44 protein-coding genes (1 of these 44 running past the window's edge) are annotated in these 50,989 nt (G+C 73.3%); 22 read left to right on the forward strand and 22 right to left on the reverse strand.

Going from position 1 to position 50,989, the window contains the following annotated elements; genetic code table 11:
* The 3 genes from L6E12_RS22430 to L6E12_RS22440 form a co-directional block, all read right to left on the reverse strand.
* Positions 1-692: the 5' portion of a DJ-1/PfpI family protein gene (locus L6E12_RS22430; protein WP_236229893.1), read on the reverse strand. It extends 577 nt beyond the left edge of the window; 692 of the gene's 1,269 nt are visible here — the first part of the coding sequence; it begins with the start codon at positions 690-692; the stop codon falls past the left edge of the window.
* 19 nt (positions 693-711) lie between these two features.
* A complete protein-coding gene (locus tag L6E12_RS22435) occupies positions 712-1,656 on the reverse strand; it encodes a GlxA family transcriptional regulator (RefSeq protein ID WP_236229894.1) in 945 nt (314 codons plus the stop codon).
* Between the two features lie 66 nt (positions 1,657-1,722).
* Positions 1,723-3,015: a PHB depolymerase family esterase gene (locus tag L6E12_RS22440; protein WP_236229895.1), complete on the reverse strand. Its 1,293-nt coding sequence runs from the start codon at positions 3,013-3,015 to the stop codon at positions 1,723-1,725.
* 273 nt (positions 3,016-3,288) lie between these two features.
* Here L6E12_RS22440 and L6E12_RS22445 point away from each other — a divergent pair, with 273 nt between their 5' ends.
* From L6E12_RS22445 to L6E12_RS22475, 7 genes are all read left to right on the forward strand, one after another.
* Positions 3,289-3,810 carry a YlcI/YnfO family protein gene (locus tag L6E12_RS22445; protein ID WP_236229896.1) on the forward strand — a complete coding sequence of 174 codons (522 nt, stop codon included), beginning with the start codon at positions 3,289-3,291 and terminating at the stop codon, positions 3,808-3,810.
* 70 nt (positions 3,811-3,880) lie between these two features.
* Positions 3,881-4,726, forward strand: a complete 846-nt coding sequence (locus L6E12_RS22450; RefSeq protein WP_236229897.1) for a DUF4097 family beta strand repeat-containing protein — start codon at positions 3,881-3,883, stop codon at positions 4,724-4,726.
* A 31-nt stretch (positions 4,727-4,757) separates the two neighbouring features.
* Entirely contained in the window at positions 4,758-5,711 is a 954-nt protein-coding gene (locus L6E12_RS22455) for an ATP-binding cassette domain-containing protein (protein WP_236229898.1), read from the forward strand.
* Positions 5,708-6,532 (forward strand): ABC transporter permease, encoded by an 825-nt coding sequence (locus L6E12_RS22460; protein ID WP_236229899.1) that lies wholly within the window; start codon positions 5,708-5,710, stop codon positions 6,530-6,532. The genes L6E12_RS22455 and L6E12_RS22460 overlap by 4 nt, the downstream gene beginning before the upstream one ends.
* 24 nt (positions 6,533-6,556) lie before the next feature.
* Positions 6,557-7,783: a cytochrome P450 gene (locus L6E12_RS22465; RefSeq protein ID WP_236229900.1), complete on the forward strand. Its 1,227-nt coding sequence runs from the start codon at positions 6,557-6,559 to the stop codon at positions 7,781-7,783.
* 109 nt (positions 7,784-7,892) lie between these two features.
* Positions 7,893-9,287, forward strand: a complete 1,395-nt coding sequence (locus L6E12_RS22470; RefSeq protein ID WP_236229901.1) for a hypothetical protein — start codon at positions 7,893-7,895, stop codon at positions 9,285-9,287.
* A 96-nt stretch (positions 9,288-9,383) separates the two neighbouring features.
* On the forward strand, positions 9,384-10,262 hold the full coding sequence (locus tag L6E12_RS22475; RefSeq protein ID WP_236229902.1) for a phosphotransferase: 879 nt from the start codon (positions 9,384-9,386) through the stop codon (positions 10,260-10,262).
* Between the two features lie 5 nt (positions 10,263-10,267).
* On the opposite strand, the gene L6E12_RS22480 is transcribed toward L6E12_RS22475, so the two are convergent.
* The 3 genes from L6E12_RS22480 to L6E12_RS22490 form a co-directional block, all read right to left on the reverse strand.
* Complete coding sequence (locus L6E12_RS22480; protein ID WP_236229903.1) at positions 10,268-11,560, reverse strand: glycosyltransferase; 1,293 nt, start codon at positions 11,558-11,560, stop codon at positions 10,268-10,270.
* Positions 11,557-13,794: a GH92 family glycosyl hydrolase gene (locus L6E12_RS35145; protein WP_308075127.1), complete on the reverse strand. Its 2,238-nt coding sequence runs from the start codon at positions 13,792-13,794 to the stop codon at positions 11,557-11,559. The genes L6E12_RS22480 and L6E12_RS35145 overlap by 4 nt, the downstream gene beginning before the upstream one ends.
* Positions 13,795-13,903: 109 nt before the next feature.
* The gene (locus L6E12_RS22490) at positions 13,904-14,623 is read right to left on the reverse strand and encodes a spermidine synthase (RefSeq protein ID WP_236229904.1); all 720 of its coding nucleotides are present in this window, start codon (positions 14,621-14,623) and stop codon (positions 13,904-13,906) included.
* 187 nt (positions 14,624-14,810) lie between these two features.
* Here L6E12_RS22490 and L6E12_RS22495 point away from each other — a divergent pair, with 187 nt between their 5' ends.
* Positions 14,811-15,698, forward strand: a complete 888-nt coding sequence (locus L6E12_RS22495) for an alpha/beta fold hydrolase (RefSeq protein ID WP_236229905.1) — start codon at positions 14,811-14,813, stop codon at positions 15,696-15,698.
* Between the two features lie 16 nt (positions 15,699-15,714).
* Here L6E12_RS22495 and L6E12_RS22500 read toward each other — a convergent pair whose 3' ends face one another.
* The 10 genes from L6E12_RS22500 to L6E12_RS22545 all read right to left on the reverse strand — a co-directional run bounded on the left by L6E12_RS22500 (position 15,715) and on the right by L6E12_RS22545 (position 28,396).
* Entirely contained in the window at positions 15,715-16,899 is a 1,185-nt protein-coding gene (locus L6E12_RS22500) for an MFS transporter (RefSeq protein ID WP_236229934.1), read from the reverse strand.
* Between the two features lie 90 nt (positions 16,900-16,989).
* The gene (locus L6E12_RS22505; RefSeq protein ID WP_236229906.1) at positions 16,990-17,646 is read right to left on the reverse strand and encodes a GNAT family N-acetyltransferase; all 657 of its coding nucleotides are present in this window, start codon (positions 17,644-17,646) and stop codon (positions 16,990-16,992) included.
* A 102-nt stretch (positions 17,647-17,748) separates the two neighbouring features.
* Positions 17,749-18,981, reverse strand: coding sequence for an acyl-CoA dehydrogenase family protein (locus L6E12_RS22510; protein ID WP_308075122.1), 1,233 nt, complete (start codon positions 18,979-18,981; stop codon positions 17,749-17,751).
* A 65-nt stretch (positions 18,982-19,046) separates the two neighbouring features.
* Positions 19,047-19,895 (reverse strand): helix-turn-helix domain-containing protein, encoded by an 849-nt coding sequence (locus tag L6E12_RS22515; protein WP_236229907.1) that lies wholly within the window; start codon positions 19,893-19,895, stop codon positions 19,047-19,049.
* A gap of 81 nt (positions 19,896-19,976) precedes the next feature.
* Positions 19,977-21,746: an ABC transporter ATP-binding protein gene (locus L6E12_RS22520; protein ID WP_236229908.1), complete on the reverse strand. Its 1,770-nt coding sequence runs from the start codon at positions 21,744-21,746 to the stop codon at positions 19,977-19,979.
* Positions 21,743-23,386 (reverse strand): ABC transporter ATP-binding protein, encoded by a 1,644-nt coding sequence (locus L6E12_RS22525; RefSeq protein ID WP_236229936.1) that lies wholly within the window; start codon positions 23,384-23,386, stop codon positions 21,743-21,745. The genes L6E12_RS22520 and L6E12_RS22525 overlap by 4 nt, the downstream gene beginning before the upstream one ends.
* Before the next feature lie 170 nt (positions 23,387-23,556).
* On the reverse strand, positions 23,557-23,949 hold the full coding sequence (locus tag L6E12_RS22530; protein WP_236229909.1) for a hypothetical protein: 393 nt from the start codon (positions 23,947-23,949) through the stop codon (positions 23,557-23,559).
* Positions 23,950-24,618: 669 nt separating this feature from the next.
* On the reverse strand, positions 24,619-26,217 hold the full coding sequence (locus tag L6E12_RS22535; RefSeq protein ID WP_374201929.1) for an MDR family MFS transporter: 1,599 nt from the start codon (positions 26,215-26,217) through the stop codon (positions 24,619-24,621).
* A 9-nt stretch (positions 26,218-26,226) separates the two neighbouring features.
* Positions 26,227-26,850 (reverse strand): TetR family transcriptional regulator, encoded by a 624-nt coding sequence (locus L6E12_RS22540; protein WP_236229910.1) that lies wholly within the window; start codon positions 26,848-26,850, stop codon positions 26,227-26,229.
* A 142-nt stretch (positions 26,851-26,992) separates the two neighbouring features.
* Entirely contained in the window at positions 26,993-28,396 is a 1,404-nt protein-coding gene (locus tag L6E12_RS22545) for a KamA family radical SAM protein (protein ID WP_236229911.1), read from the reverse strand.
* 89 nt (positions 28,397-28,485) lie between these two features.
* Here L6E12_RS22545 and L6E12_RS22550 point away from each other — a divergent pair, with 89 nt between their 5' ends.
* The 7 genes from L6E12_RS22550 (at position 28,486) to L6E12_RS22580 (ending at position 36,741) form a co-directional block, all read left to right on the forward strand.
* Positions 28,486-29,532: an L-erythro-3,5-diaminohexanoate dehydrogenase gene (locus tag L6E12_RS22550; protein WP_236229912.1), complete on the forward strand. Its 1,047-nt coding sequence runs from the start codon at positions 28,486-28,488 to the stop codon at positions 29,530-29,532.
* The gene (locus L6E12_RS22555; RefSeq protein ID WP_236229913.1) at positions 29,529-31,169 is read left to right on the forward strand and encodes an amidohydrolase; all 1,641 of its coding nucleotides are present in this window, start codon (positions 29,529-29,531) and stop codon (positions 31,167-31,169) included. The genes L6E12_RS22550 and L6E12_RS22555 overlap by 4 nt, the downstream gene beginning before the upstream one ends.
* Positions 31,156-32,721, forward strand: coding sequence for a lysine 5,6-aminomutase subunit alpha (locus L6E12_RS22560; protein ID WP_236229914.1), 1,566 nt, complete (start codon positions 31,156-31,158; stop codon positions 32,719-32,721). The genes L6E12_RS22555 and L6E12_RS22560 overlap by 14 nt, the downstream gene beginning before the upstream one ends.
* 4 nt (positions 32,722-32,725) lie before the next feature.
* Positions 32,726-33,529, forward strand: coding sequence for an OAM dimerization domain-containing protein (locus L6E12_RS22565; protein ID WP_236229915.1), 804 nt, complete (start codon positions 32,726-32,728; stop codon positions 33,527-33,529).
* Positions 33,526-33,930: a hotdog domain-containing protein gene (locus tag L6E12_RS22570; RefSeq protein WP_236229916.1), complete on the forward strand. Its 405-nt coding sequence runs from the start codon at positions 33,526-33,528 to the stop codon at positions 33,928-33,930. The genes L6E12_RS22565 and L6E12_RS22570 overlap by 4 nt, the downstream gene beginning before the upstream one ends.
* Before the next feature lie 208 nt (positions 33,931-34,138).
* On the forward strand, positions 34,139-36,214 hold the full coding sequence (locus L6E12_RS22575; protein WP_236229917.1) for an AMP-binding protein: 2,076 nt from the start codon (positions 34,139-34,141) through the stop codon (positions 36,212-36,214).
* The gene (locus L6E12_RS22580; protein ID WP_236229918.1) at positions 36,211-36,741 is read left to right on the forward strand and encodes a DUF3558 family protein; all 531 of its coding nucleotides are present in this window, start codon (positions 36,211-36,213) and stop codon (positions 36,739-36,741) included. The genes L6E12_RS22575 and L6E12_RS22580 overlap by 4 nt, the downstream gene beginning before the upstream one ends.
* Positions 36,742-36,765: 24 nt before the next feature.
* Here L6E12_RS22580 and L6E12_RS22585 read toward each other — a convergent pair whose 3' ends face one another.
* Together L6E12_RS22585 and L6E12_RS22590 are read right to left on the reverse strand one after the other, a co-directional pair.
* Positions 36,766-37,626, reverse strand: coding sequence for a virginiamycin B lyase (locus L6E12_RS22585; RefSeq protein WP_236229919.1), 861 nt, complete (start codon positions 37,624-37,626; stop codon positions 36,766-36,768).
* On the reverse strand, positions 37,623-38,099 hold the full coding sequence (locus L6E12_RS22590; RefSeq protein WP_308075126.1) for a nitroreductase/quinone reductase family protein: 477 nt from the start codon (positions 38,097-38,099) through the stop codon (positions 37,623-37,625). Before L6E12_RS22590 ends, L6E12_RS22585 begins: the two co-directional genes overlap by 4 nt.
* 116 nt (positions 38,100-38,215) lie before the next feature.
* Between L6E12_RS22590 and lnt the strand changes: the two genes are divergently transcribed.
* The gene (gene lnt / locus L6E12_RS22595; protein WP_236229920.1) at positions 38,216-39,826 is read left to right on the forward strand and encodes an apolipoprotein N-acyltransferase; all 1,611 of its coding nucleotides are present in this window, start codon (positions 38,216-38,218) and stop codon (positions 39,824-39,826) included.
* A gap of 56 nt (positions 39,827-39,882) precedes the next feature.
* Complete coding sequence (locus L6E12_RS22600; RefSeq protein ID WP_236229921.1) at positions 39,883-40,650, forward strand: polyprenol monophosphomannose synthase; 768 nt, start codon at positions 39,883-39,885, stop codon at positions 40,648-40,650.
* A gap of 120 nt (positions 40,651-40,770) precedes the next feature.
* Here L6E12_RS22600 and L6E12_RS22605 read toward each other — a convergent pair whose 3' ends face one another.
* Together L6E12_RS22605 and L6E12_RS22610 are read right to left on the reverse strand one after the other, a co-directional pair.
* A complete protein-coding gene (locus L6E12_RS22605; RefSeq protein ID WP_035282262.1) occupies positions 40,771-41,112 on the reverse strand; it encodes an RNA polymerase-binding protein RbpA in 342 nt (113 codons plus the stop codon).
* Positions 41,113-41,568: 456 nt separating this feature from the next.
* Entirely contained in the window at positions 41,569-42,990 is a 1,422-nt protein-coding gene (locus tag L6E12_RS22610; RefSeq protein ID WP_236229922.1) for an MFS transporter, read from the reverse strand.
* A gap of 249 nt (positions 42,991-43,239) precedes the next feature.
* On the opposite strand from L6E12_RS22610, the gene L6E12_RS22615 reads away from it, so the two are divergent.
* A complete protein-coding gene (locus L6E12_RS22615; protein ID WP_236229923.1) occupies positions 43,240-43,899 on the forward strand; it encodes a transglycosylase family protein in 660 nt (219 codons plus the stop codon).
* Between the two features lie 15 nt (positions 43,900-43,914).
* On the opposite strand, the gene L6E12_RS22620 is transcribed toward L6E12_RS22615, so the two are convergent.
* Positions 43,915-44,706: a glycerophosphodiester phosphodiesterase gene (locus L6E12_RS22620; protein ID WP_236229924.1), complete on the reverse strand. Its 792-nt coding sequence runs from the start codon at positions 44,704-44,706 to the stop codon at positions 43,915-43,917.
* 66 nt (positions 44,707-44,772) lie between these two features.
* On the opposite strand from L6E12_RS22620, the gene L6E12_RS22625 reads away from it, so the two are divergent.
* The 4 genes from L6E12_RS22625 to L6E12_RS22640 all read left to right on the forward strand — a co-directional run bounded on the left by L6E12_RS22625 (position 44,773) and on the right by L6E12_RS22640 (position 49,344).
* Positions 44,773-45,126 (forward strand): hypothetical protein, encoded by a 354-nt coding sequence (locus L6E12_RS22625; protein WP_236229925.1) that lies wholly within the window; start codon positions 44,773-44,775, stop codon positions 45,124-45,126.
* Positions 45,127-45,187: 61 nt separating this feature from the next.
* Entirely contained in the window at positions 45,188-46,903 is a 1,716-nt protein-coding gene (locus L6E12_RS22630) for an EAL domain-containing protein (RefSeq protein WP_236229926.1), read from the forward strand.
* A 112-nt stretch (positions 46,904-47,015) separates the two neighbouring features.
* Positions 47,016-47,774, forward strand: a complete 759-nt coding sequence (locus L6E12_RS22635) for a putative protein N(5)-glutamine methyltransferase (RefSeq protein WP_236229927.1) — start codon at positions 47,016-47,018, stop codon at positions 47,772-47,774.
* Positions 47,775-47,865: 91 nt separating this feature from the next.
* On the forward strand, positions 47,866-49,344 hold the full coding sequence (locus tag L6E12_RS22640; protein ID WP_236229928.1) for an amidase: 1,479 nt from the start codon (positions 47,866-47,868) through the stop codon (positions 49,342-49,344).
* Positions 49,345-49,711: 367 nt separating this feature from the next.
* On the opposite strand, the gene L6E12_RS35500 is transcribed toward L6E12_RS22640, so the two are convergent.
* Complete coding sequence (locus L6E12_RS35500; protein WP_236229929.1) at positions 49,712-50,827, reverse strand: tyrosine-type recombinase/integrase; 1,116 nt, start codon at positions 50,825-50,827, stop codon at positions 49,712-49,714.
* Between the last annotated feature and the right edge of the window lie 162 nt (positions 50,828-50,989).

Raw genomic sequence — 50,989 nt, forward strand, 5'->3', positions numbered from 1 at the left:
TACGCCGCGCGCGCACCCGCCCGCTCGGCCTCCTCCGGCCCGGCCAACCGCTCGACCACGCGCAGCGCCCCGACGACCCCCGAGCTGACGCCCGCCGTGGTGATGACACCACCGTCCTCGACGTACCGCTTGCCCGCGACCCAGTCCACGTCCGGGTGGTCATCGCGCATACCGTCCACAGCGGACCAGAACGTGGTGGCGGAGCGCCCGTCGAGCACCCCCGCCTCGGCCAGCACCCCGGCCCCGCTGCACACCCCCAGGACGAGTGCGCCCCGGTCCGCCTGCCGCGCCACCCACTCCCGCAGCGCCGCCTCACCCGGCCCCGCCCGGTCGACGACCGCGGGCACGACCACCACGTCCGGCGCGTCGACCTCGGCGAAGGTGCTGTCCGGCACGACGTGCAGCCCGCCGGAGAGGGTGACCGGTGACAGCTTCTCGGCCACCACCCGCACCCCGAACCGGGGTGACCCGGCGAACACCGAGTACGGGGCGAGCACGTCGGCGGCCACCGAACCGGTCGCGCCGACCGCCACGGCCACCACCAGCCGGTCCGGTGGCACGGGTGCGGCGGCGGGCCAGTGGCCCGGTGGCGGCTCGGGGAAGCCCTCCGCCATCGACGCGGTCACGCCGAGGGCGGCGGCACCGGCGAACAGGGTCGCGGCGACGACGGCGCCGAGCACGCGGAAGCGCATGGGGTCCTCTCAGGGGGTGTCAGGCGCGCAGCGACGACGGCGGGGCGCCGTGGCGCTCGCGGTAGAGCCTGCGGAGCTGGCGGGCGTCGCGGAAGCCGGTGCGGGCGGCGACCGCGGACACGGTCAGGTCGGTCGCGGTCAGCAGGTCCTCGGCCATGGCCAGGCGCAGCCGCTGGTGGAACTCCAGCGGGGTGATGCCGGTGGCGGCGGTGAAGGCCCGGCTCAGGCCGCGCGGGGACAGGTGCACCCTGGCGGCCAGGTCGGCCAGCCGGTGCGGCCGGTCCAGGTGCTCGGCGATGTGGTCCTGCACGGCGTGCACCGCCTCGTCGACGTGCGCCCGGTGGCTCAGGAACGGGCTCAACTGCGCCCCGCCGCCGGGCCTGCGCAGGTACACGACCAGCGCGCGGGCGACGGCCGCGGTCGTGGCCGGGCCGTGGTCGCGGTGCACCAGCGACAGCGCCAGGTCTATGCCCGAGGCGACGCCCGCGCTGGTGCTGACCGGGCCGTCGTGGGTGAACAGCACACCGTCTTGGACCTTCGCCCGGGGGTAGCGCGAACGCATGGGTTCCAGCAGTTCCCAGTGCGTCGTGCAGCGGCGGCCGTTCAGCAGACCGGCCTCGCCGAGCGCGGCGGCCCCGCTGCACACGGCGGCGAACTCCGCCCCCACCGCCGCCGACCGGCGCAGCCAGGTCACCAGTTCCGGGTCGACCCGCACCCCGGTCCGCTCCAACCGGGGGCCGGGGACCAGCACGAGGTCACCCGCGGACGCATCCGGCAACGGCCGCAGGTCCGCCAGCCGCAGCCCCTGCGCGCTGTCGACCCGGTCCGCCACCGCGGCGTACTCCAGCCGGTAGGCCGCGCCGCAGTGGTTCGCCGCGTCGAAGACCTGCACCGGCCCGGCCAGGTCCAACAGGTTGACCGCGGGCTGCACCACCACCACGACCCGCCGCGTTCCGCTGTCCACACCGCGACGGTATGCCGCCGGGCGCGGACAGCGGTGGTCCGCGTGCGGACGGATCAGGTCACGGGGTCAGGCGAGCGGCAGGGTGTACCGGGAGACGAAGTCCCAGATGGTCTCGTTGGCGTCGAGGTCGCGGCCCGCCACCCCGAGCCACGGCACGGGGTACGGGTCGCCGCCGGGCCAGGCGTGCCCGACCCCGACGGCCTGGAACAGGACGACCGGGGCGCCCGCGGCGCAGCCGGTGTAGTCGTGCCGGATGGCGGTGGTGCCGTCGTCGGGGTCGGTGTCGGGCAGGGGGGTGGCGACCGGCTCGGGTGCGCACCCGTTGTGCGCCGCCCAGAAAGCGGCGGCGGGGACGGTGGTGTCGTAGAGAACCAGCGGGTCGGCGTCGCCGTGGATCATCGCGATCGGGATCTGCCGCGACGGCGCGCACGCCTGCGGGTCGTTGAGCTGGCCTGCGACCGGGGCGAAGGCGGCGAAGACGTCGGCGAGCACGCAGGCGGTCAGGCTGGTGAAGAACCCGCCGTTGCTCATCCCCGACGCGTAGGTCCGCCGCGGGTCGCCGCCGAAGCGCTCGTGGACGCGGGCCAGGAGGGCGCGCACGAACCCCGGGTCGTCGACGTCGGGGGCGGGCAGGCCGCCCTTGACACCCTGCCACCCGGGGCCGTAGTGCTCGGGGATGACGAGCAGGTAGCCCCGCTTGTCGGAGTGCGGGGTCAGCTTGTCGTACTGCTCGGCGATCGCCGGGGTCTCCAGCAGGCCGGGGAAGTGGGCCAGGACGGGCAGCCCCCGCACCCCACCCCGCCCGGCGGGCACGTGCACGACGGCCTTGCGGTCCTGCCCGGCGTGGCGCAGGTTGACCGCGTGGTTGCCCGGGTCCAGGACGCGGTCGACGACGGTGATGGTGGCGAGAACCAGGTTCTGGCTCCCGGCCCTGGTGATCTCCACCAGCCCCGACCACCGCACCGTGTCGTCGGCGACCCGGCTGACGCCCCCGGACACCTGCGCCGAGACCCGCACGCCCGCGGCCGGGTCGTCCAGGGTGACCGTGCCCGCCAGCCCGATCGCGCCGCGGCGCAGGTCGAACGCGGCCGTGGCACCACCGGCGAGCCCCGCCCGCCCGCTGACCTCCTCGGTGCCGTAGTCGGCGATGTCGTCCAGCACGGCGACACCGCCGTCGACGACGGGTGCGGCGATCCGGTAGGCGGGCACCGACGGCAGGCCCCCGGTCGACACCTCGACGTGGTCGGCCACGGGTTCGGGGGCGGCTTCGGCGGCACCGCTGCCCGACCCGGTGAGGGCGCTGACCGCGACCCCCGCCACGGCCATGCAGGCGAGCGGGCGCCACAACGGCCGAACCACCACGGGGACCTCCAGTTGATGCCGGGGTTGTCCATGCTGGCACCGCGCCGACCCGTGGCTCTAGTACCGCACCGAACAACTTCGGCGGGAGGTTGTGGCGGGCGTGACGAACGCGCAGCCCACATCCCGCGCATCGCCGGAGCGCCCCAGGTCATCGGACGGCACCGCTGTGACCAGTGCTTTTCAGTTTCAAAGTGCCATCTGGTGCCGCCTTGGCGTCAGCCTGAGCCATGATGGCTTGCTGTGGTGCCATGCATGTGCCATGCTGGTGCCATGGACTTGACCTCCTATGTGAGCAACCTCGGGCGCGAGTTCGCCACGCTCGCCGAAGCCAGCGGCGACGAGGCGCGGCGGCTGGTCGAGCGCCTGACCGGGTCGCTCGAATCGGCGATCCGGATGACGCTGCTGGAGGCGCTGTCCGCCGCGGCCGACGAGATCACCAGCGACCTGGCCCCCGGCTCGGTCGAACTGCGCCTGCGCGGACGCGATCCGAACTTCGTGGTGACCGCACCACCCGCCGAACCGGTCGAGGCCCCGGTCGAGGAGGACCCGGTGGTGGCCGACGGCGGCCCGCTGATCGCCGAGGACGGCCCCAGCTCGCGGATCAACGTGCGCCTCCCCGAGCAGCTCAAGGCCGCGGTCGAGGAGGCCGCCGCCAAGGAGGGGCGCTCGGTCAACGCCTGGCTGGTCCGCGCTGCCTCGACCGCCCTGCAGCGCGCCGACCGCGACCAGCGGCCCGAGCAGCGCACCGGCGCCAAGCGCACCCAGCAGCGCCTCACCGGCTGGGTCCGCTAGCCCCACCGCCCCACCACACGCGTCCCTGACCTGCGGGGATGCGGAACCAACCCATGACGAGGGGACAGCCATGCCCATTTTCGACACGCCCGAACCGATCTCCGTCACCGTCGAACTCGGTGTCGGCAACCTGCGGATCACCGCGAGCGACCGCCCCGACACCTCCGTCGACATCCGCCCGAGCGACGAGTCGAACGACTCGGACGTGCAGGCAGCCGAGCGGGTCCGCGTCGACTACGCGGGCGGCGTGCTCCAGGTCGTGGGGCCGAAGTCGCGCGCTTTCGACTTCTCCCGCAAGACCAGGTCGGTGGAGGTGTCCATCGACCTGCCCAGCGGCTCGCAGGTGACCGGCGAGGTGCAGATGGGGGACCTCACCGGCACGGGCAGGCTCGGCGAGTGCCGGTTCAAGACCGCCGCCGGGAACGTCCGGCTGGAGCGGACCGGCCCGCTGCGCGTGGACACCGCTGCCGGGCACGTGACCGCGGACGGCGTCGCGGGCAACGCCGAGATCCACACCGGCTCCGGGAAGGTCCGCATCGGCGACACCGACGGCTCCGTGGTGGTCAAGAACTCCAACGGCGACACCGCGCTCGCCGGGGTCACCGGCGACGTGCGGGTGCGCTCGGCCAACGGGGACATCTCCGTCGACCGGGCGGGCGCCGGGGTCGAGGCGAAGACGTCCAACGGCAGCATCCGCGTCGGCGAGGTGGCCCGCGGCTCGGTCGACCTCGGCACCGCGATGGGCGACCTGGACATCGGCATCGCCGAGGGCACCGCCGCCTGGCTGGAGGTCAACACCGGCTTCGGGCAGGTGCGCAACCTGCTGGAGAACGCGACCAGCCCGGAGGAGTCCGACGAGACCGTCGAGGTGCGCGCGCAGACCTCGTTCGGCGCCATCACCATCCGCCGCTCCTGACCCGCTCCTCCCACCCGGAAAGGGAAATCCCATGCACACCCAGCACTCGGCGATCGCGGCCACCGGGCTGCGCAAGTCCTTCGGCGACCACGTCGTCCTCGACGGCATCGACCTGGACGTCCAGCGCGGAACGGTCTTCTCGCTGCTCGGCGCGAACGGCGCCGGGAAGACCACCACGGTCAAGATCCTGTCCACCCTGATCGGCGCCGACGCCGGGAGCGCCAGGGTCGCCGGGCACGACCTCGCGACCGAACCGGACGCCGTGCGCGCCTCGATCGGTGTCACCGGCCAGTTCTCCGCGGTGGACAACCTGCTCACCGGCCGGGAGAACCTGCACCTGATGGCGGACCTGCACCACCTCCCCCGGGGCGACGGCAAGCGCCGCGCCGGGCGGCTGCTGGAGCAGTTCGACCTGGTCGAGGCGGCCGGGAAGCCGGTCTCCACGTACTCCGGGGGGATGCGGCGGCGACTCGACCTGGCCATGACCCTGGTCGGCAGCCCCCGGGTGATCTTCCTCGACGAGCCGACCACCGGCCTGGACCCGCGCAGCCGCCGGGGCATGTGGCAGATCGTCCGGGACCTGGTGGCGGGCGGCGTCACCATCTTCCTGACCACCCAGTACCTGGAGGAGGCCGACGAGCTGGCCGACCGGATCGCGGTCCTCGACCGCGGCAGGCTCGTCGCCGAGGGGACCGCGGACGAGCTCAAGCGCCGCATCCCGGGCGGGCACGTCCGCCTGCGGTTCGCCGACCAGCTCGGCCTCGACGCCGCCACCCGACTGCTGGGCGAGGTGTCCCGCGACGACGACGCCCTCGCCCTGCGGGTGCCCAGCGACGGCAGCCTCCGCTCGCTCAAGACCCTGATCGACCGGCTCGACGACCGGGCCATCGAGGTCGACGAGCTGTCCGTGCACACCCCCGACCTCGACGACGTCTTCCTCGCCCTCACCGGCAACCCCCACGACGAGAAGGTGACCTCCCGATGAGCACCCCCACCCCCGCCGGACCCGCCCCGGCCGACCTCCGGTTCCACCCGCTGCGCGACTCGGCGACCATGCTGCGCCGCAACCTCAAGCACATGCTGCGCTACCCGTCGCTGACCGTGATGCTCGTCGGGATGCCGATCGTGTTCCTGCTGCTGTTCGTCTACGTCTTCGGCGGCACCCTGGGCGCGGGGCTCGGCGGGGCGTCCGGGGGGCGGGACGCGTACGTCAACTACGTCACCCCCGCGATCATCCTGATGACCGTGACGGCTGTGGTCCAGGGGACCGCGATCTCCGTCGCCATGGACCTGACCGAGGGCATCATCGCCCGGTTCCGCACGATGCACATCGCCCGCGTCTCGGTGCTGACCGGGCACGTGCTGGGCAGCGTCATCCAGGCGGCGTTCGCCCTGGCGGTCGTGATCGGCGTGGCCCTGCTGGTCGGCTTCCGGCCCGCCGCCGGGGTGGGCGGGTGGCTGGCCACGGCGGGCTTCCTGGTGGCCCTGACGTTCGCGCTGGTCTGGTTGTCCGTCGCGCTCGGGCAGGTGAGCAAGAGCGTCGAGGCCGCCAGCAACGTGGGGATGCCGCTGCTGCTCCTGCCGTTCCTGGGCAGCGGGTTCGTCCCCACCGACTCCATGCCCGCCGGGTTGCGCTGGTTCGCCGAGTACCAGCCGTTCACCCCGATCATCGAGACCCTGCGCGGCCTGCTGATGGGCACCCCGCTCGGGTCGAACGCCGCCGTCGCCCTCGGCTGGTGCGCCCTGATCGCCCTCGGCGGCTACCTCTGGTCGAAGCGGTTGTTCAACCGCGAGTACGCCCGCTGACCACCCTCCCCGAAAGGAAACCCGATGACCTCGACGGTCCCCACCCCGCACGGCCTGCCCCTCGACCGCGACGCCGGTCCCTTCGACCCGCCCAGCCGCATCACCCGGCTGCGCGAGGGCCGCCCGGTCAGCCCCATGCTCTTCCCCGACGGCCACCAGGGCTGGCTCGTCACCGGCTACGACGCGGTCCGCCAGGCCATGGCCGACACCCGGTTCAGCTCACGGCAGGACATCGGCGTCCTGCACCTGCCCTACGAGACCCCCGGCATGCCCGCCATGACCGAACCGTCCCCACCGGAGCCGGGCGTGTTCATCTCCATGGACCCGCCCGACCACACCCGGCTGCGGCGCACGCTCACCGGGGCGTTCACCGTCCAGCGCATGCGGCAGCTCGAAGAGCACATCGTCGCCATCGTCGAACGGCAGTTGGACGAGATGGCGCGCCTGACCCCGCCGGTCGACCTGGTCAGGCAGTTCGCGCTGCCGGTGCCGTCGCTGGTGATCTGCGAAATGCTCGGCGTGCCCTACGCGGACCGGGAGAACTTCCAGGTCAACTCCGCCAAGATCCTCGTCAAGGACATCTCGCTCGACGACAAGATGGCCGCGTACACCGAACTGACCACCTACCTCGCGCAACTGGTCGCGGGCAAGCGCGCCACCCCCGGTGAGGACCTGCTGTCCGACCTGGCCCGCAACGACGACCTCAGCACCGAGGAACTGGTCGGCATCGCCTTCGTGCTGCTGGTGGCGGGCCACGACACCACCGCGAACATGCTTGCCCTGGGCACCTTCGCGCTCCTGGAGCACCCCGACCTGTTCGCCGAACTGCGCGCCGACCCGGACCTGCTGCCCGGTGCCGTCGAGGAACTCCTGCGCCACCTGGCCGTCGTCGACTTCCTCTACCGCTACGCCACGGAGGACATCGAACTCGGTGGCGAGACGATCCCGGAGGGCTCGACCGTCGTCCTCGCGCTGCTGGCCGCCAACCGCGACCCCCGGCGCTTCGACGACCCCGACACCCTGGACGTCCACCGCAAGGCCCGCGGCCACATGTCCTTCGGCCACGGCATCCACCAGTGCCTCGGCCAGCAGTTGGCCCGCATCGAGATGCGGGCGGGCTTCGGCGGGCTGCTGCGCCGCTTCCCGACCCTCCGGCTCGCCGTCCCGGCAGGCGAGGTGCGGCTCAGGACCGACATGAACATCTACGGCGTCCACGAGCTGCCGGTCACCTGGGCGGACACGGCCCCCTGACACCGCGGGCGCGGCATCGGTCGGCAAGGAACTGACTCCGACTGACCGATGTGGCCACCCGCCCGGGGTCACTAGCCTGATCACCAGGTGACGTCGGGAGGGGTGTGCGGTGCTGAAGGCCGTTCGCGGGTTGGTCGTGTTCCTGCTCCTGGTGGCGGCGTCGCCGGCGGTGCCGGGGGTGGGCAGTGCGTCGGCGGCGGCGTGGACGTTGACCGCGGCCCAGCGGCAGGCGTACCTCTCCCACTACGCGCCCGTCATCTTCAAGCGCGGGGACGAGAGCAGCGGCCGCGAGGGCACCGACTGGCTGTCGAACTACGACTTCGACCGCGACGGGAACTTCTCGAACAACCGGGTGAACTGGCGCGAGGTCAACCAGTACACCCTGGCCGGGGCCCACCCCGACTGGCGCATCCGGCCCACCCTCTACACCGCCCTGATCGAGTACACCAGCAGCGGCACCAAGGACCTCGTCCTGATCTACCACGTCTACAACGCGGCCGACAAGGACTTCAAGGACATCCACGACTGGGAGCGCGTCGAGATCGTGCTGCACGGCGTCACCGGAGACCCCGGTACCGGCGAAACCCCCGTGTACGCCACCATCACCGACCACAAGGACCACGTGATGCGCCGCGGCGTCAACTTCATGACCGCCCCGACCGGCAGGCACCTGATGCTGTGGCAGGCCGACGGCAGCGACCTGGACTCGGTGACGGTCAACCGCCACGGCCACGAGCTGCGGTTCGTCACCGACTCCTGGGCCACCGTGGCGTCGCGGGTCGAGGGCACGGGCACGGCCGAGGTCGACATCAACAACGACAGCGACAAGAACGTCCACTACGTCTTCGTCCCGGAGCGCTCCACCGGCGCGGTGGCGGCGCTGCGGGCGGGGGCGGTGACCCCGGCGACCGCCTTCGACCTCGCCAGCAAGGTCGACGACGACACGGAGGTCCCCTGGCGGGCCACCAAGCGGGTGACCTACGAGTTGCAGGACCTCGCCGACATCATCCCCACCCACTGGCAACACGCGGCTTGGGCCACCCACTGGCTCAGCGACAAGTCCAGCGACGTCCTGCTGGAGTCGGCGGTGACCTCGGAGTCCGGTGCGGTCGAGGTCACCGCGGGGCTCCAGCGCTTCCACACCGCCTCCCGCGACTCCGGCCGGTCCGACCTGACCGACGGCCGCGAGGGCATCCTGTCGAAGAACTGGTTCTACGGCGCCTACTCCGGCGAGGAGAACGCCGACACCATCTCCGGTTCCGACGACTTCGGCGGCTACCAGGGCCTCGGCCTCGACAGCCTGGGCCGCAGCCGCGGTGCGGCCAGCGGCGACCCCGCCTCGCACGGCGCGTACTGGCGGCAGCACGACTTCTTCGTGCACACCGGCGTCGTCGACACCGCCGAGAGGCGGGAAGCGGGGACCTGGTTGACCGGGCAGTGGTACACCGCCGCGAACGGCGGCTTCGACGGCCGCTGGGTGCAGCTCTTCGACGACCGGCCGTGACAGCGCGGTGGGCGCCTCGGTGGCGGGCTCGCCGCGCCGCTCCGGGCGGCTAAACGGGTCGTGCGGGCACCTGGGCCGCGGCTACCGTTCTCCGCCATGAACCTCGACGAGGCCACCGCTGAACGGGTCCGGCACATCCTGGGCTCCCCGGTCGTGCGGGCGCGGGCGGTGACCGACCGCGGCTACGCCCCGAACCAGCGGTGGGTCGTGCGGACCGGCGCGGGCCACTCGGCGTTCGTCAAGGTGGCGCGGGAGCCGCTGACCGCGTCCTGGCTGCGGGCCGAGCACGCGGTCTACAGCAGGCTCAGCGCCGCGTTCCTCCCCGAACTCCTGGGGTGGGACGACGACGGCGCCGAACCCCTGCTCGTGCTCGAAGACCTCACCGGCGCCACCTGGCCCCCGCCGTGGACCCGGGACTCGGTAGACGCGGTCCTGGACACCCTGGACGAGGTGCACGCGACCCCGCTGGACCTGCCGAAGATCGACACGGACCACCAAGCCGCGGACGGCTGGCCCGTGGTCGCCGAGGACCCAGGCCCCTTCCTGTCCCTGGGCTTGTGTTCCCCCGCCTGGCTCGACCGCGCGCTGCCGGTCCTGCTGGAGGCGGCCACCCCGGAAGCGCTCACCGGCACCGCCACCCTGCACCTCGACGTCCGCAGCGACAACCTGTGCCTGCGCGGCGGCGCGGCGGTGCTGTTCGACTGGAACCACGCCGCCCTGGGCGATCCGCAGGTCGACGTCGCCTTCTGGCTGCCGAGCCTGCACGCGGAGGGAGGCCCGCGTCCCGAGGACGTCCTCGACCTCGACCCGGCGATGCCCGCCATCGCGACCGGTTTCTACGCCGCCCGGGCCGGGTTGCCGGTCATCCCGACCGCCCCGCGCGTGCGCGTCGTCCAGCGCACCCAGGTGGGCACCGCCCTGCCCTGGGCCGCCCGGGTGCTGGACCTGCCGCCCCCGGACGGCGACCCCGCCTGACCGCGCTACGCCGTGCGGGAGCGGGGGGTGGCCAGGGTGATCGGGTCCGGTGCGGTGAACAGGTCGTCGAAGACGCGGGCCCGGTCGAAGGTCATGGCGTGGTCGCGGGCGCGGACCTCCATGGCCGCGCGCTCCTCGGGCGACATCTCCAGCACCACCCGGTCGATCGCCGCGGCGATGCCCGCGACGTCGCCCGCCGCCACGAGGATCGCCGTGTCGCCCACCGCCTCGCCGGTCCCGCCGGTGGTCGTGGTGATCACCGGGCCGCCGCCCGCGAGCATCTTCTCCGTGAGGGCGATGCCGAAGGTCTCGACGAACTCCGGTTCGGGCTTGGTCGGCAGCGCGTAGGCCGCGCAGCCGCGCATGAGCAGCGGCTTCTCCTCGTCGTCCACGTCGTCGAGGTGCACGATGCGGTCGTCGTCCCCGGTGAGGGCGCGGAGGTGGTCCAGGGCCGGGCCGTTGCCCGCCACGACCAGCTTGACCTTCGACCGCGCCCGGGACCGGGCGAACGCGGTCACCAGGTCGTAGATGCCCTTGGCGCGCGCCACCCGGGACAGGAACAGCACGTAGCCGTCGCGCTCCAGGCCCCGCCGGGCCAGTGCCGCGTCCACCGCGACCGGGTCCAGGTCGAGGTAGGCCGAGGTGTCGATCGGCGGGTAGCTGACGGCGACCCGCCGCGCGCACTCCTCGGCGAAGCGGGTGCCGCAGTGGACGTCCACGTCCCGCGCCGAGGCGATGATCTCCTGGCGGGTGTACTCCGAGACCGCCAGCACCCGGTCGTTGGCCAGGAACGTGGTGAACAGGACCACCGCCGCGCCGAAGCGGCCCTCGCGCAGGCAGGAGCGGATCACGTTGGTGACGTCCGACCCCACCGCCTTGGCCATGGTGCGCACGTCGGGGGCGTAGCCCGCCGCCCGCGCCGCGGCGACGGCGTCGCCGACGACCACGTCGTGCGGGGCCAGGTACATCGACAGGCACGTGGTCGGGACCGGCTCGGCGAGCAGCTCGACCAGGCGCCCGGTCAGCCCGGCCACGTACCGGCCGTCCGGCACCCGGTAGTCGCCGACCGGTTCCGGTCGCTCCACCGTGATGCCGTCGCTGTAGGGGGTGATCCGGTCGAGCGGTTTCAGCGGCAGGCCCGCCGCCTGCAGCGCCGGTATCGGCCAGGTGAGCAGGCGGACGTCGTCGAAGCCCCGGGTGCGGGCGACCTCGGCGAGGTTGCGCGCCTCACCGGAGTGCCCGCAGATCACCGGGTCCGCGCGGACGACGATGACGAGGCGGCGGTTCGGTCGTGTCATGGGCGTGCTCCCGTCCCGAACAGGTCGGATGATGACGGCGGGCGGATCCGGTGCCCCCACCCAGAGGGTTCGGGGCCCAACTCCAGGTGCAGGGTGCCGCCCGCGTGCAGGTCGGACCCGCTGATGTGCGCGGCTTTCAGCGGCTTGCCGTTGAGCCGGGCCGATTGCACGTACTGCGGCGGCGGTGCCTGCTCCGGCCCGTCGGAGCTGATCGGCGTCTCGCGGTGGCCGCTGGTCTCCACGACGAAGTCCCCGCGTCCGGTGTGGATGGTGGCGCGCTCGAACGCGGGGGCGTTGACCAGGAACAGGTTCTGCCCGGCGACCGGGAACAGCCCGAGCGAGGCCCACACGTACCAGGAGCTGAGCCCGCCGGAGTCGTCGTTGCCCGGCAGCCCACCGGGGCCGGTGCCGAACTGCCAGGTCAGCGCCGCGTGCACCACCTCGGCGGTGCGGTCCGGCCTGCCCGCGTAGTGGTAGGACCACGGCGCTTCCATGTCCGGCTCGTTGTTGAGGCCCTCGAACCGGTTCAGCGCGTACCCCGCCGCCATGACCGTCTGGTCCGGGCGCTTGCCCGGCTGCACCACCCGGGGGGCGCCGCGGCCGAAGAACTGGTCGAGCATGGTCACGAACGCCTCGTCGCCACCGGCCATGGCGATCCGGCCCGCCATGTCGTGCAGGATGCGGAACGAGTAGTTCCACTTGCCGCCCTCGTAGAACGACGAGTCGCGCAGCAGGCCGGTGGCCGGGTCGAACGCGTTGGTCCACAGGCGGGCGCGGGCGTCGAGGTCGTCGGCGAGCCTGCTGTCGTTGAGCGCCCTGGCCACCCCGGAGGTGCAGTGGTAGGCGTAGGCGAGGTCGAGGGTGTGCGAGATCGGGTGCACCACGCCGTGCTCGTAGAAGTCCTCGCCGTACATCCGGCGCAGGTCGCCCTCCATGTGCACCAGCGCCCAGTTCCAGTCCAGGTCGCCGAGGCCCAGGGCGTGCGCGTCGGCCAGCGCGGTGTGCGCCAGCGCGCTGGCCTGCCGGAAGAACCGGTCGGCGCCGCGGGCCATCCGGTAGCCGATGGGGAAGTTGCCCTCCTCCTCGCACACCCGGATCAGCGACTCCAGCAGGTCCCCGGCCCGGTCGGGGCAGATGGCGGCGAGCAGCGGGAGCTGGGTCTTGTAGATGTCCCACATGGTGCACACGTCGAAGGCGTACGGCCCGGCCGTCGGCCAGAACGGGCTCTCGTCGTCGGCGAAGCACGGCTTGATCAGCGAGTGGTACAGCGAGGTCGCGAACACCCGCCGCCGCGCCGGTGACCCGCCCTCGACCTCGATCCGGCCGACGTGGTCGCGCCAGCGGTCCCTGGTCTGCGCGTGGACGCTGTCGAACGCCGACACCGCCCCGCCGCACTCCCGGTGCAGGTTGTCCCTGGCCTGCTCGCAGCCGCGCAGCGAGAACCCGATCCGCACCTCCACGCTCTGCCCGGCGCCGGTGGGGCCCATGAACAGCAGCCCGAACGGGCGCAGCGTGGTGTGCCGGATGCGGTCGAAGTCCAGCCGCGTGCCGCCCTCGATCAGCCTGCGGTCGTGCCAGAGCATCTGGCGCCAGCCGGGGCTGTCGACCTCCACGTGCACCGACAGCGGCACCCCCTCGACCACGACGGTGCCCTGGGCGCGGCCGTTGCCGGTGCTCTCCACGTGCGCCCGCAGCGGCACCGTGCGGCCGTGGTCGATCGCCAGCCCGCCGCAGGACAGGTCGACGACGATCCGGGCGCTGCGGTTCTCGGGGAAGGTGTAGCGGTGCACGGCGACCTTCTCGCCGACGGTGATCTCCGAGCGGATCCCGGTGTCGAGGGTCGCCGCGTAGTACCCGGCCTCGGCGGTCTCGTCGTGCAGCGGCCACGCCTGCCCGAGGGTGTCCAGCGGCTGCACCATCGGGGTGACGCGCACGTAGTTGTAGTACTTGCGGATCGCCCCGGTGCCGGACTGCTGGAAGTGGGTGAACCCGGAGGCCAGCACCCGGTCGAACATCGCCTCGGGCACGCCCTCGGTGTTCTTGGTGTAGAGCCCGTACCCGGTGGGGTAGGCGCCGGAGTAGGCACAGGCCGACACCATGCCGAGCGGGGAGGTGGCCCCGGGGTGGGTGTTGCCCACCTGCGGTTTCGGCCACCACCAGGTGGCCGCCAGCCCCTGCGCCGCGGGCAGGGAGGTGGCGGCCGTGCCGATGAAGGGATCGATGTCGTCGAGGATGGCGAAACCCTAGGACAGGTGGTTCGCCCCAGTGGTTTCGACGATGTGAACTCCGGCCACCACTGCGGTGGCAACGGCTTTGTTCCCACCGCGTTCACCCGGGGGTCGCTCAGGCGGGGACCGATCCGAGGTAGACGGTGGCGGTGGCGTCGCGCTGCTGCAAGGGGTTGTCGAAGGTGACGACCTCGGCGGCGGCGTCGGCGAACACGCCGGAGAGGACCTCGGTGAACTCCGCGTCCGGCGGGTCGTTGGACCACAGGGCGAACACGCCGCCGGGGTGCAGCATCGACGTGAGGTGCCGCAGCCCGGTCGGGGCGTAGAACACCGCGTTGTCCGGGTGCAGCAGGTGCCTGGGGGAGTGGTCGATGTCCACGACGATCGCGTGGAAGCGCCTGCCCGGCTCGGCCGGGTCGAGGCCGTCCGCGGAGCGGGCCATGGTGAAGAAGTCGCCGTGCACGAACCGGCAGCGGGGGTCGGCGGTCAGTTCGGCGCCCGCGGGGATCAGGCCCCGCTCGTGCCACTCGATCACCTCGGCCAGCGCGTCCACGACGACCAGCGAGCGGACCGCGGCGCTCTCCAGGACGGTGCGCGCGGTGAAGCCGAGCCCCAGCCCGCCGACCACCACGTCGAGCCCGGTGCCGTCCAGCCTGCCGAGGGCCAGCCTGCCCAGCGCGACCTCGGAGGCGGTGAACATGCTCGACATCAGGAACTCGTCGCCGAGCTTGATCTCGTGGACCTGCCGACCGGTCACCGGGTCGAGCCTGCGGCGCAGGACGAGTTCGCCCAGGGGCGTCGGCCGCCAGTCGAGTTCCTCGAAGCGGGCGGTCACCAGGTCGGCTCGGCGGGTGTGCGCATCGAGCCAGCATAGACAGTGGCCACCCGGTGACCGGTCCCCGGCACCGCGGAACCGGGATCAGCCTGCGGTGTCCGCGCTTCGCCACTCGTACGAGTGAACCCGGCCGCGAAACGCCCCGTTGTGGTGATCAGCCCCGGCTGCGATCGGGTATGCAGGCCCGATGTCTACCACCGCCTGCGTCCACGCGGCCGACCACGAACTGGAGTACCGCGGGTTCCGGTTCGTGGTCCGCACCGCCACCACAGGTGCCCGCGCCACCGAACCCCTCGTCATCATCGGCGGTTCCTCCCAGTACCGGCACTCCTGGATGCGGTACGAGCGGCAACTGCTGGAGCACACCAGCATGGTGACCTTCGACCTCCCCGGCTACGGGGACTCCGACCACCTGCCCGCCGAGCACGGCCCGGACTTCCTGACCGGGGCCGTCCACCACGCCATCGGCGCGCTGTCGCTGGGACCCGTCAACCTCTTCGGGGGCTGCTTCGGGTCCCCGATCGCCCTGCGGTTGGCGCACCACCACCCCCATGCGGTCCGCCGCCTGATGCTGTTCGCGACCACACCGGCGCTGACGCCCGAGGCGGTGGCCCGCGCCCGGCTCTGGACCCGGATGTGGGACGCAGGCCGGTTCGACGAGCTGGCCGACGCCATCGTGGCGGAGTTCCTGTCCCCGGCGCACCTGCCGGTGAAGCGGCGCAAGGTCGTGGAACGGCACATGCGCCACATGATGGCCAACCGCAGCAGGCGCGTCCTCGCCCAGGACTTCACCCACCGCGAGCGCATCCTCGCCCACCCCTGGTACCCGGCCTCCCCCACCGCCACCATGCCCGCCCTCGTCGCCACCGGCGAACACGACACCTACACCCCGCCCGCCGGGGGCCGGGAGGTCGCCCGCGCCCTCGGCGCCCGCTTCACCACCATCAAGGAAGCCGACCACCTCGCCCACCTCGAACGCGACACCGAAGTGGCCGACCTGATGGCCCACTTCTTCACCGACCGGCCCCTGGACTCCCTGCCCTACCTCAACCCCGTCGAACACCCCGCCGCCTGACACCGGGCGGGGCCGGTCACCGGGCCACCCGGAACCCGCGCGCGGACGGCACCAGCGCGGCGGCGGCGGGAGCGGCGAAGCAGACGGCGGCGCAGGCGGCCAGCACCGGCCCCGGTCCGAAGTGGTCGATCGCCGGTGCGATCACCGCCAGGCCGACGGGGGCGAGCCCGTAGGACAGCAGGAAGTCCAACGACGACACCCTGGCCAGCATGGTGGGGTCCACCTCCTTCTGGGTGGCGGTGAACCACGGGACGTTGAACAGCTCGATGCCCAGACCCGCCAGGGCGTAGGCGGCCACGACCACCGCGGCGGGCACGGGCAGCAGCAGGCTCAGCGGGGCGAACCCGTAGCAGGCCAGACCCGCCAGCGCGGCCCACCCGGGGGCGCCGGGCTTCCAGCGGGCGATGACGACCGCGCCCACCAGCGCACCGACGGTGTAGGCGGTCAGGGCCGCGGCGAGCACGGCCTCGGTGCCGTAGCGGTCGCGGCTGACCACGGGCAGCACCACGCCGGTCGCGGCGTAGCCGGTGGCGATCACCGCGGTCAGGGCACCGAGCCCGGCGAGGAACCACGGGTGCCTGCGGGCCTCGCGCACGCCGTCGAGGAAGTCGGCGGTGAAGCGGGTCGTGGCGCCCGGCACCGCCGGGGCCTGCCGGGGCCCGGCGGGTGGGATGAGGGCGGCGCCCAGCCACAGCACGCCGGTGGCGACCACCAGCGCCGGGGTGTCGACCACCACGGCCAGCAGCGCGGTCAGGCCCGGGGCCACCAGGGTGGTGACCCGGACGGCGAGGGTCAGCGCGGCGTTGGCCTGCTGCCGCTGCCCCTCGGCGACGACCTCGGCGGTCAGCGCCTGGAAGGCGGGCCTGCACGCGCCCTGCCCGGCCCCGACGACCGCCGCCGCGGCGGCCATCAGCACCACCGAGTACCCCATGCCCACGGTGATGACCGGTGAGGCGAACCCGGCGACCAGACCCGCCCACAGCACGACCCGGCGGCGGGATCGGCGATCGGCCAGGACCCCGGCCACGGGCACGGCGACGAGGAAGCCCGCCGAACGGGCGGCCAGCACGACCCCCAGCTCCACCGCCGTGATGGACCGTTCGAGCACCGCGAGGCCGAGGATGAACGGCAGCGCCCAGGTGGCGATGCCGGAGGCGGTGGTACCGGTCCAGAGCCGGAGGAAGGCCCGGCTCCGGAACACCGATGCCGACCGCTCCTCGGCAACGGTGACGTCGTGCGCCACGCGGACTCCTCCTCGCAGGGACGATGGGTATCGGGACGACAGCGACCGCTAAGCGGCCAGGTGCGCGGCGGTGATCGGCGACTCGACCACCCACCCGAGCCCCCGGTACAACGCCAGCCCGGCTTCGGTGGCGACCAGCACGGCGCGCACCGCACCACGGGTCGAGGCGACCCGCGACAGCTCGGTCATGACGACGCTGCCGAGACCCCGCCTGCGGTGCGCGGGGTCGGTCTCCACCATGTCGACGACAGCGGCCCGACCGCGCACCGCGACCTGCCCCTTCGCCGCGCACCCCCCGTCAGCGGTGCGGACGACGACGTTGTGCACGTCGCCGGTGCCGCGCAGCTCCACGGTGTACGGATCCGGTGGCGTGATGGGCGGGTGTGCCCCCAGCCCGGTGCTCATCAAGTACTCCGCCGCACCGGTGGTCCACCGCGAACCCAGCCCCGGCCGCACCTGCTCAGGCGAACCGCAGACCTTCAACCACGTCCCGGGCTCGGTGAGATCGGCGGCCCGCGGGCCGACCGAACCCGGGTCCGGCAGGACGTAGCGCACCCGGTGCCCGGGCAACCCGACATCGATGCGGTAGCCATCGGGTTCCACGACGGGATCCGGGACACCGCGCGACAACGCCCAGCCCCACACCCACTCGGCGACGACCCGGCGGGTCCGCGACCCGGCCACCGAGGTCCAGGAATCGATCACACCGCGATCCTGCCACGGCTGTGTCCACCGCCTCGGCGATCCCGCCCGGCACGCGACCACCCCGGCTGATCCGCTCAGCCGGGTCCTCTTCGGAGACGAGTGCTAGCCGCGCGGCGGGGTGAGGACGGGGGTACGGCGCAGTTCGGCCTTCGCCACCGAGCGCAGGTGCACCTCGTCGGGCCCGTCGAACAGGCGCATCGCCCGGTGCCAGCCGTACATCGCGGCCAGCGGCGTGACGTCGGTGATGCCCGCGCCGCCGTGGACCTGGATGGCGCGGTCGACCACGGCGGTGACCGCCCGGGGCACGGCGACCTTGGCCATGGCCACCAGGTCGCGGGCGGCCTTGTTGCCCTGGGTGTCGATCACGTGGCAGGCGTGGTGGCACAGCAGCCGCGCCTGCTCGACCTCCAGCCGGGACTCGGCGATCTGCTGGCGCACCACGCCCTGGTCGACGAGCGGCCCGCCGAACGCCACCCGGGTGCTCGCCCGCTCGACCATCATGGCCAGCGCCCGCTCGGCCGCGCCGAGCGCGCGCATGCAGTGGTGGATGCGGCCGGGGCCGAGCCGGGCCTGCGCGGCGGCGAACCCGCCGCCCTCCTCGCCGACGATGTTGCCCACCGGCACGGCCGCGTCGGTGAACCGGACCTCGGCGTGGCCGTGCTGGTCGTGGTGGCCGAACACCGGCAGGTCCCGCACGACCTCGACCCCGGGGGTGTCGCGGGGCACGATGACCATCGACTGCTGCCGGTGCGCCTCGGCCGCCGGGTCGGTCTTGCCCATGACGATGAAGAAGGCGCAGCGGGGGTCCATGGCGCCGCTGGTCCACCACTTGCGGCCGTTGACCACGTACCGGTCGCCGTCGCGCTCGATGCGGGTGGCGATGTTGGTGGCGTCGCTGCTGGCCACCTCGGGCTCGGTCATGGCGAACGCGGAGCGGATCTCGCCCGCCAGCAGGGGAGCGAGCCAGTCGCGCCGCTGCTGCTCGGTGCCGAGCAGGTGCAGCAGTTCCATGTTGCCGGTGTCCGGGGCCGCGCAGTTGATCACCTCGGGACCGATGTCCAGGCTCCAGCCGGACAGCTCGGCGATCGGCGCGTACTCAAGCTGCGTCAGGCCCGACTCGGCCGGGAGGAACAGGTTCCACAGGCCCGCGGCCCGCGCCGCGACCTTCAGCTCCTCGACCACCGGCGGCACCTCGTGCCCGTCCGGTCCAGCCGCCGCCCGGTGCGCGGCGTAGGCGGCCTCGGCGGGCAGGACCTGTTCCTGCATGAAGGCCACCATGCGGTCGTACAGCGCGCGGGCGCGGTCAGAGGGCGCGGGGAGCACGTACACCGACACGGGAAGCCTCCTGAACAAACCGAGCGCTTGGTCGGTTCGAAGCTAGGCCGCTGTCCGGTTCGCTGTCAACGCGAGCGCCCGGACCGGACGACGTCGAGGGCGAAGTCGACGTACTCGCGGGCGACCGCCTCCGGCGACGACGGCCCCTCCGGTGACCACCACTGCGGCAGCGCGGCGCACATCGTCACCACCGCGCGCGCGGCCTCGTGCGGCAGCGGCGTGCCCATCAGCCCGCGGCGGCACCCCTCGGCCACCTCGTCGTCGACCATGCGCTGCACCTCCTGCCGGGCCGCGGTGATCCGCGCCCGGCTCTCCCCCTCCAGGCTGCGCATCTCACTGGCGCCGATGAACCCCAGGTCGCGCCGGTGCGTGTGGAACAGCACCAGGCACTCGACCAGCCGCGTGAACCGCTCCACCGGCCCGTCCCCCTCGGCCCGCGCCGCCCTGGCGCGGACGAGCAGGTCCGCCACCGCCAGGTCGAGCAGCGCCACCAGCAGGTCCTGCTTGCTCGCCCAGTGGTGGTAGACGCCGGGCACGGACAACCCGGCCCGCTGGGCGATGTCGCGCACGCCCGCACCGTGGTAGCCCAGCTCGACGAACGCCTCCAGCGCCCCCGCCAGCGGTGGGTCCAGCTCCAGCGGCGGGAAGTCGCGCCAGCCGCTCCCGGGACGCGCCGGGGACTCCACCAGGTCTTCCGGCCGGGTGCGCAGCAGGGCAGCGGCGGCGGCGATCCGGTCGTCGGTGATCCTGGTTCGACCGTTCTCCACGGCGCTCCAGGTGCCCGCGCTGACTGAGAGGGCGCCCGCGACCTCGCGCAGGGTGAGCCCCGCGGCGCGGCGGGCCTGCCGCAGCCGGGCGCCCAGCGCGACCCGATCCGCGTCGGCGGTGCCGCGCGCCGGGGTCGATCGAGCCAAGGCCGCCCTCCCGCACTCGCCGTCGCAGTCGGGCGATCGTAGCTGAAATCCCGTTCGACCAGAGCGTTCGCTCGGTCGGTTTCAGGTTTCGGCTCGGTCGGTGGACCACGCCGCCCAGAGGCGGGCGTAGCGGCCACCCGCGGCCACCAGGGTGTCGTGGTGGCCCTGCTCGACGACCTGGCCGCGGTCGAGGACCAGCACCAGGTCCGCCGCCGCGGCCTGGCTGAGCCGGTGCGCCACGACGATGCCGGTGCGACCGCGCAGCGCCGCCGCCGCCGCGGTCTCCAGGACCCGGGCACCACTGCTGCCCGCCTCCGCGGTGGCCTCGTCCAGGATGGCCAGCGCCGGGTCGGCCAGCACCAGGCGGGCCAGGGCGACCTGCTGGGCTTGGACCACGGTCAGCTCGTGCCCGCCCGCGCCGACCCGGGTGTCCAGGCCGTCGGGAAGCGCCAGCGCCCAGTCCAGCGCGCCGACGGTGCCCAGCGCGCCCCGGACCGCGTCGGCACCCGCCCCGGGCGCGGCCAGGGCCAGGTCCTCGGCCAGGGTGCCCGCGAAGGTGTGCACCTCCTGGGTCACCAGCACGACGGCCTCGCGCAGCGCGGCGGGGTCCAGGTCGGCCAGGGCCACCCCGCCCAGGTGCACCGAACCCGCCGTCGGCCGGTGGATGCCCGCGACCAGCTTGGCCAGGGTGCTCTTGCCGCCCCCGCTCGCCCCGACGAGGGCCACGGTGCTGCCCGCCGGGATGTCCAGGTCCACCCCGCGCAGCACCTCGTGGTCGGCGACGTACGCGTACCGCAGCCCCACCGCCTTCACCGACCCGTCGGCCGGGACCGCGCCGGTGCCCGTGCTCGCCCGCGGGCGCTCGTCGATCACCCCGACCAACCGGGCGAGGCCTGCCGTGGCCGACTGGAGGGTGTCGAGCAGGAACAGCACCGAGTTGACCGGCCCGAACAGGTTGGCGAAGTACAGCGCGGCGGCGCTGGCCGCGCCGATGGTCACCAGCCGGGCGTCCACCAGCACGAACCCCATGCCCAGCACCGCGGCCAACCCGAGGAGCTCGGCGCTGTTGAGCCTGCCGAAGAACCGGGTCTGGGTCCTGGTCACCTCGACGATCAAGCCGTTCGTGGTGTCCACCCGCCGCCCCACCGCGGCCACGTGGTCCTCGGCCAGCCGGAACGCGCGGACGGTCGCCGCGCCGCCGAAGCTGTCGAGCAACTGCTGCTGCTCCCCGGCCGCGGCGACCCGCTGGGCGGCGTACAGCGGCCCGGACCGGCGCAGGTACCAGCGCGCGGTCGCCACCTGGATCGGCACCGCCACCAGCGCCGCCGCGGCGAACCGCCAGTCCAGCGCCAGCAGCCCGAACAGCGTCAACCCGATCACCAGCGCCGACTGCACGAAGGTGGGGAAGGCCTGCCGCACCGCCTCGCTGATCGCCGCCACGTCCTCGGTCACCCGCGAGGTCAGGTCGCCGGACCCGCCCTCCTCGATCCGCTCCAGCGGGAGCGCGAGCACGCTGTCGACGAAACCCTCCCGCAGCTCCGCCAGCACCCGCTCACCGAGCCGCGAGGCCAGCACCAACCCGCCGAACGCGAGCCCGCCCTGGCCGAGGGCGGCCAGCGCCAGCAGCAGCACCCGACCGGTGATCGCCCCGGTGTCCCCGCTCGCGGCGAGGTCGACGACGCCGCCGAGCAGGGGAGCGGTGAGCAGGCTCAGCCCCGCCGCCCCCAGCAGCGCCACCGCGGCGAGCAGGGCCTGCGGGCGGTGCGGTCGCAGCAGCGCCCACACGAGCTTCCGGGTGCGCTCCGGCGAGGCGATGGGCAGCGGCGCGTTGCCCGGGGGAGGGGTGCTCACGTCAGGACCGCCTCGCGGTAGTCGGGGATCTCCGCCACCAGCCGGGCGTGGGTACCGGTGGCCACCACCGAACCCCGGTCGACGAAGACGACGCGATCGGCCTCGGCGAGCAGGGCCGGGCTGGTGGTCAGCAGGACGGTCGTCCGCCCCGCGCGCAGCTCGCGCAGTCCCGCGGCGATCCCCGCCTCGGTGACGGCGTCCACAGCCGTCGTCGGGTCGTGCAGCACCAGCACCGGGGGATCGGCCAGCAGCGCCCGGGCCAGCGCCACCCGCTGCCGCTGCCCACCCGACAGCGACCGCCCCCGCTCGGTGACCGAGGTGGCGAGCCCGGCGGGCAGCGCCTCCGCCACCTGGTCCACCCGGGTGGCCGGGGCGACGCGGGCCAGGTCGGCGGTGGGGGAGGCCCGGACCAGCAGGTTGTCCTCGACGCTGCCCTCGAACAGGTCGGCGTCGTGCGGGGACACCAGCACCGCCGCCCGCAGCGCCGCCGGGTCGAGCGAGCCGAAGCCCACCCCGTCGAGTCCGATGTGGCCGGACTCGGGGTCCGCCTCGCGGTTGAGGTAGCGCAGCAGCGCGGTCGCCGCGGCGGGATCGGGCACCACCACCCCGACCGACTCACCCGGTGCGACCCGGATGTCCACACCGGACAAACCGGGGCCGCGCACACCCGCCAGCACCAGTTCACCCGCGACCGGCCCGGTGACCCCGTCCTCGCCGCCGGTCACCGCCGGGGGCGCGGCGAGCGCCCCGGCGATCCGCGCCGCCGAGGCCCGGCCCGCCGCCAGCGCGGCGGTGATCTCCCCGAACGCCCCCAGCGGCGCCAGCAGGAACTGCGCCAACCCCACCGCGGACACCAACTGGCCCACGGTGATCTCACCCGCCGCCGCCAACCGGCCGCCGACCAGCGCCACCAGGGCCAGGAACAGCCCGTTGACCACGATGACCGCCCCGGAGTACCCCGCCTCCGCGCGAGTGGTGTGCAGGGTGGCGTCGAGCGACTCGCGGCTGGTGCGCCGGTACCGGGCCATCGCCGCGGCTTCCGCGCCGATCCCCTTGACCACCCGCACCCCGCGCACCAGGTCGGCGGCGATCCCGGCCGCCTGCGCCGCCCGTTCCTGCTGCGCGGCGCTGCGCCGCTCCAGCGGCGCGCTCAACAGCCGCACCACCAGCAGCAGCGGCGGTGTGCCGAGCAGGATCAGCAGCCCCAGCGGCACCGAGAAGGCCAGCAGCGCCGCACCCGCCACGGTGATCCCCACCGCGGCGGCGATCCCGTGCGGCACCAGGAAGTTCACCGTCGCCGTCCGCCGCGCGTCGGCCGTCGCCACGCTGACCGCCTCCCCGGGGAGCAGAGCGCCCCCGCCGCGGGCGTCGAGTGCCCTGGCCGCCACCGCGAGCCGCAGCTCCCGGTCCGCCCGCACCCCGGCGAGCGTGCCGATCCGCATGCCGAACCGCCAGCACAGCGACAGCCCGGCGAACGCCGCCGCCAGCAGCCCCAGCCACACCGGCAGCGCCCCCGCGTCCCCGGTGGCCACGGCGCGGTCGATGACCACCCCGATCAGGATCGGCACCGCCGCCTCACCCGCCTGGTAGCCGGTGAACAGCGCGGCGGCGGCGAGGATGCGGCCGCGCTGCGCGCGCATCGATCGGCGCAGGACTCCCTGCCCGGTGGGCACCGTGTCGGTCACCCTGTGCCCCTTCGCCGCGGTCCTACGAGTGTTCTTAGCCTATCCTCACTCGTCCACGGCGACGCCCGGACCCGACCGGGTCACAGGCGGGCGACCAGGGGCCCAGGGCGACGGGGGAGGGCCGGTCAGAAGTTGTCGGCGTTCGTCAGCTCGCGCTCGAAGGCGTCCGCGCTGGCGACGAGCAGCTTGAGCGGCCGTTCGAACTCCTCCAGGACGCTCAGGTCCTCCAGCGGCACCGTGTGCTTGAGCAGCGCGACGCCGCCCGCGACGGCCGCGCCGCCGATGAGCGCCGTGCCCGCGAGTTCGAGCAGCCTGCGGTGGTCGACCGCGTCGGCCCGGCCGACGGCCGAGGAGATCTCCAGCCACGCCCTGCCGTCCACGTCGGGGACGTGGTGGACCGCGACCTGCTGGGTGCGGGTGCCCTCGGTGTCGAGCCGGAAGCGGAGCCAGCTGTCGTTCTCCTCCAGCACCTCGTACCGCGTGCGGACGTAGTTGATCACATCGGTCCAGGTGGTCACTCTCACTGCCTCCCGCGTCGAGCCGTTCGCCATCGTAGTACCAGGACGCGCCCCGGCGGTCGGGAACGACACCCGAAAGCCGGTCGCGGCGCCCCGGCGGGGAAGCGAGCCCTGCTCACCGGTGCCGCACCGCCACCGTCCACACCGGATCGGCCCCCGCGGTCACGGTACTCAGCTCCCCATCACCCCGAGGGCAGAGGGCGCTCGACTCGTTTCACCCCATGAAACGCCTAAAAACTATTAACTATCCTGATAGTGTGAGTCGATCTCGCACCGTTGTCCGGCCGTACGGGACAACGCTGGATGCGCCAGGACGGGGAGGATCGGCCAACCCTTCCTGTCCTGGCGCGCATGTCGATCGCTGCCTCGCGGGGTGGGGGAGTGGTTCGACCGCGTTCCGCCGGTCTTGGTGTCCGGGCTGGATGCGGAGGGCGCGATCGGGTTCGCCTCGCCCGCGCGCCTCGCCATCGGTCGCTTCCTGTCCTGTCGACGCTCGGCGCCCACCGTCGCATCTGCTTGTTTCACCCCATGAAACATCTATTGGCTATTCACTATCAAGATAATCGATCATTCCTCGAAACAGAAACCGATCCAAAGACAGCAAAGAGACAGAAGGGAACTGATGACCTGGAGGGGACCGGCCCACCGGCCCCCTCCAGGTGGGTGTGGCTAGTGGGCGCTGGCCATCTCGGCGGCCAGGCGCTCGTCGCCGCTGAGGGTCTTGAGGGGCTTTTCCTTGATGAGCAGGACGGCGATGGCGGCGATGACCGCGATCGGGGTCGCCACCAGGAACAGGTGGGCGGTGGCCGAGCCGTAGATGTCCTGCACGACCAGTCGGACCGGTTCGGGCAGGGTGGTCAGGTCCGGGACTGCGGTGGAGCCGCCGCCGGTGGGGGCACCGGGGAAGCGCTCGGCGAAGTCGGAGCTGATCCGGTTCGCCAGGACCGCGCCCAGGGCGCTGACGCCGACCGCACCGCCGAGGCTGCGGAAGAAGGTCAGGGTGGAGGTGGTGGCGCCGAGGTCCTTGGCCGGGACGTCGTTCTGCGCGGCGAGCACCAGGTTCTGCATGAGCAGGCCGACGCCGACGCCGAGGACCGCCATGTAGACGGCGACCAGGGGGATGGCGGTGCCCGCGCCGATGGTGGACAGCAGCAGCATGCCCGCGACCATGATCACGCCACCCGCGACGAGGTAGGCCTTCCAGCGGCCGTACTTGCTGATCAGTTGACCGGCGACGGTGGAGGACACCAGCAGGCCGAAGATCAGCGGCAGGCTGAGCAGCCCGGCCTCGGTGGGGGTCATGCCGTGCCCGATCTGGAAGTACTGCGACAGGAACACGGTGCCGCCGAACATGGCCACGCCGACCAGGGCGGAGGCGATGATGGACATGGTGACGGTGCGGTTGCGGAAGATCGACAGGGGGACGACGGGGTCCTTGGCGCGGCCCTCGACGTAGACGGCGAGGGCGAGCAGCGCGACGCCCACGGTGACCAGCAGGGCGGTCCAGCCGGAGGCCCAGGCGAACTTGTTGCCCGCCAGCGACGACCACACCAGCAGGGTGGACACGCCGGTGACGATGAGCGCGGCGCCGAGCCAGTCGATGGTGACCTCCTTGCGCACGACCGGCAGGTGCAGGGTCTTCTGCAGCAGCGCGATGGCGGCGAGGGTGAAGGGGACGCCGATGAAGAAGCACCAGCGCCAGCCCAGCCAGGAGGTGTCGACCAGGACGCCGCCGATGAGCGGTCCGGCGACGGTGGCGACGCCGAACACGGCGCCGAAGATGCCGGAGTAGCGGCCGAGTTCGCGGGGCGGGATCATCGCGGCCATCACGATGGTGGCCAGTGCGGAGATGCCGCCCGCGCCGAGGCCCTGGGCGACGCGGCTGGCGATGAGGACCTCGATGTTGGGGGCGAAGCCCGCGACGAGGGATCCGATGACGAACATCGCCAGGGAGAGCTGGATGAGCAGCTTGCGGCTGTAGAGGTCGGCCATCTTGCCCCACAGGGGGACGGTGGCGGTCATGGCGAGCAGTTCGGTGGTGACGACCCAGGTGTAGACGGACTGGCTGCCGTCGAGGTCGGAGATGATGCGCGGCAGTGCGTTGGAGACGATGGTCGAGGCCAGGATGGCCATGAACATGCCGAGCATCAGTCCCGAGATGGCCTGGAGCACGTCGCGGCGGCTGTGGGGGGCCGGGGTGTCGGCGCCGGTGGTGGGTGTGGTGTGGTCGGGTCCGGTGGCGCCGGGCTCGGTGGTGGTGTCGGACATCGCTCCTCGTCAGGGTTGTTCGGTCGGTGCGGGCAGGCCGCGTTCGAGCAGGTGGAAGGCCTCGCTGAGGAGGTCGGCGAGGTCGGGTGGGTCGGTGGGGGTGGACCAGCGGGTGATGGCGACGCGGAAGGCGGCGCCCGCGGCGGCGGCGAGGAGTCGCGGGTAGGTGTGGTCCGCGGGCAGGTGGAGGCGTTCGGCGAGGGCGTCGGCGAGTTGCTGCTCGGTGGCGGCGCCGGAGAGGAAGGCGCGGTTGAGCAGGTCGGGGTGCTGTTGCACGACCTGCATCCGCAGCACCCAGCGGTGGTGGTCGACGTCGGCGGTGCGGATTTCGTCGAGGAGCATCTCGCGGACCGCGGTGAGGGGGTCCTCGTGCCGGGGTCGGTCCAGGACCATGGTGCGGATGCGGGCGCCGAGGTCGTCGTCGGGGATGAGGACGGCGTCTTCCTTGGAGGGGAAGTAGTTGAAGAAGGTGCGGGTGGAGACGCCCGCGCGTTCGGCGATGTCGTCGACGGTGACGTGGTCGAGGCCGCGTTCGGCGGCGAGGTCCAGTGCGGCGTCGGACAGGGCGGTCCGGGTTTCGCGTTTCTTGCGGTCGCGCAGGCCCTCGGTGCGCGCGGTGGCCGGTCTTGCCATGGGCCCAGCGTAGCGCGGTTGGGTGCAGTGTCTGCAAGTTTGCAGTATCTGCACCTTGGTGAGTTGGGTCTCGACTCTCCAGTGGGGACGGCGCCGGATCAGCCGCTTGCGAGCGGCTCATCCGGCGCCGTCCCCACGCGGGTCAGCGGGGGGTGTCGGCCCAGCGGCGCCTGCCCGATTCGGGGAGGGTGGAGATGGGGTCGTAGTAGGGGTAGCGGCGGTCGAGCACGTCGGTGTCTTCGAGGCGTTCGGTGCCCGCCCGGTAGTTCTTGGTCCAGTAGGACACGCCGAGGTCGCGGTCGTACTCGGCGAGCTGGTGCACCCAGCGCTTGCCGACGTAGGGGACGTCGCAGATGATGCGCGGGGTGGCGTAGCCGGGCAGGTAGCCCATGATGGCGTGCTGGAGTTGTTGGGCTTCCCAGACCGCGACCCGCCAGTGCTCGGCGTTGGGGATCATGTCGCACATGTAGAAGTAGTACGGGAGGATGTTCGCCTCCCCCTGCAGGGCGAAGCACAGGTCGAGCAGGGCTTCGGGGGTGGCGTTGACCCCGCGCATGAGCACGCCCTGGTTGCGCACGTCGCGGACGCCGACCTCCAGGGCGGTGCGGGTGGCTTCGGCGACCAGCGGGGTGAGGGTCTGGGCGTGGTTGACGTGGGTGTGGATGGCGAGGTTGACCCCGCGGCGGCGGGCGGTGCGGGCGACGCGTTCGAGTCCTTCGACGACGGTGGGTTGCAGCCAGTGCTGCGGCAGGGCGGCGAAGGCCTTGGTGGCGAGGCGGATGTCGCGCACGGTGGGGATGTCGAGCAGTCGCATGAGGAATGACTCGAGTTGCTTCCACGGCACGTTGGCCACGTCGCCGCCGGAGACGACGACGTCGCGGACGCCGGGGGTGGCCTTGAGGTAGTCGATCATGCGTTCCTGGCGGTCGACCGGTTTGAGGGCGAACCGGTGCTTGTCGACCTGGGGGGTGGAGTTGCCGACGAGGTCCATGCGGGTGCAGTGCCCGCAGTACTGGGGGCAGGTGGAGAGCAGTTCGGCGAGGACCTTGGTGGGGTAGCGGTGGGTCAGTCCCTCCACGACCCACATCTCCGCCTCGTGCAGGGAGTCGCGGGCGGAGTGGGGGTGGCTGGGCCAGGTGGGGTCGCGGTCGGTGGCGACGGGGAGCATGTAGTTGCGGATGGGGTCGGCGAGGAAGGCGGCGGTGAACGCCGCGGGGGTGGTGGGGGCGTCGGGGGCCATGGTGTTGAGCATCTGCGGGGGGATGAGCATCGACATCGTGGCCAGGTTCGCCTGGTCGGCGGCCAGGTCGGTGTAGAAGTCCTCGGTGAGCAGGTCGCCGACGACGCCGCGTAGCTGGGTGGCGTTCTTGACGCAGTGCGCGCGCTGCCACTGCGCGTCGCGCCACTGGGCCTCGGTGGCGTCGTGCCAGCCGGGGAAGCGCCGCCAGTCGGGTTCGACGAGTTCGCGGCGGACGTAGTCGTAGGGCTGGCCACTGCCCCGGGTCGCGGGGTCCGTGATCACGGAGTGATCGTCCAGTGCGGTCATCTCTACTCCTCGCCGATAGGGTTGCGTGAAGATATGCTGTCATATGGCTGTCTGGGCGTAAATTTTTCGGCAAGGAAGGGGTGGGTGCTGTGGCGACGCCGAGGACCGTCGGCTCTCCGCTGGGGCTGCACCGGGTGCTCGACGAGCCGGGGGTGCTGCCCCAGCGGGCCCGGCGGCTCGACCCCGACCCGACGCCGTGGCCGGACGAGGTGGTGGTCGACGTCGAGGTGCTCAACCTCGACGCCGCCTCCTTCCGGCAGTTGCGCGAGGAGCACGGCTCCGGGGAGCGGGTGCGGGCCGCGGTGGCCGCGATCGCGGCCGAGCGCGGGAAGGTGCAGAACCCGGTGACCGGGTCGGGCGGGATGCTGCTGGGCACGGTGCGCGCGGTCGGTCGTGAGTCCCCGCTGGGCCTGCGCGTCGGGGACCGGGTCGCCACGCTGGTGTCGTTGTCGCTGACCCCGTTGCGGATCACCGACGGGCTGGCGCGGTGGGACGGGGAGTCCGAGCAGGTGCCGTGCGCGGGGACCGCGGTGCTGTTCGGCCGCTCCATCGCCGCGGTGCTGCCGCCGGACCTGCCCGACGCGGTGGCGCTGTCGGTGCTGGACGTGTGCGGGGCGCCCGCGCTGACCGACCGGGTGGTGCGCGAGGCCGGGGCGGGGACGTCGGTGTGCGTGCTCGGTGGCGGTGGCAAGTCCGGGTCGCTGTCGCTGGCCGCCGCGCGCGCCGCGGGGGCCGGTCGGGTGGTGGCGCTGGTGCCGACCGAGGCCGAGGCCGCGGCGGTGCGCGCGGCCGGGTTGGCCGACGAGGTCGTGCTCGCCGACGCCCGGGACCCGGTGGCGGTGGCCGAGGCGGTGGGGGAGCCGGTGGGCGTGACCGTGGTGTGCGTGGACGTGCCCGGCTGCGAGCACGGGGCGATCCTGGCCACCGCCGACGGCGGCACGGTGGTGTTCTTCTCCATGGCGACGTCGTTCACCGCCGCGGCGCTGGGCGCGGAGGGCGTGGCGGCGGACGTGCGGATGCTGGTGGGCAACGGGTACGTGCCAGGGCACGCGGAGTTCGCGCTGTCGCTCTACCGCGCCGAGCCCGGGGTGCGGGCGTTGTTCGCCGCCCGGGAGCGGCAGACTCACACCCCATGACCAGCGCTGAGAAGCCCCCGACCACCCTGCTGCTCGGCGGCCGGATCCACTCCCCGGCCGACCCGCACGCCACCGCGATGGCCGTGGAGGGCGGTGTCGTGGTCTGGCTCGGGCAGGACTCCGTGGGCCGCGCCCTGCACCCCGACGCCGAGGTGGTGGAGCTGGACGGGGCGTTCGTGGCCCCGGCGTTCGTCGACGCGCACGTGCACACCACCTCCGCCGGGCTGCTGCGCACCGGTCTGGACCTGACCGGGTGCGCGTCGGCGGCCGAGTGCCTCGACGCGCTGGCCGCGCACGTGCGCGCCACCGGCGGCGCCCCGGTGTGGGGGCACGGGTGGGACGAGGCGGCGTGGCCGGACAAGCGCCCGCCGACCCGCGCGGAGATCGACCTGGCCTGCGCCGGGGCGCCGGTGTACCTGTCGCGGGTCGACGTGCACTCCGCGCTGGTGTCCTCCGCGCTGCTGGGGCGGGTGCCCGCGGTGCGCGGCGACGACGGGTTCGACCCCACCGGGCCGCTGACCCGCGACGCGCACCACCGGGTGCGCCGGGCCGCGCAGGAGGCGATCACCCCGGCGCAGCGGGCCGCCGCGCAGGACGGGTTCCTGCGCCACGCCGCGGCGATGGGGGTGGCCGCGGTGCACGAGTGCGCGGGCCCGCACATCTCCGGCCGCGACGACCTGGCCGCCCTGCTCGCCCGCGGCGGCGGCGACCGGCCCGAGGTGGTGGGCTACTGGGGTGAGCGGGGACCGGCGTCGCTGGCCGCCGAACTGGGGGTGCGCGGGCTGGCCGGTGACCTGTTCGTCGACGGTGCCCTCGGCTCGCGCACCGCGGCCCTGTGCTCCCCCTACACCGACGCCCCCGACACCTCCGGGGCGCTGTACCTCGACGCCCCGGCCATCGCCGAGCACCTGGTGGTGTGCACCGAGGCCGGGATCCAGGCCGGGTTCCACGTCATCGGCGACGGTGCGGTCGCCGAGGTCGTCGCCGGGTTCGACCTGGCCGAGCAGCGGGTGGGCCGCGCGGCGCTGGCCGGGTCGCGCCACCGCCTGGAACACCTGGAGATGGTCACCGCCGAGCAGGCCGACAGGCTGGGCCAGTGGGGGGTGGTGGCCTCGGTGCAGCCGCTGTTCGACGCCACCTGGGGCGGCCCGGGCGGCATGTACGCCGACCGGCTCGGCCCCGAGCGCGGGGTGGCGCTCAACCCCCTGTCGCGGCTCGCCGCCGCCGGGGTGGTCCTCGCCCTGGGCTCCGACGCCCCGGTGACCCGGCTGGACCCGTGGGCCACCGTCCGCGCCGCGGTGCACCACCGCACCGACGGCGCCGGGCTGTCGCCCCGGGCGGCGTTCACCGCCCACACCCGCGGCGGGTGGCGCGCCGCGGGCGTCGACGACGGGGTCACCGGCACGCTCGTGCCCGGCGCCCCGGCCACCTACGCGGTGTGGCGGGCCGACGAGCTGGTCACCGCGGGCACCGATTCCCGCGTGCGGCGCTGGTCGACCGACCCGCGCTCCCGCGTCCCCGGGCTGCCGCCGCTGGACCCCGGCGCCGAGCTGCCCGTGTGCCTGCGCACCGTGCGCAGCGGTCGGACCCTCTACGACCGGACCCGCGACGAGAAGGAGACCCATGCCGCTTCTTGACCTCGACCCGGCCGTGGTGTCCCGCGCCAGGGACCTGGCCGCCCGCGCCGCCGAACCGGTGGTGTCGCTGGCCCGCGCGCACACCACCGTCGCGGTGGAGCGGGCCACGCTGCGCCTGGCCGGGATCACCGGCGCCGACACCGCCCACCGCGCCGGGGACGTGCCCTGGGTCAACCGGGTCGTCGACACCGTCCGCGAGCACTGCGGCCTGGAGCACGGGGTGGTGCTGCCGGTGTTCCACGCCCTGCGCGAGCACGACCTGGGCTCGCTGACCGACCTCGCCGAGGCCACCGCCGCCGGTCAGGTGCGCTTCACCCTGCCCACCGGGGCCGCCGCGACCCGCGCGGGCAAGGCCGCCCGCGCCGCGGTGGCCAAGGGGCTGCGCACCGTCGACCGCAACCGGGCCACCCGCGACAAGCTCGTGGCCAGGCTGGGGGACCCGCCGCGGCGGCCGTGGATCTACCTGATCGTGGCCACCGGCGACATCGACGAGGACGTGGTGCAGGCCGCCAACGCCGCCCGCGCCGGGGCCGACGTCATCGCCGTCATCCGCTCCACCGGGCAGTCGCTGCTGGACTACGTGCCCGAGGGCGCCACCCACCACGGGTTCGCGGGCACCTACGCCACGCAGGAGAACTTCCGCATCATGCGCGCGGCGATGGACGAGGTCTCCCGCGAGGTGGGCCGCTACGTGCGGGTCACCAACTACGCCTCCGGGCTGTGCATGCCCGAGATCGCCGTCCTGGCCGGGCTCGAACGGCTCGACATGATGCTCAACGACTCGATGTACGGCATCCTCTTCCGCGACATCAACCCGATCCGCACCTTCGTCGACCAGCGGTTCTCCCGGCAGGTCCACGCCCGCGCCGGGATCATCATCAACACCGGCGAGGACAACTACCTCACCACCGACGACGCCGTGGACGCCGCGCACACCGTCACCGTGTCCCAGTTGCTCAACGAGCGCTTCGCCCACGAGGCCGGGCTGCCCGACGAGCTGCTGGGCCTCGGGCACGCCTTCGAGATCAACCCGGGGGTGCCCGACTCGTTCCGGCTGGAGCTGGCGCACGCGCTGCTGGCCCGCGAGCTGTTCCCGGACGCCCCGCTGAAGTGGATGCCGCCGACGAAGCACATGACCGGCAACGTGTTCGACGGCTACCTGCTCGACGGGTTCTTCAACCTCGCCGGGGTCCTCACCGGCCAGTCGATCCTGCTGGTCGGGATGATGACCGAGGCGGTGGTGACCCCGTTCCTGTCCGACCGCGACCTGGCCCTGGCCAACGTCCGCTACGTGCTGGAAGCGGCCGGGACCCTCGCCGAGGACTTCCGACCCGCCCCCGACGGGCTCATCGTCAAGCGCGCCCACCAGGTCCTCGGCGAAGCCGTCGACCTGCTCGAACGCGTCGTCGACGACGGGCTGCTGACCGCCATCGGCCGCGGCACCTTCGGGCTGATGAAGCGCCCCGCCGACCGGGGCAAGGGCGCCGTCGGCGTCGTCGAGAAGGCCGAGGGCTACCTCAACCCCGCCACCACCCTGCTCGACGGGGAGTGACCCGGTGGGCGACAACACGACGGAAGGCGACGCGGTGATGCAGAACGACCCTGCGGGGACGCGGAACCCCCAGCCCCGCCACGTCCGCCCCTACGGCGACACCACCGGCGACGGCATGGCCCAGCTCTCGTTCACCCTGCCCGTGCCGCACGGGCCCCGCGCCGACGGCGCCGCGCAGCAACTGGCCAACAAGATGGGCATGGACCCGGCGATGGTCGTGCACTCGCACCCCATCGGCACCGACTTCACCTTCTTCGTCGTCTACGGCTCGGTCACCCACCTCGTCGACCTCGACGCCGTGCGGGTCGTCGAACGCGACTACCCGCTGCTGCCGCCCGCGGAGGTCAACGCCGCCCTCAAGCGGCGGCTGCGGCGCAAGCTCGTCGTGGTCGGGGCGTGCATCGGCACCGACGCGCACACCGTGGGCATCGACGCGATCCTCAACATCAAGGGCTTCGCCGGGGAGAAGGGCCTGGAGTACTACCGGGAACTGCGGGTGGTCAACCTCGGCGCCCAGGTCACCGTGCCCGACCTGGTCCGCAGCGCCCGCGCCGAGAAGGCCGACGCGGTGCTGGTCTCGCAGGTGGTCACCCAGCGCGATGCGCACATCCTCAACACCCAGGAGATGTCCGCGGCGTTCCGCGAGGCCACCGGGGCGGACTGCCCGCTGCTCATCGCCGGTGGCCCCCGGTTCGACCCGCTGATGTCGGCCGAACTCGGCGTCGACCGGGTCTTCGGCCGCGGCACCACCCCCGGCGAGGTCGCCAGCTACCTCGTGCACGCCATCACCGAGAGGACAGCGGCATGAGCCCGCAGCACCCCACCCCCACCGAGGGCACCTCGGTGACCCACCGCCGCTACGTGCCGCACTCGCACGCCCACTACGGCGGCGCTCTCGTCGACGGCGCCTACGGGCTGGGCCTGTTCGGCGACGTCGCCACCGAGCTGTGCGTGCGCACCGACGGCGACGAGGGGCTCTTCGCCGGGTACACCGGGGTGCAGTTCCTCGCCCCGCTGCACGCCGGTGACGTCGTCGAGGCCACCGCGACCCTGGTGCGGGTGGGCACCCGCTCGCGCGGCATGGAGTTCGAGGCCCGCGTGGTCTGCCGCGCCGCCCCCGACCGCGGCCCCTCCGCCGCCGACGTGTGCGATCCCCCGATCGTGATCACCCGGGCCACCGGAACGGTGGTGGTCCCGCCGAGGACGTGACAACCGGTCACCTGGCTTTGATTGCCCCCCGGCAAATCCGGAGCGTCACAACTGCCCGGTAACCAGGGGATTCGGCTGGGCCGTGCGAGTGATCTTCCTCCACATTGGGCCATTTGGCCCACGCCGTGCTTGCACCCGTTAGCGGGCGGCTGATAACAACCCGGTGAACCAGGGGTGACCCTGAGGGCACCGGGTCGTACGGAGGAACATGCCGACCGAGCTCGTCGAGGTGGAGCAGGTCCTCGGTCACACCCCGGAGCAGGTCTGGGAACTGATCGGGGACCCCGCCCTCTACTCCCGCTACGTCCGCGAGATCGCCACCGCCGAACGCGTGGCCGCGCCGTCGCGCAACCCCCGCTACCGGGTCCGGTTCAGCGTGCACGGCGGGCCACCGGTGCCCGACGAGGTCGAAGTCCTCGTCAGCCGCCCCAACGAGCACCTGGTGCTGGTCAGCCCCCGCTGGCACGACGGCCACCTCAGCGTCCGCCTCGAAAGCGTCCGGGGCGACGCGAGCGGCCGCGCGCGCACCCGCATCCAGGTGATGCTGTCGCTGCCGGACTCGCTGACCGCCGGGACCGTGCTCACCCCCTCCTGGACGCGCAAGCGGATCCGCAAGGCCCTCGCCCTGATGGACCACCACCTGGCCGGGCGCGCGCTCACCGTCTCGCCCACCCGCATCGACCAGGCCGCCCGGGGGCAGACCGCGCTCACCGTGGCCCGCACCCTCGCCCGCGCCGGGATCCTCGGCCCCGGCCGCCCGGACAAGATCGTCCGCCAGCTCGGCGAGCTGTCCCGGTGGGGGGCCACCCTCGTCGGCGGCTACCGGGCCGCGGCCGCCCGCGTCCCCGACACCCTGGCCGTGCGCGACGAACGCGGCGGCCTCACCTACGCCGAGGTCGACGCCCGCACCACCCGCCTGGCCAACGCCCTCGCCGAGCGCGGGGTCCGCCAGGGCCGCCGGGTGGCGGTGATGTGCCGCAACCACGCCGGGCTGGTGGAGTCCACCATCGCCTGCGGCAAGCTCGGCGCCGACGTGGTGCTGCTCAACACCGGCCTGTCCGCCGACCAGGTCGCCGACCTCGTCGCCGAGCACCGGCCGATCGCCCTGCTCGCCGACGCCGAGTTCGCGCCCCTGTTCCACCACCTGCCCCGCTCGCTGACCTGGATCTCCACCTGGTCGGCCGCCCCCGGCGACCTGACCACCGATGCCCTCGTCGCCGACGGCTCACCCGCGCCCATCAGCCCGCCCGCCCAACCGGGGCGGATCATCGTGCTCACCTCCGGCACCACCGGCACTCCCAAGGGCGCCCGCCGCCGCACCCCCTCCGGCCTCGGTGCCGCCGCCGCGGTGCTCTCCCGCATCCCGCTGCGCGCCGGGGAGCGGGTGCTGGTCTCCGCGCCCCTGTTCCACACCTGGGGCCTGGCCGGGATGCAGCTGTGCATGCCGCTGCACGCCACCATGACCCTGCAACGGCGGTTCGACCCGGAAGCCGCGCTGCGCGTCATCGCCGAGCAGCGCATCACCGCCTTCTTCGCCGTCCCGGTCATGCTGCAGCGGATCATGGACCTGCCCGCGCACGTGCGCGACCGCTACGACACCTCCTCGCTGCGGGTCGTGGCCTCCAGCGGCTCCGCGCTGCCCGGGTCGTTGGTCACCTCGTTCATGGACACCTTCGGCGAGGTCCTCTACAACCTCTACGGGTCCACCGAGGTGTCCTGGGCGTCCATCGCCACCCCCGCCGACCTGCGCGCCGCCCCCGCCACCGCGGGCCGCTGCCCGGTCGGCACCAAGGTCGGCATCCTCGACGCCGACGGGCACCCGCTGCCCCCCGGCGCGGTCGGGCGCATCTGCGTGGGCAACGAGATGCTGTTCGAGGGCTACACCTGCGGGAGCACCCCGGAGATGCACGACGACCTGATGGTCACCGGCGACCGCGGCTACCTCGACGCCGACCGGCGGCTGTTCGTCTCCGGCCGCGACGACGACATGATCGTCTCCGGTGGGGAGAACGTCTTCCCCCGCCCGGTGGAGGAACTGCTGCTGTCCATCGACGAGGTCGCCGACGTCGCCGTGGTGGGCGTCGCCGACCACGAGTTCGGCCAGCGCTTCGCCGCCTACCTGGCCCTCAAACCCGGTGCCCGGCTCGGCGTGACGGCGGTGCAGGAGTTCATCCACGAGCACCTGGAGCGCTACTCGGTGCCCCGGGACGTAATCTTCGTCCGAAAGGTCCCGCGCAACGCGACCGGCAAGGTCGTCAAGCGCCTGTTGGTGGAGCAGGAATGACTGTGCGATCGTTCGCCGCTGTGACGGCTGTGGTGTTGTCCCTGTTCGCCGCCGGGTGTTCGGCCGACGAACCCACCGGCCCCCCGCCGCCCGCCCCCATCGGGGAGGGACCGCTGCGGCTGACCGACCCGTGCACCCTGCTGCCCGCCTCGGAGGTCTCGGTCGCCGGGCTGCGCCCCGCCACCCCCGGCCCGGCCCGCAACGACGGCTACCGCGACTGCCGCTGGGTGCACGGGGAGGAGAAGAAGTTCGACCACCAGGTCAACGTCACCGTCATCGCCAGCGCCGAGTTCCCGACCGTGCAGGACAACGAGGCGTTCGCGGTGGACACGATGTCGCCCGGGGGCCGGGAGGGCAAGCGGCTGCGCTACCAGGGCACCGCGGGCTGCCAGTACGTCCTCGACACCGCCCCGGCCGAGCGGGTCTCGATGACCGTGCTGGCCTCGGCGGGGACGGTGGAGCAGGCGTGCGCCCTGCTCGACTCCTACGCCACCAGCATGGTCAAGGCCCTGCCCGCCGGGGTCTAGGCCGGGTGCCGTGGCGGCTGGGGTTCAGCGGTCCGCGGTGACGCGGGCCAGCTCGCCGGACTCCAGCGCCACCCACACCCGCCGACCCCACACCGACAGGCCGTGGGGTTCCGACCCCGGGGGCAGGGGCGGGGCGTGGGTGATCCGCCCGCGCGGGTCGACGTGGCCGAGGCGGGCGGCGCCCCACTCGGTGAACCAGCAGCCGCCCGCCCCGTCCGGGGCGATGGCGTGCGGGCGGGCGTCGCGGTCGGGCAGGGGGAGTTCGCGGATGCGGCCGCCGGGGTCCACCCGCCCCAGGGCGCCCGCGCCGATCTCGACGAACCACAGGTGCCCGCCGGAGCAGGTGATACCCACCGGCCCGGCGTCCGGGGTGGGCAGCGGGTGCACGGTCACCGCCCGGTCGGGGGTGATCCGGGCCAGGGCGTTCGCCTGGTTGAGGGTGCACCACAGCGCCTGGTCCGGGCCCACGGCCAAGCCCGCGGGGAAGCAGTCGGCGGGCAGGTCCACCAACTCCACCGACCCGTCCGGGGCGAGCACCCCGACCCGGTGGCCCTCGGTGTCGGTGAACCACAGCGACCCGTCGCCGGTGAGGACCAGGCCGTAGGGGACACCGGGGACCGGCACCGAGGTCTGCGAGCCGTCGGGGGCGATCCGACCCAGGTGGCCGTCGCCGTGGCGGCTGAACCAAACCGAGCCGTCCGGGGCGGGCACGATCGCCGTCGGTGCCGCCCCCGGGGCCAGGTCGAACCGGGTGGACGCGCCGTCGGGGGTGCGGCGGACGACGGCGTCGGCGTGCACGAGGGTGACCCACAGCGTGTCCGGCGCCGTCTGGGCGATGCCGTACGGGCCTTCGCCGGGCGCGGCGAACGGCTCGACCTCGGTCACCGGAGGGGTTCGACCACCACCAGCGGGATCTCCCGCGGCGCCTTGGCCTGGTAGGCGTCGTAGTCCGGCCACAGGGACGTCATCAGGTGCCACAGCCTCGGTTTCTCCTCCGCGGTCGCCCGGCGGGCCCTGGCGACGAACCGGTCCGGCCCCACCTGGAGTTCGACCTCGCCGTCGGCCACCAGGTTCAGGTACCACGCCGGGTCCGCCGGGGCGCCGCCGTTGGAGGCCACCAGGACGTAGCGGCCCTCCTCGTCGAGACCGTAGACCAGGGCGGTGCGCCTGCGCTTGCCCGACCGGCGGCCGCGGGTGGTCAGCAGCAGCATATCCAGCCCGTCGACCACCTCGGTCTCGGTGCCGCCGGACTCCACGTAGCGGCGGATGTGCTCGGCGACGAAACCCAGCGGGCTGTCGACGACACCGCCGGGGTCGGTGCGCTGCGGCTCGTCCGAGCCGCCGTCGGAGAAGCTCATCCCGGCGACGCTAGCAGCGGTGCGCGTGCCCGGGCGGGGCATTCGGACTCACCCTCGACTTGAGGGGGCCCGCAACACCGCGGGGACGCTGCGCCGGGTGGCCGTAGGCTGGCGCGGTGGTCGTCCCCGCCGTCGCACCGGACCCCGGTCCGGACACCCCCACCCGCCCCGCCCGCCTCGCCGTGCTGCTGCGCTGCGCCGCCGTGCTGGCCGCCGGTGGGCTCACCTACCTGGCCTGGCCGCCGCGCACCCTGTGGTGGCTGGCCCCGATCGGGTTGGCCGTGCTGGGCTGGGTGCTGCGCGGGCGGCGGGCGCGCGCCGGGTTCGGCTACGGGGTGCTGTTCGGCCTGGGCCTGATGACCCCGGCCCTGGCCTGGACCGGGGTGTTCGTCGGCCCGGTCGCCTGGTTGCCGCTGAGCCTGCTCGAAGCCCTGTTCGTCGGGCTGGCCTGCGCGGCGATGGCCGTGGTCAGCAGGCTGCCCGGGGCGGTGCTGTGGACGGCGCTGCTGTGGGTGGCGGGGGAGACGCTGCGCTCGGTGGTGCCCTTCGGCGGGTTCCCGTGGGTCAAGCTCGCCTTCAGCCAGCCCGAGGGCCTGTACCTGCCGCTGGTCTCCCTCGGCGGCACCCCGCTGATCGCGCTCGCGGTCTGCCTGACCGGCTTCGGCCTCGGCGAACTCGCCCACCGCCTGGCCACCGGGCAGGGCACCCCGAAGCTGCTGCTGGTCCCGGTGCTGGCCACCGTGGCGCCCCTGCTGGCCGGGATCGCGGCCACCGGGGCCGTGGGCACCGACGCTGACTCCGGCGAGGTGACCGTCGCCGCCGTGCAGGGCAACGTGCCGCGCGCCGGGCTGGACTTCAACGCCCAGCGCCGCGCCGTGCTCGACAACCACGTCACCCGCACCCACCAGCTCGCCGCCGACGTCCGCGCGGGCCGGGTCCCCCAGCCCGACCTGGTCATCTGGCCGGAGAACGCCTCCGACATCGACCCGTTCCGCAACGCCGACGCCCATGCCCTCATCGACGCCGCCGCCCGCGACATCGGCGTGCCCATCGCCGTCGGCTCGGTCGTCGTCGGCGAGGACCGGCTGCCGCGCAACACCGTGGTGCTGTGGGACCCGCAGCGCGGGCCGGTCGACCAGTACACCAAGCGGCAGTTGCAGCCCTTCGGCGAGACCATGCCGATGCGGTCGCTGTTCCGCCTCTTCAGCGCCGAGGTCGACCGGGCGGGCAACTTCCAGCCCGGCACCGACCCCACCGTGTTCACCATGGGCCGGGCCAGGGTGGCGCTGGCCACCTGCTACGAGGTGGCGTTCGACCCGGTGGTGCGCGACTCGGTGCGCAACGGGTCGAACCTGCTGGCCATCCCCACCAACAACGCCACCTTCGGCCGCTCGGAGATGACCTACCAGCAGCTCGCCATGGACCGGGTGCGCGCGGTCGAGCACGGCCGCAGCGTCGTCGTGGCGGCCACCAGCGGGGTCAGCGCGCTGATCCGCCCGGACGGGTCGGTCCTCGCCGAAACCGGCCTTTTCACCCCCGCCGCACTGGTGGCGGCGCTGCCGCTGCGGTCGGCGACTACGATGGCGGACCGATTGGGCGTGTGGCCGGAAGCGGTCATGGTGGCCGTCGCCCTCGCCGCGCTGGTGTCCGCACTGGTGGCGGGCAGGCGCGCACGGACGACCGGGGCTGGTGTGGCGACCACCCCGGGCGCCCCCCGACAGGCCTGACGGCGACAGGTTCGATGGTCCGGGGCGCCCGCGCACCGGCGAGGAGGAGACCGCGCATGGCGGAGCAGCCGCACGATCCCGCACAGCTCGACCCGGTGCTGGTGGTGATCCCGACCTACAACGAGCGGGAGAACCTCGGGATCATCATCGGACGGCTCAACGCCGCACTGCCCGGGGCGCACGCGCTGGTGGTCGACGACGGCAGCCCCGACGGCACCGGTGAGCTGGCCGACGAGCTGGCCGCCGCCGACGAGCGGGTGCACGTGCTGCACCGCACGGAGAAGGCGGGCCTGGGCGCGGCGTACCTGGCCGGGTTCACCTGGGCGCTGGAGCACGACTACGCCGTCATCGTCGAGATGGACGCCGACGGCTCGCACGCCCCCGAGGACCTGCCGAGGATGCTCGACGCCCTCGGCGAGGCCGACCTGGTGCTCGGCTCCCGGTACGTGCCCGGCGGCAGGGTCGTCAACTGGCCCAAGAGCCGCGAGGTGCTCTCCCGGGGTGGCAACCTGTACTCCCAGTTGGCGCTGGGGGCGAAGGTCCGCGACATCACCGGCGGCTACCGGGCGTTCCGGCGGGCGGTGCTGGAGAAGCTCAAGCTGGGCAACGTCGCCTCCCAGGGCTACTGCTTCCAGGTCGACCTGGCCTGGCGCACCATCGAGGCCGGGTTCACCGTGGTCGAGGTGCCGATCACCTTCACCGAGCGCGAGCGCGGCCAGTCGAAGATGAGCGGAAACATCGTCCGCGAGGCGCTGTGGCGGGTCACCAAGTGGGGCCTGCGCCGCCGGGGCAACCAGCTCAAGGCGCTGCTGCGCATCAAGTGAACGCCGTCGAGCGCCCCACCCGGTCGCGGGTGGGGCGCTCGACGGTCGTGCCGCGGGCAAGGAAACGGCCGCCCGAGTGGGGGAGGCCCGGGCGGCCGTCGGTCTGGCGGTGTGGTGCGGCTAGGCGGGGCGGCGGCGCGTGCGCAGCTCAGCCAGGCGCTCGGTCAGCAGGTCCTCCAGCTCCGGGATCGAGCGGCGTTCCAGCAGCATGTCCCAGTGCGTGCGCGGCGGCTTGACCTTCTTCGGTTCCGGGTCGGACCCGTCGATCATCTTCGACTCGAGCCCGTGCAGCCTGCACTCCCACACCGAGGGGACCTCGGCGTCGTCGGAGAAGGGGACCTCGAAGTCGTGGTCCTTCGGGCACGCGTACCGGACCGTCCGGCGGGGGGCCAGGTCGTGATTGCGGTCAGTCTCGTAGCTGACCGCACCTAGCCGGCTACCACGGAGAACACGGTCGGCCATAGCGGTGTCCTTTCACTCGGCTCGTCCAGCAGAGCCCGGGGTGTTGCTCACCCAGCGCAACGAACAGAGCGGGGAAGGCATTCCCCGACCGCCCGCCGCGATCGCTCAGGGTGACATTCTTCACCCGTCAACGACAGCGTCCTACTGAGAGATGCCCGTTTTCCGGTTTCATGACGCGCCGCTCCACGATCGACGCCGACATCTCACCCACTTGGGGGATGATAGCTGTCAACCGCGTGTTCAGGCGATGGAGAGTTGTTCCCGAGCCACAACTTCGCCCCCGGGATCACCTCGGCGCAGGTGACGGGGACAGCGCGCGTGATGACGCACCGTAATTGAGGCGACGTCGAGTTCGACCGAGCCTTTGTCACCGTGGGTAGCGAAGCGGGTGGTTTCCGTGTGCGCGACGACCGCCGCGGTCCCCTCCATCGACCGGGTTGCCCGTGCCGGGAGCCCCTAGAGCAATTCCGGGGCCTTGTTGCCCACCGCGGCGATCGCGCGGCGCACCGGCACGAAGTACATCAGCACCAGCCCGACGAAGAAGAAGATCACCAGCGAGATGATCGCGTACCGGTAGGACCCCGTCGTCGAGGCCATCACCGCGAACACCAGCGGGCCCAGCCACGAGGTGGCGCGCTCGCCGATCTCGTAGACGGAGAAGTACTGCGCCTCCTTGCCCGGGGGCACCATCTGGCTGAACAGCGACCGTGACAGCGCGTTCGTGCCGCCGAGCACCAGGCCGATGCCACCGGCGAGGGCGTAGAACTGCAACGCCTGCCCGGCCTGCACGAAGTACGCCGCGCCGATCACCAGCACCCACACCAGCAGGCTGGCCATGATCGTCTTCTTGGCGCCGATGCGCCTGGCCACCAGCCCGTGCAGCACCCCGCCGAAGAACGCCACGAACTGCACGATGAGGATGGTGGTGATCAGCACCTCCGCCTCGAAGCCCAGCTCCTCGCTGCCGTACTGGGCCGAGACGTTGGCGACGGTGGCGATGCCGTCGGTGTAGATCAGGTAGGTGCCCAGGAACGCCAGGGTCAGCGGGAACGCCCTGGCGTGGCGCAGGGTGTCGCGCAGCTCGCGGAACCCGGCGGTGACCACCGACCCCCGCGCGGGCGGCAGGTCGGCGCGGTCGTGGTGCCCGCGCAGCCGCCGCAGCGGGATCAGGGTGAACAGCGACCACCAGATCCCGGAGGTCACGAACGCGATCTGCGCGGCGTTGCCCGCGGTGATGCCGAGGCTGTCGCGGAACAGGTACACCACGAGCTGGATGGCCAGCGCCACCCCGCCGCCGAGGTAGCCGAACGCCCAGCCGTTGGTGGAGAGCCGGTCGCGCTCGTCGGCGGTGGCGATCTCGGGCAGGTACGAGTAGTAGATGACCACCGAGGTGCCGTAGCCGATGTTGCCGAGGATGAACAGCACCACCCCCAGCCCCCAGGCGCCGCCGCCGACCAGGGCCATCGCCGCGGTGGCGATCGACCCGCCGAAGGCGAACGCGGCCAGCATGGGCTTCTTGTTGGTGCTGCGGTCGGCGATGGCGCCCATCAGCGGCACGATCAGCACCTGGATGACGGTGGCGATGGAGAGCAGGTACCCCCACAGCGACCCGGCCGGGAAGTGCAGGCCGAGCAGGGTGATGTCGCAGTTGTTGAGCCGGTCGCTCTCCCCGGCGGCGTCCTGGCAGGCGCGGGTGCCGTTGAGCGCGGTGTCGGACTGGGCGGCGGTGGCGGCGACCTCGGTGAGGTAGAGGGAGCCGAACACGGTGGTCACCGAGGTGGGGAACACCGAGTTCGCCCAGTCGTACCAGCACCACCCGCGTTGCTCGCGGCGGCGGGCCCCCGCCTCGCCCGCGTCGGGGGTGCTGTCGTCGACCATGCTCAAAACCGCCTCCGCCGTGCTCGTGTGCAGGCGGAGAGTACGGGTTGCCCGGTGGCGGCGGTCACGCCGGAGCGGGACCCGTCGCCGAACGTTCACCCGCTACGACCGTTCGGCCCAACGTCAAACCCACCGAATGGCCCATCGCTGGATGGGATGACAGGTCGCGGCGAGACGGACAACCGGTGAGGTATGTGTGACCGGTGGGGCGATTGTGGACAGTGGGAGCGCCGCTTACCGTCGTCGATCATGGCTGGAGCGCGCGGGTTGCCGAGACTGCTGACAGTGCTGACGACCGTGGGCGCCGCGACGGTGGTCCCCGCCGGTCAGGCCGCCGCCGACCCCCCGGCCCGGGACTGGGCGCGGCTGCGGCAATGCGAGTCCAGCGGCCGCTACGCCACCAACACCGGCAACGGCTACTACGGCGCCTACCAGTTCGACCTGCCCACCTGGCGCAGCGTCGGCGGCACCGGCAGCCCGCACCAGGCCACCCCCGCCGAACAGGACTACCGGGCCCTGTACCTGTACCGGATGCGCGGCTGGCAGCCGTGGACGTGCGCGGGCACCCTGGGCCTGCGCGCCGACGGCGACGCCCGCAGCAAACGCGTCCCCACCTACGCCGAATCCGCCTACATCGGCGGCGGTGCCACCCCCGCCCCGGCGCCTGCAGGCGCACCCCCGTGGCCGGGCAAGGTCTTCACCTACGGCGACTGCGACCCGGACCTGCGCCCCTGGCAGCTTCGGATGAACGCCCACGGCTACCACTTCGAGGGCACCGGCTGCTACTACGCCGAGACCCGCACCGCGGTCTTGGCCCTGCAACGCGCCAACGGCATCACCGATTCCGGCCAACTGGGCCCCAAGACCTGGCGCGCGGCGTGGGAGGGCACCCCGCCGCCGCGACCCTGAGCCGCCCGGGTCCGCTCAGGCGGTGGCCCACAGCCCGCGCTCGACGAGCACGTCGCGCAGCACCGCCGGGTCGTCGGTCATCAGCCCGTCGACCCCCAGGTCCAGCAGCGCGCGCATGCTCGGCGCGTCGTCGATGGTCCACACGTGCACCTCCGCGCCCCGGCGCCGCGCCAGCGCCACCATCCGGGCGTCGACCACCGTCAGCGGGCCCTGCCGCACCGGCACCTGCGCCACCAGCGGCCGGGTAGCCGGCCGGGAGAACCGCGCGGGCACCCGCTTGCCCACCCAGAACCCCAGGATCGCCCGCACCCCCATCGACGTGAGCACCCGAGGCCCGGCCAGCGCCCGCACCCGCGCCATCCGCGCCTCGGAGAACGACGCCAGGCACACCCGGTCCCACGCGTCGGCCTCGGCGAGGACCTCCAGGGCCGGTTCGACCACCGCGTCGGACTTCAGGTCGATGTTCAGCCGCGCCCCCGGCACCGCCGCCAGCAGCTCCGCCAGGGTCGGCACCGGCTCCCGGCCGCCGATGTTCGCCGCCCGCACCCGCTCCCAGGTCTGCGCGGCGATCGGGCCGCGGCCGTCGGTGGTGCGGTCGAGCACCGCGTCGTGGTGGACCACCACCACACCGTCGCTCGTGGCGTGCACGTCGGTCTCCAGGTAGTGGTAGCCCTCGGCGACCGCCCGGCGGAACGCGGGCAGGGAGTTCTCCAGGCCCGCGAGGTCGTCGCGGTGCCAGCCCCGGTGCACGAACGCCCGGGGGTGCGGGCCGCTGAGGAAACCGTGGGTGCGCGGGTCGGTGGACACCCGTCGAGTGTGCCCCAGCGGCGTGGCTCGGGAGTGGCGCACGGGTGTCGGCTAGCGTCCCGGGACATGACCGGTCCGACAGCCGCGTCCGGGCGCCGGGGCGCGCCGCGGCACTGCGGGTGGTGCGGGCGCGAGATCACCGGGGCCGCCACCGGTGGGCGCCCGCGCCGCTACTGCGCCCAGTCCTGCCGCCAGCGAGCCTACGAGCGCCGCACCCAGGTCCAGCGCGGCGGCCTGCCCGAGGACGCGGTGGTCCTCTCGGCGGCGGAACTGTCCGACCTGCAGGACCGGTTGTTCCGGCTGCGCTGCGCCGCAGAGGACGTGGTGACCGCGGTCGACGACGGGGCCGGGGCCGCTGAGCTGCGGATACTCGCCGAGCGTGTCGGTTCCAACGCGCAGGGGCTCGAGCGACTGCGCTGAACAGGACCGGTCCACTACGCTTCGTGCGCATGTCCCCACGACAACGGGTGAGGGAGGTCGGGTGACGCCCCCTGCGAACAGCCCGTCGGCGGTGCTGGACACCACCGACACCGCCTTCGCGCTGACCGACCTGCGCGCGCACGTGCGGTGGGCGAACCCGGCCATGAGCGACCTGCTGGGCATGACCACCGAGCAGTGCACGGGCCGGTCGCTGACCGCGCTGCTGGCGGGCGCCCCCGACTGCCCGCCCGAGGACGGCTCCGACAGCGAGGACACCGTCATCTCGGTGCCGCGCCCGGACGGGTCCGGGCACCGGTGGCTGGAGATCCGCTGCACCAAGGCCGAGGACGAGCAACTGCTCTACCGGGTCACCGACGTGACCCGGTGGCGCAAGCGCGAACTGGGTGACGCCGGGCTGGCCAAGCACCAGGACGAGCTGCTGCGCTTGGTCGACGAGGACCCGCTGACCGGGCTGCCCAACCGCCGCGCCCTGACCCGCGAGCTGGAGCGGCAGCTCGCGCTGGGGGCGCGCGGGGCGTTCCTGCTGCTCGACCTCGACCACTTCAAGGACATCAACGACCTGCACGGGCACCCCACCGGTGACCGGGTCATGTGCACCCTGGCGTCGCTGCTGCGCGACCGCATCGGCTCCGGGCAGGTGCTGGGCCGGTTGTCCGGCGACGAGTTCGCCGCGGTGCTCGCCGACGTCGACGAGCGGGCCGCGGTCGCCGCGGCCGACCGGCTGCGCAACGCCATCGCCGCGATCCCGATGTCCGGGGTCGCCGGGGCCAGCCGCATCACCGTCAGCATCGGCATCGCCATGTTCGAGGCGGGGGTGGGCTGGGACGAGGTGCTGGCCAACGCCGACATGGCGCTGTACGCGTCGAAGGCGGCGGGCCGCAACCGGGTCACCGTCTACGAGCAGGGCCACTACCAGGACACCGCCCTGCGGGTCACCGTCGTCGAACGGGTCCGCGCCGCCCTGCGCGACGGCGGGTTCGTGCTGCACGCGATGCCGATGGTGAAGCTGGGCAGCGGCCGGGTCATCGGCCACGAGCTGCTGCTGCGCCTGGAGGACGGCCGCGAGCCGCGCCTGGGCCCGGGGGAGTTCCTGCTCGCCGCGGAGCGCTCGGACCTGGTGTTCGAGATCGACCGGTGGGTGGCCGACAAGGCGATCCAGACGCTGGTGGAGCACCCGTACCCGGGTCTGCGGTTCAACGTCAACGTCTCCGGCCGCACCCTGGAGGACGAGGACTTCGGTGACTTCGTCCTCGATCGGCTGACCGCCGCCGGGGTGGCGCCGGGCAGGCTGGGCTTCGAGATCACCGAGACCGCGGCCGTCACCAACCTCGACGCCGCCCGGTCGCTGGCCCAGCAGCTACGCGCCTCCGGCTGCCGCATCACCCTCGACGACTTCGGCTCCGGGTTCGGCTCGTTCGTGCACCTCAAGCAACTCCCGATCACCGGCCTCAAGATCGACGGCGAGTTCATCCACGGCATCGACTACGGCTCCCGCGACACCGTGCTGGTGCAGGGCCTGGTCGACATCGCCCGCGGCCTGGGCCTGTCGGTGGTGGCCGAGTGGGTCGAGCGCGCCACCCAGGTCGAGGCGCTCTCGCGGCTGGGGGTACGCGTCGCGCAGGGCTTCCACCTGGGCAAACCGGAGCCGCTGGAGGACCTGCTGGCCCGCCCGCACGGTGTGTGGATGCGCCGCCCGACGCTGATGCAGGACGTGCCCCCGGCAACCGCGACGACCCCGGCGGGGGAGCCGCAGTAGGGTTCACGGGTTTCCGCCCGTGAGGAGTGGCCGTGCCGGACCTGCCCGATCCGCTCACCGACCGCCCGACGCGGGCCGGTGCGCTGTTCCCGACCCCGGCTCGGGCGGCCTGATGCTGCAGGCGGTGGTGACCCGGTTGCGGGCGGCGGGCTGCGTGTTCGCCGAGGACGAGGCCACCCTGCTCCTCGCCGCCGCCCCCACCCCGGCCGACCTCGACGCCCTCGTCACCCGCCGGGTCGACGGCGAACCCCTGGAGCACCTGCTGGGCTGGGTGGCCTTCGACGGCCTGCGCGTCCCGGTCGACCCGGGGGTGTTCGTCCCCCGCCGCCGCACCGAGTTCCTGGTGGAACTCGCCGCGCCCCTGCTGACCCCGGGCTCACTGGTCGTCGACCTGTGCTGCGGCTGCGGCGCCGTCGGCATCGCCCTGCAGGCCAGGGTCCCCGGGGTGGAGGTCCACGCCGCCGACCTCGACCCCGCCGCCGTGGCCTGCGCCGCCCGCACCCTCCCGGACGTCCACGAGGGCGATCTGTACGACGCCCTCCCCCCGGCACTGCGCGGCCGGATCACCGTCCTCGCCGTCAACGCCCCCTACGTCCCCACCGACTCGATCACCCTGATGCCCCCCGAGGCCCGCGACCACGAACCCCACCTGGCCCTCGACGGCGGCCCCGACGGCGTCGCCCTGCACCGCCGCGTCGCCGCCCACGCCCGCGACTGGCTGGCCCCCGACGGTCACCTGCTGGTCGAAACCAGCCAGGCCCAGTCCACCCTGACCGCCGAGGCGTTCCACGCGGCAGGACTCACCGCGACCATCCACCACGACGAGAACCGCTACGCCACAGTCATCTCAGGAACCCGCACCGACCAATGAGGACCGGCACCACGCCCTGCCCGTGACCTGGTGATCCATTGTGCGAAATAGAATTTTATGCCCTCTAGGGCAGGTCGATACCGTCGAATCCATGGAATGGAACCTCCGCTCGGCCGAAGAACTCGCGGCCGCGCTGCGCGCCGGTGAAGTGACCTCGGTGGAACTGACCGACGAGGCGATCGCCCGCATCGAGCGCGACGACAAGGCGATCAACGCGATCTGCGTGCCGGACTTCGACCGCGCCCGGGCCGCCGCGCGCGGCGCCGACCGGGCGCGCGCCTGCGGTGAGGACCGGCCGCTGCTCGGTGTCCCGGTGACGGTCAAGGAGTGCTACGACGTGGCCGGGCTGCCCACGACCTGGGGCATGCCGCACCACCGCGACCACGTGCCCGCCGAGGACGCGGTGCAGGTGTCGCGGATCAAGGCCGCGGGCGCGGTGGTGCTGGGCAAGACCAACGTCCCGCTGGGGCTTCAGGACATCCAGAGCTTCAACGAGATCCACGGCACCACCAACAACCCGTGGGACCACGACCGCACGTCGGGCGGATCCTCCGGCGGGTCGGCGGCGGCCCTGGCGTCCGGGTTCGGTGCGCTGTCCATCGGCTCCGACCTCGCCGGTTCGCTGCGCACCCCCGCGCACTTCTGCGGCGTCTACGCGCACAAGCCGACACTCGGTCTGGCGGCGACCCGCGGCATGGTCGCGCCGCCCGCGCAGGCCCTGCCGGTCGACCTCGACCTCGCCGTCGTCGGTCCGATGGCGCGCACCGCCCGCGACCTCGCGCTCCTGCTCGACGTCATGGCCGGACCGGACCCGCTGACCCACGGCATCGCCTACGACGTGGCGCTGCCACCCGCCCGCCACGAACGGCTCGCCGACTTCCGGGTCCTGGTCCTCGACGAGCACCCGCTCATCCCGACCGGGGCGGCCGTGCGCGCGGGTGTGCACCGGGTGGCCGACGCGCTCGCCGACGGCGGCGCCCGCGTCGAACGGCGCAGTCCGCTGCTGCCGGATCTGACCGACGCCGCGACGCTCTACATGCAGTTGTTGTTCTCGGGCACCGTCGCGCGTTTCCCCACCGAGGCCTACGAGCAGTTGCAGGTGCTCGCCGCCGCACTGGGCGCGGACGATCGGGGCCTGGACGCGGCGCGGCTGCGCGCCATGGTGTTCAGCCACCGCGACTGGCTGGAGGTGAACAACCGCCGCGAGCTGCACCGACACCGCTGGCGGCAGCTCTTCACCGAGTTCGACGCCGTGGTGTGCCCGATCACCCCCACTCCCGCCTTCCCCCACGACCACAGCCCCGACCTGCTGCAACGCCGCATCGACATCGACGGCGCCGAGCACCCGTACTTCGACCAGCTCGTCTGGGCCGGGCTGGCCACCATGCCCGGCCTGCCCGCCACCGCCGTCCCCGCGGGCCGGTCCCCCGAGGGCCTGCCGGTGGGGGTGCAGCTCATCGGCCCGATGTTCGAGGACCGCACCCCGCTGCGGCTGGCCGAACTGCTTGAGCAGAGGATCGGCGGCTTCCGGGCACCGGAGCAGGCCGCACTCCCGAGCACCGCGGACTAGGTCCGCAAAGCCGCCCAGCCACCCGACAAACCGCAGGCCCGGCGAGCGAATGCCCGGGTGGGTGGATGTGCTCAGCGGCGACGACCCTCGCAACCGCCGGCCGGGCACCCACACCACAAGCAGGACGCGGCCTAGGTCGTGTCCTCGAAGCCCGGGATTTTGCTGGTGTGCCCGGCTGGGTGGATGTGTTTGGCCGGGGCCCCTATGGCGATCATGTGCCCAGTGTGACCGAGTGGGGCTGAAGAGATGCCCCACAGCCCAGGCAGGCTTGCACATGATCGCCACCCCCGGCCAAACACATCCACCCACCCGGGCATTTTCGTAGCCGGGCCTGCGGTTTTCAGGCGGTCGGCTTTGAGGACAGGCCCTAGCGCCTGCGCTGGCGCGCGATGGCCTCCGACAGGTGCCAGACGGCGCTGTTGGCCAGGTCGTCGTGGTCGTGCAGGTAGCGCTGGGTGGTGGTCACCGTGGCGTGGTCGAGCATCCGGCGGACCTGTTCCAGGGTGGCCCCGGCGGCGAGGGCGGCGGTGCCCGCGGTGTGCCGGGCCGAGTGCGGGCTCAGGGTGCGCCAGCAGGTGAGCCCGGCCTGGCGGGCCAGGTCGCGCATCTTGGCGTCGATGTCGTTCTGCCCCAGCGGCTGCCCGCCCCGGTACTGCGGCAGGTGCGGGTGCGGGGTGGAGACGAACAGGTAGCCGCCGAGGTCCGACACGGCGACGCCCTCGCGCTCGGCGCGGACCCGCAGGTACTCGGTGATCACCTCCACCACGTGCGGCGGCAGCGGTTTGCGGCCGAAGTCGTCGGCGTCGCCGCGGGACTTGCGGCGGTAGCGCAGGACCGTGTAGCCGGCGGTGTGGCGCAGGTCCTCCACGCGGGCGGTGGCCCCGGCGGTGACCCGCAGGCCGATGCTGAACAGCACGGTGAGCAGGGCCGCGTCGCGCCAGGCGGTCTCGGTGCCCAGGCGGCGGGCGCGGGCGAGGAGCCAGTCGAGGAAGCCCACCATCTCCTCCACGGTCAGCGAGGTGGTGGTGGACTCGCGGGAGACCCGCGGCCGCTCGGTCGCCGCGGCGGGGTTGCGCACGTCGACCTCGTTGGCGATCAGGTACCGGTACCAGGACGACACCACCGCCAGCCGCTTCGCCGTCGTGGCCCGTGACGGCGCCACCGCCACCTGCCTGCCCTGCTCGTCGCGGCGGGTGGCGGTCATGCCGGTCTTCCACGCGTCGGTGTCGGCCTTGCGCGCGGCCAGCGGGTCGACCCCGTGCTCGGCGCACCACGCCAACCACGAGCCGAGCGCCTGGTAGTAGCCGCGGCGGCTGGTCTGGCTGAGCCCGGCCAACCACACCGAGGTGAGGCTGCGCGCGTGGTAGCGGTCGTCGGGGTCGGGCGGAGGCAGCGCGGGCAGCAGGTCGACGGCCTCGCCGATCAGCCGCAGCAGCCCGTTGCCGTCGGTGAAGGCCGGTGCCCGGTAGTGCTGGAGGTCCACCGCGCCACGGTATCGACCGTCCCCCCGCGACGGTCCGGGCCGGGTGCTGCCGCGCGGTTGACGGGTGCGCTGCGCCCGTGGTCGCCCGACCACCTCACCGGCGGCGCCGATCAACCTCGCATCTCTGCTGCGCATCTCCCCGATGTCTTCTCCCCCTCCCCC

It is taken from the genome of Actinokineospora sp. PR83, assembly GCF_021056305.1.
GTDB classification, from domain to species: domain Bacteria; phylum Actinomycetota; class Actinomycetes; order Mycobacteriales; family Pseudonocardiaceae; genus Actinokineospora; species Actinokineospora spheciospongiae.

What these genes read in the sequence shown, in the direction of transcription:
- L6E12_RS22445 (WP_236229896.1), top strand. Translation starts at nt 3,289, where the DNA reads ATGGACTTGACCTCCTATGTGAGCAACCTCGGGCGCGAGTTCGCCACG.
- L6E12_RS22450 (WP_236229897.1), top strand. Translation starts at nt 3,881, where the DNA reads ATGCCCATTTTCGACACGCCCGAACCGATCTCCGTCACCGTCGAACTC.
- L6E12_RS22455 (WP_236229898.1), top strand. Translation starts at nt 4,758, where the DNA reads ATGCACACCCAGCACTCGGCGATCGCGGCCACCGGGCTGCGCAAGTCC.
- L6E12_RS22460 (WP_236229899.1), top strand. Translation starts at nt 5,708, where the DNA reads ATGAGCACCCCCACCCCCGCCGGACCCGCCCCGGCCGACCTCCGGTTC.
- L6E12_RS22465 (WP_236229900.1), top strand. Translation starts at nt 6,557, where the DNA reads ATGACCTCGACGGTCCCCACCCCGCACGGCCTGCCCCTCGACCGCGAC.
- L6E12_RS22475 (WP_236229902.1), top strand. Translation starts at nt 9,384, where the DNA reads ATGAACCTCGACGAGGCCACCGCTGAACGGGTCCGGCACATCCTGGGC.
- L6E12_RS22480 (WP_236229903.1), bottom strand. Translation starts at nt 11,560, where the DNA reads ATGACACGACCGAACCGCCGCCTCGTCATCGTCGTCCGCGCGGACCCG.
- L6E12_RS22495 (WP_236229905.1), top strand. Translation starts at nt 14,811, where the DNA reads ATGTCTACCACCGCCTGCGTCCACGCGGCCGACCACGAACTGGAGTAC.
- L6E12_RS22525 (WP_236229936.1), bottom strand. Translation starts at nt 23,386, where the DNA reads ATGCGCGCGCAGCGCGGCCGCATCCTCGCCGCCGCCGCGCTGTTCACC.
- L6E12_RS22535 (WP_374201929.1), bottom strand. Translation starts at nt 26,217, where the DNA reads ATGTCCGACACCACCACCGAGCCCGGCGCCACCGGACCCGACCACACC.
- L6E12_RS22540 (WP_236229910.1), bottom strand. Translation starts at nt 26,850, where the DNA reads ATGGCAAGACCGGCCACCGCGCGCACCGAGGGCCTGCGCGACCGCAAG.
- L6E12_RS22545 (WP_236229911.1), bottom strand. Translation starts at nt 28,396, where the DNA reads ATGACCGCACTGGACGATCACTCCGTGATCACGGACCCCGCGACCCGG.
- L6E12_RS22555 (WP_236229913.1), top strand. Translation starts at nt 29,529, where the DNA reads ATGACCAGCGCTGAGAAGCCCCCGACCACCCTGCTGCTCGGCGGCCGG.
- L6E12_RS22560 (WP_236229914.1), top strand. Translation starts at nt 31,156, where the DNA reads ATGCCGCTTCTTGACCTCGACCCGGCCGTGGTGTCCCGCGCCAGGGAC.
- L6E12_RS22570 (WP_236229916.1), top strand. Translation starts at nt 33,526, where the DNA reads ATGAGCCCGCAGCACCCCACCCCCACCGAGGGCACCTCGGTGACCCAC.
- L6E12_RS22575 (WP_236229917.1), top strand. Translation starts at nt 34,139, where the DNA reads ATGCCGACCGAGCTCGTCGAGGTGGAGCAGGTCCTCGGTCACACCCCG.
- L6E12_RS22580 (WP_236229918.1), top strand. Translation starts at nt 36,211, where the DNA reads ATGACTGTGCGATCGTTCGCCGCTGTGACGGCTGTGGTGTTGTCCCTG.
- L6E12_RS22590 (WP_308075126.1), bottom strand. Translation starts at nt 38,099, where the DNA reads ATGAGCTTCTCCGACGGCGGCTCGGACGAGCCGCAGCGCACCGACCCC.
- L6E12_RS22600 (WP_236229921.1), top strand. Translation starts at nt 39,883, where the DNA reads ATGGCGGAGCAGCCGCACGATCCCGCACAGCTCGACCCGGTGCTGGTG.
- L6E12_RS22605 (WP_035282262.1), bottom strand. Translation starts at nt 41,112, where the DNA reads ATGGCCGACCGTGTTCTCCGTGGTAGCCGGCTAGGTGCGGTCAGCTAC.
- L6E12_RS22610 (WP_236229922.1), bottom strand. Translation starts at nt 42,990, where the DNA reads ATGGTCGACGACAGCACCCCCGACGCGGGCGAGGCGGGGGCCCGCCGC.
- L6E12_RS22615 (WP_236229923.1), top strand. Translation starts at nt 43,240, where the DNA reads ATGGCTGGAGCGCGCGGGTTGCCGAGACTGCTGACAGTGCTGACGACC.
- L6E12_RS22625 (WP_236229925.1), top strand. Translation starts at nt 44,773, where the DNA reads ATGACCGGTCCGACAGCCGCGTCCGGGCGCCGGGGCGCGCCGCGGCAC.
- L6E12_RS22635 (WP_236229927.1), top strand. Translation starts at nt 47,016, where the DNA reads ATGCTGCAGGCGGTGGTGACCCGGTTGCGGGCGGCGGGCTGCGTGTTC.
- L6E12_RS22640 (WP_236229928.1), top strand. Translation starts at nt 47,866, where the DNA reads ATGGAATGGAACCTCCGCTCGGCCGAAGAACTCGCGGCCGCGCTGCGC.